This window comes from Nitratireductor aestuarii (assembly GCF_014641695.1).
In the GTDB taxonomy this organism is placed as follows: Bacteria; Pseudomonadota; Alphaproteobacteria; order Rhizobiales; family Rhizobiaceae; genus Chelativorans; species Chelativorans aestuarii.
On sequence record NZ_BMIF01000018.1, the window covers coordinates 1 to 42,078 of the forward strand.

Below are 42,078 nucleotides of genomic sequence, written 5' to 3' on the forward strand. Positions count from 1 at the left end.
CCGACATTGGCGACCTGCTGCCGTTCAACTTCTCCAAGGCAAATGCCAAATAAAGCTGGATACGGCTAGAACCCGTGCGCGATTACGCCTGAAGAGGCCGTCTAGGCGCATCGAAAATCGCGCTTACGTTCAACAAGTTGGCGTTGATCCTGCGCATTTTTTCCAGGGAAGCCATCGGATCTTGGATGGACTTGACCACGATCCGGGGCGCAGTTGGGGACTTGTTGCTTTCGGCCCTGTAGTATGTGTAAAAGCAATCGCCATCCGCGCTCTTCTGGCCGTCGCGCACGTAAAGTGTCCCCGAGCGCTTAATGATACCCTTGTCGTCTTCAAAATCGGGTACAAACTTTTCCTTCACCTGCGCGAAGGCGTTCTTGAAGATCCGCCTCATGGAACCCTTATCCTCAAAGTTTTCCTTGATGACGAGGGACTCGATCAGGTCAAACTGAAACCTTGATCCCGAAGAGTTCACCAGCCTCGTGCGAAACTCGGTGAACTTGGTGCCAAGCGCATCATTGTCGAGAACCTCAGACCACGCCGCCGCGAGGGCATTGGCAAGCTTTTTTTCCTTCGAAGGCTTCCCTTCTTTTTTTTCCGGATCAACAGCGACCGCCTCTCCTTCAACATCATCCGTCCTGCTGAAAAGCCGGCCTACGGGCCCGCACACGTTCTCCAACAGATAGTTCTTCGCGCTGGAACCCCAAGAAGAGATGGTGCTTGTGAAATTCTTGTAGTACTTCTTGGCCGTACCTCCTTCGAGCTCGTCCTTGGTAATTTTCTCCTTATAGGTGCCAATGACAAGGATAGTTGCCTCTTGTAGCCTTGCGCCAAGAAGCGCAAATTCGCTTCCAGCAGGCCCGTCAGGGAGCGGAGCAAAGGAAAACAGAATATCCTTAAGCAATACTTGGATGTCTGCCCCAGTAATGTCCTTGTCGATGACATTAGACAGGAGCCGATCCTGGATTGCCTGGCTCATGTCGTAACCGCGCTGGATACGACACTGGCGTATGACATCCTCTATGACTTCACGCACGAGGATGCGACGGTCATGCGCCTTTCCGGAGACGAATTCCCATAGCTTTACAGCCTGCCCGCGAAACCCCGTGTGAAAAGTCCGCGCGTAGATCTCTATACCGTCGTCTTTCCGGCGGGCCTTGAATTTCTGGTCCTTGTTCGCCGTTGCAGCTGCCTCGAGAAAGGCGATCGGGTCGGAATTTTTCTTATAGATGTAGGATGCATCAACCATGGCAATACTCGCTTGACTATATCTTTATCTCGTCGAGTTGCACCTGTTTGGGTGATGCAACGCTCAGATGTTCAATCAGCGCAGTGAAAGCCCGGGCCTTTTCGACCATGTGGGCAAGGACATTTGTAAGAAAGTCTGTCGACAGCTCTTCTTGAAACAGCGGCACCATCAGGACCGGCCGCAGCTCATCATTCAAAGATGCATAGACGCAGCCTGTTTCGCGCCACAGAAAGCTGTACTGCAACAGATGTGTCAGCACCGCCGCTTCGCTCAGCTCAGACAGCGTACTGAGCTCGACAGACACCATCATCCGTCGCGTTTTCTCATCAAGTTCGAGCACGACATCCAGATCATCGAGCCGAACCAGCCACTCTCCGTTCGGCCGCTGCAAAATTCCTTTGACCGATGGTAACTTTTGGCCAATTTCCGCAATCATTGCACTCAATCTATCAACAACATCCATGTAGTTAACCCGATTGTTTGCGCCCACATAACCGACTAAAGCAATTGCGGTTCGAAAATGTGTCGAATGTTACAAACCTATATTAATCTATTGATGGTGGTTTTGGAACATACACTATATGTTTTCTTACACATCTTACCTTCTACCATCTCGCCTTACGCAGCTTTTTCCCTTAACCCCCCATCAACCATTCATGCTCACGCGGTTTTAAGGGTCCGGCATGTATGCAAGGAGCAACGCAGGGAATTTCGCATGTACGCAGAAGACGCATCGCAGCGCAGTGAACTCACTTCGCAGGAAAGGCGCAGACAGGGCCAGAGGGACGATCGACTCCTTGGCCGTGTCAGCCGATGCGATGGCGCAACTGCCGTTATTTCAGGTTATGCGCCGAACGAGGCCTATACGGCGCTGACAGTCGGCAAGCTGATCACGATCAACCTGGGGCCCATCCGCACCGTGGCTCTCGTCTATTCGATCGAGCGCATACCCGGACAGACGGAAGACATCCTCGGGCCGACCGCCATTTCCGTCGAGCTTATCGGCGAAGTGCGCGACATCGACGGCAAGGCGACCTTCGATCGCGGCATCACCGAATACCCCTTCATCGGCGCACCGGCGCACCGCATCCGCTCCGTCGACCTGCAGGCGATCTACGATCTCGGCGGGGCGAGCACCATCCGTGTCGGCACCCTGTCACAGGATAGCGCAGTCGATGCGGTGGTTGCGGTCGATACGGTGCTGAGTCGCCACTTCGCCATCGTTGGCACCACCGGCGTCGGCAAGTCGACGGCAGTCACCCTGCTCCTGCGCAAGATCGTCGAGGCAAAGCCTGATCTCAGCGTTGTTCTCTTCGATCCACACAACGAATTCTCCTCGGCGCTGCCAGATCTCTGCATGCGCATGGATCTCGGGACACTTGTGCTTCCCTTCTGGCTGTTCCGTATGGAGGAGCTGACCGAGGTTCTCTATCGCGGACGCGAGGCGCCGGCCGACGAGCTGGAACTGCTGCGCGACCTGATCGTCCACGCCAAGCATGGCTATCGCGAACCCACGATCTCGCTACGCCGAAAGGGCGATGCCACCGGCATCACGGCGGATACGCCCATCCCGTACCGCATTGCAGACGTGATTGCCGAGATCTCCAACCGAATGGGCGCGCTTGATGCCAAGGTCGAGCGTCCGCACCTGCGCCAGCTGCGTCTGCGGCTGGAGGCGGCGCTCAACGACCCGCTCTATCGCTTCATGTTCGGCACCCACGTGAGTGAAGACAGCGTGCACGAAACGCTGGGTGCGATCTTCCGCCTTCCCAATGATGGCCGGCCCATCACCTGCATGGAAATGGCGGGTGTTCCGGGGGAAGTCGTGAACGCCGTCTGCTCGGTGCTGGCGCGTCTTGCGTTCGATCTCACCACCTGGGGCAATGGCAAGCTGAAAATCCTCATCATGTGCGAGGAAGCCCACCGTTACATTCCCTCCGACCCGCGTCTGGGCTTCGCACCCACCCGTCACGCACTCGCCCGCATCGCCCGCGAAGGTCGCAAGTATGGCTGCTACCTTGGCGTTATTACCCAGCGTCCGGGCGATCTCGATCCGACGGTCCTGTCGCAATGTTCGACCATCTTCGCCATGCGACTGGCCAACGAGGCGGACCAGGCGATCATCAAGTCGGCAACCGGCGATGCTTCAGCCTCGACCCTCGCCTTCCTGCCCGCACTTGGCCAGCGCGAAGCCATTGCCTTCGGTGAAGGGGTCGCGACGACCATGCGGCTCAAGTTCGAGAGGGTTCCCGAGATGTATCTTCCGGGCAAGGCGAGCGAGGATCCGTTGGCCGACAGCCAGAAGGACGGCGTGGACCTGCGCAAGATCATGGACAAGATGCGCAACATCACTCCTCCCGCTGTGGCCCAGGCTGCAGCCGCCTCCCAGAGGATTGCAGCAAGCGAGCCCGCAAGCACACCTTCAACTCCGACGGGCAGCCGCTTCTTCAGCTGATCAAGCCGCCACGCGCATCCAATCCGGCCCGAGCTGATTGCGGAACCAGGTCATCTGGCGCTTGGCATATTGGCGGCTGGCAGCCTTGGCGCGCGTCGCTGCCTCTTCCAGGCTGATCTCTCCGGCAAGATAGGCGGTGATCTCAGGCACGCCGATGGCCTTTGCTGCCGGCAGCGCGGGGTCGAGAGCGAGCGCGTTGAGCGCCTTCACCTCCTCGATCGCGCCTTGTTCGAGCATCGCGTCGAACCGATCGGAAATCCTGCGCGCAAGCGCTGCGCGATCCGGCTCCAGCACGATCTTTTCCGCACTCTCGCCATCCACAAGCGGCACGGTCCGCTCCTTCTGCCAGCTGGAAATTGGCCGTCCTGAGGCCTCGACCACCTCGAGAGCCCGCGCGATCCGTTGGCTGTCGGAGGGCTTGAGGCGGGCGGCTGTCTCCGGGTCCCTTTCCTGCAGAATGCGGTGCAGAATTTCCGGCCCGTCTTCAGCTAGCCGTCCGCGCCAATGCTCCCGCACTTCGTCCGGAATTGTCGGCATGGGAGAGAGACCCTCGACGAGGCCGCGAAAATAGAGACCGGTTCCACCCACGAAGATTGCCGGCCGTCCTTCAAGGATCGGATCCAGCAGCAGAGCCTCGACATCCCTCATCCACCCCCCAGTGGAATAGGGCTGGGAAGGATGCACATGGCCGAACAGCCTATGCGGCGCCTCTGCCATCTCCACCTCGCCGGGACGCGCCGTCAGCAGCCGCAGGACCGAATAGACCTGCATGGAGTCGGTGTTGATGATGACGCCGCCGTTGCGCCGGGCGAGTTCCACTGCGCGAGCGGACTTGCCGCTTGCGGTTGGGCCCGCTATCAGGGTGGCACCTTTCAGCATGGCACCTTCGCCAGCAAAACCGGACACTCCAATGGCACTTGTCGCAACGCTTATCTCCAATCCCAAGGCCGCAAATCTCAGCCAGTCAGTGGCGAATATGGCAGGCAACGCCCTTGGCGCAACCACCATTGAGTGGCTCGCACCGGAAATCGCCTGTGACATTGCCGTTCCGGAAGGTCTGTCGCGCGAAGCTGCCGAGCAGGCAATCCGCGCCGCGCTTGGTGACGCGCCGATCGACGTGGCCGTGCAGGAAGCCGATGGCCGTCGCAAGAAGATGCTCATCGCGGACATGGATTCGACCATGATCGACCAGGAGTGCATTGACGAGCTCGCCGCCGAGGTTGGCATCAAGGACCACGTCGCCGCCATCACCGCGCGCGCCATGAATGGCGAGATCGCCTTCGAACCAGCGCTTCGCGAGCGCGTCGCGCTCTTGAAGGGGCTGGAGCTCTCCGTCATCGACCGCGTCATCGAGGGACGTATCACGCTTGCCTCCGGTGGACGCGAGCTGATCGCCACCATGCGCGCCAATGGCGCCTATGCGGCGCTGGTCTCTGGCGGCTTCACGGTCTTCACCGGACGCATCGCCGAAATGCTGGGCTTTCACGAGCATCGGTCCAACACGCTGATCGAGGAGGACGGCAAGCTTGCCGGTCTCGTCGCTGAACCGATCCTCGGTCGCGAAGCCAAGGCAAATTCGCTGAACGAGATCGCTGACCGCCTCGGCATCACGCCCGCAGAGGTCATGGCAGTAGGCGACGGCGCTAACGATCTCGACATGCTGCGCATCGCAGGCGCTGGTGTCGCTCTCCACGCCAAGCCGTCCGTTGCCGCGCAGGCGCAGATTCGCATTGACCACGGCGACCTGACTGCGCTTCTTTACCTGCAGGGCTACAGACAAGAGGAGTTTGCTGGATGAAACCGATCGTCACGGACCGACTGATCCTGCGCAACTGGGAAGATCGCGACCGTGAGCTGTTTCATCACATCAACTCCGATGACACGGTCATGGAGTTCTTCGAGTTCAGGCGCAACCGCGAAGAAGCCGATCGCGTCATGGATCGCATCCGCGATGGCATTGACCGCAATGGGTTCGGCTTCGCTGCGATCGAACTGAAAGAGACTGGCGAGTGCCTGGGCTTTGCCGGGCTCTCGATCGTTACGGACACCCCGCCGGTGCCGGACGGGTCAATCGAAATCGGCTGGCGACTGGGCGCCGGGCACTGGGGCATGGGATACGCCTCAGAGGCGGCAAGAGCGTGGCTCCGCTTCGGTTTTGAAACGCTGAAGCTTCGGGAAATCATCGCCTTCGCCGTGCAGGACAATCATCGTTCGACCGCCGTCATGAAGCGCCTTGGCATGGAACATCGACCCGAAGGCGATTTCCTGCACCCGAAGGTTGGCGATGAGTTCCCGCACCTGCGTCCGCACGTGTTCTATGCGATCACGCGCGACCAGTGGGAAGCGAACAACGCAGACTGATCACCATCTATGGGGTAGGAATGCCGAACCGTCCCGTCTTCGGAAGGGCGATCTCGACCTCACCGCTCGTCGCGACGATCTTCTTCATGAGCTGGATGGCGCGTCCCACCGCACGGCTGCGTCCGAGTTCGTCCGGATAAGCCACGGAGAACGGCATGCGGATCGAAACCGTCTCGCCGCCCTCTCCCACGAATTCTACCGTCAGCCATGGGCTGTTGGGGGCCTCCCGCTTGACGATGGTGTCGACCAAGTGGAAGGGGTGCCTCTCTGCCGCTGAGGTAAAGGTCATCGTGAGCTCGCCATCGTTTGGTTTTCGACATCCACTTCCGGCCTGTCGTCGCCGGATTCAATTTCCTCGTGCCACCTGCCACGCTCGTCCTGGTATTCGATGAAGGAGTCCTCCCCGCTCATCTCATGCGCCTCGGCGGCATTCTGCGCGGCTATCACCGCTTCCCGCCGCGTCGGATGTGTTTCGGAGAAGACATCGCCTACCTTGTAGGCCCAGCCGCCATCATGCTCCACGATCTCGTAGACTATATGCGGCGGTTTCCTCTTGCTCCGACCGTCGGTGATGAGGGCCCGTGGCTTCTGCTGCTGGCGACGCCCGCGCAGATAGGAAAAAACACCCCACAGACCGAGGAGCACCAGGATGAAACGCATTGTGGACCCTTCCAGAACAAGCGACGCTGATTAACGCGACGAGGGCCAACAGGTTCCCCATTAAGATTAGTCCACAGGCACATATTGGAACGGTTCCGCTTTCGGTCTAAACCTTCGCCTGAAGACCGATTGTCCGAGCGCGCATGACGACGCGGGCGCAGCCGTCACCGTCCAAGAAACCCACGGGATCAACCGATGAAGATTGCCACCTGGAACATCAATGGCGTGAAGGCGCGTATCGAAAGCCTGATGCATTGGCTGGAAGAGTCGGCCCCGGACATCGTCTGCCTCCAGGAAATCAAGACCGTGGACGAGCTCTTTCCGCGCTTCGAGATCGAGGCAATGGGCTACAATGTCGAGACGCACGGCCAGAAGGGTTTCAACGGCGTCGCAATCCTGTCGAAGCTGCGTTTCGATGAGGTCTCACGCGGCCTGCCCGGCAACGACGCCGATGACCATTCCCGTTTCATCGAAGGTGTGTTCTCGACCAACAGGGGCGCGATCCGCGTTGTCTCTCTCTACCTGCCGAACGGCAACCCGTTCCCCGGCGAGAAGTTCAGCTACAAGCTCAACTGGATGGACCGTCTCGAAAAGTGGACGGAAGCGCGGCTCGACCTCGAAGAACCGCTGGTGCTCGCCGGCGACTACAACATCATCCCCGAGCCGGAAGACGCCAGGAACCCTGAAGCCTGGCTGGGCGATGCGCTGTACCAACCCGAAAGCCGGCAGGCCTTCCGCCGTCTGCGCAACCTCGGCATGACGGACGCGCTGCGCGCCGTAAACGGGCGGCCTGAAACCTACACCTTTTGGGATTATCAGGCCGGCGCCTGGCAGAAGAACAACGGCATCCGCATCGACCACCTGATGCTCTCACCGGAGGCAGCCGATCATCTGATCACGACCAGGGTAGAGAAGCACACACGGTCATGGGAAAAGCCTTCCGACCACGTGCCTGTCGTCATTGAACTGGATCTCGAAGCCGCTTGAAAACGCAAAGGCTGGGCTGTTCTTTGACAAGCCCAGCAAGCGAGTGCGTTGAGTTCAGCGTACGCCGTTTTTCAGATAATCTTCAGCAAGCGCGATGGCGGTCCGGCGATCGGATTCCGCGGAGAGTGCGAATGCCTGTTCCTGCATGGCGCGGATCCAAGCCATGTCCTTCGGTGCGGCATGCTCCAGGGCGGTCGTCATCAAGGCAAGGCCACGAACCGTCTGTCCGCTCTGGAACAGAAGGTTGCCAAGGGTCGCCTGCGCGCCGACATGTCCCTTCTCTGAGGAAAGCTGCAGCCAGCGGGCCGCCTGTGTCACGTTGCGGGCGACACCCTCACCCTTGAGCAGCATCACACCCAGCTCATACTGAGCACCGGGATGCCGATAGGTCGCTGCCGCGCGCATGAAATATTCCTGCGCAAGCCCTGGGTTTGCCTGGATGGCAGAACCGGGAATGCCGGACTTCAGATACTGTGCGACCGCCACCAGGGCATCGGCCACATAGGTTTCATCCTCGCTGCCAGGCTGCACGTCGAGCTGCGCCACGGCACTGAAGAACCGGAATGCTTCATAGTCGTTGCGGGCAACGCCATCGCCATCCGCATACATGCGTGCAAGCTTCCAGCGGGCGCCAACCTGCCCATTTTCAGCCGCATAGCGGTAGGCCTCGACGGCTTCTTCCTTCTTGCCGCTCTTGTAAGCCGAGAAGCCGAATTTGAAGACCGCCCACGGGCTCTTTTCCTGCTGCTGGACGACGATCTTGTCATCAAGCGCCGCTGCCGGGCCCGCAACTGCGAGCATCATCAGCGCGCCAAAAACAACCCGCCCCAGACACTCAGACTTGCACATGACACCGACTTTTCCCAATGCCGCACCTGGCTTACAAACAGGCTTCCGAAAGGCCCGAACGCTTTCAATTGCAAGTTCATGACCGGGCAGTCGACCCTTGGGGGCTGCCGGGAGATGAAAACCTGAAATTGCTCGAGCCTTCATTTAGAACCCTTGCTGCATGCACAGCTTATTTAACAAATCCATAACGTACGGTTGCACGCCAACATGTAATCGGTGCGCCCCCTTTATGGCGGGAAATTGACTTTTCATCCCCGAGCTGTTGTAGCTTATTACATCCTCAGTGACTGTTGCGATTTGGTCACAAAACGCGATTGAGAATTGTTATGGCCGCCCCGGGCCCCGCTTTCTCAAGGAATCTAAGGGAACAAAAAAGCCGGGACCACGCATGGCCCCGGCTGAACTTCGATTACCCTAAACAGGATGTAAAAAACACGCCGCTTTAGCGCCCGGACTTGCCTTCCGGACGCCCCAAAGCTGCGAATCAGGACGCCTCCCGCACCCGCTGGAGCGCAGCCTCAAGCCGCGCACGGGAATCGAGAAGCTCCGCATGACGCTCGCGTTCGGCGGCAACCACCTCTTCCTTGGCGTTGGCGACGAACTTCTCGTTGGAGAGCTTCTTGTCAATGCGCTCCATTTCGGCAGCGACCTTGCCAAGCTCCTTCTCGAGCCGTGCGGCCTCAGCCTGAAGATCGATCAACTCGCCAAGCGGCAAGCAGAACGTCGTGCCCGAGATGACGAGCTGCGCCGAACCTTTCGGCACATCCGTCGAGAAGCCAACCTCGCGAACGCGCGACAGACGACGGATCGCCGGATCGTGACGCGCCAAACGCTCCCGCGTGAGCTCGTCAGCACCGACGGCGATGAGCGGAGCCTGCGCTGAAGGCGGAACGTTCATCTCGGCGCGGACAGAGCGGATGCCGGAGACGAGATCAACCAGCCAGTTCAGGTCGGCAGCAGCCTCATCGTCCTCGAAGGAGAGCGACGGCCATGGGGTGAGCGCCAGAACATCCGGACGTCCGCCCTCAGCCGCCGTCAGCTGCCACAGCTCTTCCGTCATGAACGGCATCATCGGATGCAGGAGCTTGTAGATCTCGTCCAGGACATATGCTGCGCAGGCGCGCGACTCGGCCTTGGCGGCCTCGTCCTCGCCGTTGAACACCGGCTTCAGAAGCTCCAGGTACCAGTCGCAGAAGAGGCTCCAGACAAAGCGATAGGCTGATCCGGCCGCTTCATTGAAGCGGTAGTTGGCGATGCCGTCTGTGATCGCACGGGAGGCGCGCGTAAGCTCCGTAAGGATCCAGCGGTTGATGGCAAGGCTAGCATTCTCCGGCTTGAAGCTCGCATCGTGCGCCACGCCGTTCATCTGCGCAAAGCGTGTCGCATTCCAGAGCTTGGTGCCGAAGTTCCGGTAACCCGCGATACGGGCGGGATCGAGCTTCACGTCACGACCCTGCGCCGCCATGATGGCGAGCGTGAAGCGCAGCGCGTCGGCGCCGTACTCGTCGATCAGCTCCAGCGGATCGATGACGTTGCCCTTGGACTTCGACATCTTCGCGCCGTTCTTGTCGCGAACGAGCGCGTGGACGTAGACCGTGTGGAACGGCTCCTTGCCGGTGAAGTGCAGGCCCATCATCATCATCCGGGCAACCCAGAAGAAGATGATGTCGAAGCCAGTGACCAGCACCGAGGTCGGGTAGTAGGTCGCAAGTTCCGGCGTCTTGTCCGGCCAGCCGAGCGTGGAGAACGGCCAGAGCGCCGACGAGAACCACGTATCGAGAACATCCTCGTCACGCGTCAGGATCTCGCCGGGAGCAAAATTCTCAAGCTTCTCCTCGACCCACGCCTTCCACGGACCTTCGAGCGCCAGATAGTGCTGGATCGCCGCGTCAAGCGCTGCCTCTTCGTCCTTTTCGACGAAGACCGTGCCGTCAGGACCATACCAGGCCGGGATCTGATGACCCCACCAGAGCTGTCGGGAGACGCACCACGGCTGGATGTTTTCCATCCACTCGAAATAGGTCTTCTCCCAGTTCTTCGGGACGAAATTGGTGCGGCCCTCGCGGACGGAAGCGATCGCCGGCTGCGCCAGCGTCTTGGCGTCGACATACCACTGGTCGGTCAGGAACGGCTCGATCGGAACGCCGCCGCGGTCGCCATGCGGAACCATGTGGCGGTGCGGCTCGATCTTGGCGAGGAACCCGCCCTCTTCCATGATCGCGACGATCTGGTTGCGCGCCTCGAAGCGATCCTGGCCATGCAACTGCGCCCAGAAAGCCTGCTGTTCCGCCGTCGGGTTGAGACCTTCCAGGAAATCCTCGTTCTCCTGCAGCGTGACCTTGGCGTCGACCGTCAGGATATTGATTGCACGCAGGCTGTGGCGCTTGCCGACTTCAAAGTCGTTGAAGTCATGCGCGGGCGTGATCTTCACCGCACCCGTTCCCTTCTCGGGATCGGAGTACTCGTCTGCAACGATCGGAACCAAGCGGCCGACGATGGGCAGAACGACGTTCTTGCCGATGAGGTGCTTGTAGCGCTCATCCTCAGGATGAACGGCAACACCCGTATCGCCCAGCATCGTCTCGGGACGCGTGGTTGCGACGGTGATGTAGGTCGCCGGGTTCTCGGGATCGAAGGTTACGCCTTCGATAGGATAGCGGAAGTGCCAGAGGTTTCCGTTGATCTCCCGCTGCTCGACCTCAAGGTCAGAGATTGCGGTGAGCAGCTTCGGGTCCCAATTGACCAGACGCTTGTCCTTGTAGATCAGGCCCTGTTTGTAGAGCGTGACGAAAACCTCGATGACAGCCTTCGACAGACCCTCATCCATTGTGAAACGCTCACGGCTCCAGTCGGCCGAAGCACCAAGGCGCTTCAACTGGTTGAAGATCGCGCCGCCGGATTCGGCCTTCCATTCCCAGATGCGGTCAATGAACTCCTCGCGGCCAAGGTCGCGACGGTGGATGCCCTTGGCAGCCAGCTGACGTTCGACGACCATCTGGGTCGCGATGCCAGCGTGGTCCATGCCGGGCTGCCAGAGAACGTTCTTGCCGCGCATGCGCTCGAAGCGGACCATCATGTCTTGCAGCGTGTTGTTGAGCGCGTGACCCATATGGAGCGAGCCGGTCACGTTCGGCGGCGGAATCACAATGGTGAATGCCTCGGCGCCGGGTGCGGAGCCCGCGCCAGCGTTGAATGCCCCAGCATCTTCCCATAGCTGTGTGATTTTTGTTTCGACGCCTTTGGCGTCATAGGTTTTCTCGAGCATAGTGGTGTTTCCGTGCGCCGGTTGGTACCCGCGTGTAAAGCCGAAGGGTTGAAGTGAGTCAACCACGGTCAAGGGTGAGAGCGCAAGGCAGCCTGCCAATCAGGATGGCAGATTGCGGCTAGCCCACCATTCTGCGGGCGCAGCAAAGCCGTGCCACATCTTGTGCGGCACGGACAGTTTGAAAAAATTGTTATCAGCTTCCGCGAGCGATACGCTCGATTTCCTCGCGTACGAGCTTTTCCACCAGCTGCGGAAGATTTTCGTCGATCCATTCCCGCAGCATCGGGCGAAGCATTTCTTCGGCGGCATCCGCAAGCGTCTTACGGCGAACGGACTGGTAAGCCTCGTTGAGTTCGCTGAAGGCCATTGCGATCTTGCGCTCTGACTGCTCGGAGACGATCGGCGCCGAGTTGACCGCAACATCGGAGATCTCGGTCGCGACCTTCGGCTCCACCACTGGCTCCGGCTCTGCCTCAGCCACAGGCTCGACGTCAGCGCTTTTCAATTCCACTTCAGGCTCGAACACGTCCTCTTCCTCAGCTTCCTCAATGACAGGAGCCGGCGATGGACGCTCCAGGGTCACAACCTCCGGCTTGTAGGGTGCCGGCTTGATAGAGACCATCTCATTGGCGATGTTCGCGGGCTTTGCAACCTGCGAAACGGCCACCGGCTGGGCCGGCTGCTCCTGAACGGAAGGCTCATCAACGCTGACTGGCGATGGCTCCATAGCCTTGGGAGCCTCCGGCTGCGCGGCCGGCTTCTCGTCCTTCCGTGAAGTTTCGTTATCCTCGATGATACGCCGGATCGAAGCGAGAATTTCTTCCATCGAGGGCTCACGCTGCACACTGCTTGGTTGTGCCATGGTCATTCCGGTGCCTTCATCCACTGTTTACCCGCCTGTATTCGGGTTGATGCGAATCAAGGGCAGCGTACCGGATGATTGCGGCGCTGAGAATCCATTAACTAAGAAACAGTTAGTTGCGCACAGAAAGTAAAAACCCGCCCATATCGATATATGAAGCGGGTTCTCTGTAGAACTTATATTGCAGTTAAACGAAGGGAAGATCAGCGGCCGTCCGGCGTCCGCAGCCCACTCCACTTATCCTTGACCGCGTTGTAGTGCTCCTCTGGCTTATGGAGCGTCACCGGCAGGCGAAGGCGTTCAGCAGTCAGGCGACCGGTCGCCGAAGCGATGGCGTAACTTGCAACAACCACATCGCGCTGAGCGTTCAGCAGGTTAATCTGCGCGTTGATGACGTCAGCCTGCCCCTGCAACACATCAAGCGTGGTACGCTGGCCGACGTCACGCTCTTCAATGACGCCACTAAGTGCGAGCCGAGCGGCAGACAGCGCCTCGCGGTTGGCACGGACGGTTTCAATCGCAGCGAAGTAGTTTGCCCAGGCGGAAGCAACAGCTGCGCGAACCTGATCACGCGTCACATCGACGTTGATGCGGGCCTGGCCCAGCGTCTCCTTGGACTGACGGACCTGTGCAGCGTCCTGTCCACCCTGATAGATCGGAATGGTGAGGCGAAGCCCCACGGAAGCAGACTGGCTATCGGTATCAACCCCATAGCGATCCCCCGCGCTGGCGCTTACGCCGGCAGTAGCAGACAGCTGAGGCAAGAGAGCCCCTTCATCCACTTTGACCCCAAAGGAAGCAGCATCAACTTCGTGTGCACGGGCGATCAGGGCCGGATGTTCAGCGAAAGCGATGGAGTAAGCTGTCTCAAGCCCGCCAGGAATGAGCGACTTCAGCGGCTCCGGCATCTGGAGTGATCCGGGGTTTTCGCCAATGATCTGGCGATAGGTCGCCTCGGCTGAGCGAGCTTGTGCCTCGGCAGTTGCTCGTTGTGCGAGCGCGATCTGGAGCGCTGCCTCAGCCTGAGCCACGTCCGTGCGGGTGCCTTCACCCACCTCGAAGCGCGACCGGGACGAGCGAAGCTGCTCCTGCAGGAATTCGATGTTCTGTGCTCGCAGGACTGCGATCTGCCGGGCACGGATCACATCCATGTAAGCTGTCGTAGCGTCGAGCAACAGGTTCAGCTCGTTGTTGCGCAGACCAGCCTGGGCCGCGCGCACCCGGGCTTCGGCTCCGGCAACATTGTTCTTGGTGCGAAACCCGTCGAAGATCGGCTGGGCAAGCTCGATGCCGAAGGAACCCACGCGGATTTCACCGGTATTGTCGGTCTGCCAGCTAGCGGAGCCAACCGCATCTATCCGGGGCCGCATGCCCGACTTCGCAAGCGGAACAGTTTCATCAACGACCCGGACGCCCGCCCGGTTATAGTTCATCGTAGAATTGTTCTGGTAAGCTTTTGCAAGTGCGCCCTGCAGTGTCTCCGCACTCACTTGCGCGACTGATAGAGCTAAGGCGAAGGCAGATAGTCCTGCCAAGAAGAATTTGCGTGAAGCCACGTTCAACCTCGTCTCGTCAGCGCTGGAACTTCCGATGCGCCCCGTCCCCAAAATTATTAGCGCTCGAAGTCAAGCGAACCTGCCGATTCTCTCCTTCGAAGCAGTACCATTAAAAATGCTACATCAGAACTGAAATGAAAACCGTTGCAATAGAGCAACAGCCGTCACATCAAAATACAAAACCTGTTTCCAACTGGAAACCTGGCAGTGGATGGATTGCTGCATTGAAATCAGCGCGTTGCGAAACGACACCGTCAGTCTTCACATAGATATGTGCACGGGCGGAGTTGCCTGTGCCGATCACGGCCACGAGGCGGCCGCCATCGCTGAGCTGCTCCAGAAGCGCGTCCGGTACATAGTCCACACTGCCCTGAAGAATGATGAGATCATAGGGAGCATGGCCTGCGTAGCCTGCGGTGAGCGGACCGTTGACGATCGTGGCGTTGCCGCAGTCCAGCTCCGAAAGGGTCGCTGATGCCTTCTGGGCGAGATCCGCATCGGACTCCAGGCCGACGACGAAACTAGCGATATGGGCGAGGATGGCGGTCGAATAACCGGTCGCGCAACCCACATCCAGTACCAGGTCGGTCGACTTGATGCCGGCCAGCTGCAGCAGCCGGGCAAAAACGGCCGGCTCCACAAGGTAGCGTGCCGGGGATTCGGCGCTGCGGGGAGCAACCTCCAGATCCTCGTCGAGATAGGCGAGGCTGCGGCGCGATTCAGGAACGAAATATTCGCGCGGGATGGAGCGGAATGCGTTCAGCACAGGGACGTGAGTCACGTCACGTGTACGAAGCTGACCTTCAACCATGGTATCGCGCAGTTGGGAGAAATTGCTGCTCATCACGCCCGTTCCAGATCTTCTTGGGTAAGCGGAAAAAGACAGCCAGAGCGGCCAGTCAAATGCCGCAACGCGGATCAGACTTTTAATGGAGGCCTCGCCCGGAATCGAACCGGGGTGCAAGGATTTGCAGTCCTCTGCGTAACCACTCCGCCACGAGGCCCCACGCGTCTGTTCGCGTTGGGCACTCAATAGGTTGGCGAAGCGCGGGCGTCAAGCGCGATCTCTCATCAGGAAGCGACTTCACACATTCTATGCTCAAAGCGCATCCTGAACCCCGCATAGCACCTGGTATATCCGGCGGGTCCCGCCTCAAGGGCTCTCCACCGACGACGCAAGGAGCTTTCTTATGACTTCAATCAAGGACCGCCACTAGACGCAGCTCTATATATAAGCGCTGATGGAGCCGGCTTACGGTAGTTGCAACCGTTACTCCAGGCAGGCGTTGCCTCCGCAATCAGGCAATCGCGTGCGAAACCCTCGCAGAGATGACAGGAGGCCCAGATGTACAGGCATATTCTCGTTCCAACCGACGGCTCCGAACTCGCACAGAAGGGCGTGAACCACGCGCTTGCGCTTGCAAAAGGGCTTGGGAGCAAGGTGACGATCATTACGGCGACGGAGCCGTTTCCCATCATGTATGGCGACGCCTGGGTACCCAACCCCGAGGATTACGACAGATTCGCCGACGAAAACCGCAAGGCGGCATCGGAGCTGCTGGAGAGAATCAGGACGGAGGCTGCAAAGCTCGGCGTCCAGGCAGACATTGAATACATTCCGGATCAGAATGCGGCGTCTGCCATCATCGACGCGGCTCAGCGCCTCATCTGTGACCTGATCGTCATGTCGTCCCACGGCCGCAGGGGAATCAAGCGCACGCTGCTGGGCAGCCAGACGTCCGAGGTTCTGGGACATTCCTCGATTCCCGTTCTCGTGGTGCGCTGAACGCGACGGCGAGAAAGTCAGGCTTTGACAATCGTCCAGCGCCGAGCCCTGCCCGGCGCTTTTTCTATTTCGGAAGGTTCTCACCACCTCGATTGGCCCGTGCCTGCTTGCGTCGGTACCACCAGACCTCCATTTGGCGGCGTTTGCGGCGGATGGATGGCATGTCGTGCGACAGAATCAGAAGTCCGACGGGAATCATCCAGAAGCCCAGAATCGGCAGAAATCCGAAACAGCCCAGAATCACCATGGTGATTCCGATCGCGATTCTGGCCCGGCGCGACTGGGGAATCGGCATCCGACGCCCGGCGACGCGCACATGATGCCGTTTTGGCTTCTCGCTGCCGGATCCCTCGCGTGCTTCTTCCTGCGTCATACGGCCTCTTTCTGGTCAGGCAGTGGTGAGAACCAAACCTTCATCAACCACCCATTTCATCGTCATAAACCCTGCCCGGACGCGCTGGAAACCCCGCAGATCCCGGCATTCCGCAGCTTTCCCACGTATTGCGGCGGTATCCGGCGTCCGTCAGGCTCATATGCGATGCCCCTGTGGGTAAATCGAGCCTTATCGAAGAAAAAATGGAAAATGCGAAAAAGGCTCTTTGCAAATCAAAAAGCTCTTTGCTATACGCAGCCTCGTTGCAAACGAGCACACCGTTCCCCGGTAGCTCAGCGGTAGAGCAACCGGCTGTTAACCGGTTGGTCGATGGTTCGAATCCGTCCCGGGGAGCCACTCTTTTCAAGAGTGATCAATAACTTACCCTTCCATTATTGAAATGTCACCGCAAGCCCTGCCCCGCGCTGTGAGTGCCGATCGCTTGTTCGGTCTGGCTCAACGACGGCTCTGCTTAAGGTAACGGTTGGGCGGCATCCTTCTCCGGCTACGTGGTCCATTCGCGCACCCGCCACGCCGTGACGATTCCCTGGGTGACGTAAGAATCGCACCTGGCCAAAGATTCGGCTGAAGCCTGCCCGCTGTCGCCACCTATGAACTCGCTATGCGCTCCAGACTTATTCCTGTGGCAGCACCGAGCGGACGCGTGTGATGAAGACGTGGAAGTCATGCATGAAGCCGCGCAGGAATTCCCGCGTGCTCTCGACCGTCACTTCGCTGTCATCACTGATGAGATCCGGCTTGAACTGGATATAGGCTTCAGGCGCGTTCATCTGGGGCGAGTTGCAGAAGCTCAGGATGCTTCGCAGGTGCTGCTGGGCGACGGCCGTACCGATCGCGCCGGGCGAAGTCCCGATGACAGCCGAGGGCTTCCGCGTGAACGAGTTTTTCCCGTACGGGCGGCTTGCCCAGTCGATGGCGTTCTTGAGGCCTCCCGGGATAGACCGGTTGTACTCGGGCGTCACGAACAGAACTGCGTCCACAACGGCCAGCGCATCCTTGTACGCGGTGGCGACCGGCGGAAAATCGGAATCATAGTCATATGTATAAAGAGGAAGATCCGCGAAGCTGATTTCCGTCATCTCCAATTGTGGCGGAGCGAGCTTCACCAGCGCTTGGGCCAGTTTCCGGTTGATCGACTCCTTGGCGAGGCTACCGACGAAATATCCGACTTTGTGCTGGGTCATGGGCCTGCTCCTTGGTTTCCGCCTCAGCGGGAACGGCCGAGCCGCAGCTTTGTTCCTCAACCCGAAGCCCGGTCCGGTTATTATGCATTGCACAAATTGCAATGCTGCATTGCAAATTTGTCGCTAGCGCGTTCCGGCTGAAAATATTAAAAGATCCTTATTGGCGTTTCTCTTCCTCCTCCCAGACGAAATGCCAACCAAGATTACAACGTTATCCTCCTCCCAACGTTGTATTTCCGATCAAGCCCGCCAACCTCCTCCCTGGCGGGCTTTTTCGTATCTGCACTTCAGAGCTTCCCGGAAACACCGGCCACAAAGACCTCCGTCAAATGGGGATCTCTCCGTGCAGAGGGGGTATGTGCTAGAGTGATCGCGGAGTTCTTTCTGGAGGCAGGACATGGCAGCCAATGTCAAAGAACTGATGGCCGCAGCAAATGCTGCAGTGCCCAAGATCACATCAGACGAGGCCAGGAAGTTGATCGCGGAATCCGACGCGTTGGTGGTGGACGTCCGCGACGCACCAGAGGTGCAGGCGAGCGGGAAGGTTAAGGGAGCCCTGAACGTCTCGCGCGGTATGCTTGAGTTTCGTGCTGATCCCGATACGCCTTATCACAATGCGGAATTCCGCCGCGATCGCCCGATCATCCTCTACTGCGCCTCAGGCGGACGCTCGGCTCTGAGCGCCAAGGCGCTGAAGGATATGGGCTACGAAAAGGTCTACAACCTTGGCGGTTTCACGGACTGGGTGGATGGCGGCGGAGAAACGGAACCGGCTGGCTAGATCGTGGCCAGCAGGAGCCCCCCGCTGACCACAGACAATAAATGTTGACGGATGCGGAAAGACTAGGAGAACGCGGATCGAGACAATAAACGCGATATACGCTAATAATTTCAATTCTATCAACAACGGACCATAATCCCCTTACCCAATATTGTAAGGGGACGGAATAAAGACTTTTCGATTTGATTTCTGGTGGCTACACTCAACTTCCAATGTTTTAGGAGGTGAGTATGAACGTATTTTCGAGACGGACATTCATTGGGGCAACCGCGGCCCTCTCATTTCTTATCCCTGCTGCCGGCGCACAAGCGCAGCAGTTCATAAACGTACTGACCGGTGGCACGTCGGGTGTCTATTACCCGCTCGGTGTCGCTCTATCGGAAATCTACGCCAAGGGCATTGAAGGCTCCCGCACGCAGGTGCAGGCGACCAAGGCCTCCGTTGAAAACCTGAACCTTCTGCAGCAGGGCAAGGGCGAAATCGCCTTCTCGCTGGGCGACTCTGTCCAGGAAGCCGTGAAGGGCAACAAGGAAGCAGGTTTCCCGCAGCCGCTCGACAAGCTGCGCGGCATTGCCGGCATCTATTCGAACTACATTCAGGTGGTCGCAAGCCAGGAGTCCGGCATCAAGACGCTGGCTGACCTGAAGGGCAAGAGCCTTTCCGTCGGCGCACCGGCTTCCGGCACAGAGCTCAACGCCCGAGCAATTTTCGGGGCTGCCGGGATGAAGTACGAGGATCTGGGTAAGGTCGAGTACCTCCCCTTCGCCGAATCCGTGGAGCTGATCAAGAACCGCCAGCTTGATGCAACGCTGCAGTCAGCGGGACTTGGTGTAGCCTCCATCCGCGATCTCGCGACGACCCAGGCGATCAACGTGGTGGCGGTGCCGAAGGACGTCGTTGAAAAGATCGGCGCTCCCTATGTGTCGGTCGTCATCCCTGCAGGCACCTATGATGGACAGTCTGAAGACGTGGAAACGGCTGCAGTCGGCAACTTCCTGATCACTCACGAGGGAGTTTCCGAGGAAACAGCCTACCAGATGACCAAGCTGCTCTTCGAAAACCTGCCACAGCTGGCAGCCGCACATGCGGCAGCCAAGGCGATCGATCCCCAGAAGGCTCTGGAGGGCATGCCCGTGCCGCTGCACCCGGGAGCGGAGCGATACTACCGCGAAGCCGGCATCCTCAAGTAACCTAACCTTTGCGGAACGCCTCCATTGGGGGCGTTCCCTTCATCACCGGATCGTCAGCTGCCGCCCGCCAAAGGGCGGCACGACGGCATTGCGATGTCAGCTCAACGATGCCCCGGATACGAGCATTTCAGAAGCTGCGTAGCCCTGGAGCCTGCTTGCCTGGAGAACGCCCATGACCACGTCTGCCAAACCGGAAAAGACCTTCATTCCGCAGGATAGTGCTGAAGAAGTCATCGAAGGTCTTCCAGCCGGCTTTGGCAACGGTCTGCCCGGTCGGGCAGCTTTCTGGATCGCCTTCGCCTTTACCGCATTCCAGCTCTGGGCGGCTGCTTATGGAACGCTGCCCAGCCAGATCATCCGCGCGATGCACGTTGGCTTCCTTCTGCTGCTGGGCTTTGCGCTCTTCGGCAATCTGGTGGCGAAAACGGTCTACGGTAGAGCCTGGTTCTGGGCGCTTGGCATTCTGGGGTTCCTCACTGGCGTCTACAACTGGGTCTTCTACAAGGACCTGATCATGCGCTCCGGCTTCCACACGACGCCGGATCTCATTGTGGGAACGGTGGTCATCGTCCTTGTCTTCGAGGGCGCGCGCCGCCTGATGGGCTTGCCGCTCACCATCATCGCCGGCCTCTTCCTTGCCTACTGCCTCTTCGGCAACCACCTGCCGCCACCCTTCATCCACCGCGGCTACGATGTGGCCCAGATCATTGAGCACTTCGGCTTCGGCACGGAAGGCATCTACGGCACGCCGATCTACGTTTCGGCGAGCTACATCTTCATTTTCGTGGTCTTCGCCGCCTTCCTGGAACGTGCGGGCATGCTGGCGCTGTTCAACGATTTTGCCTTGGGCCTCGTCGGCGGCTGGCGTGGAGGCCCGGCCCAGGTCTGCGTCATGTCCTCTGCACTGATGGGGACGATATCGGGCTCCGGCGTGGCCAATGTCGTAGCCTCCGGCCAGTTCACCATTCCATTGATGAAGCGCTTTGGTTTCCGCTCGGCCTTCGCCGGCGGCGTGGAAGCGACATCGTCCATGGGTGGGCAGATCATGCCGCCAGTGATGGGCGCCGTGGCCTTCATCATGGCCGAAACGCTGAACGTTCCCTACGTGGAAATAGTGAAGGCAGCACTCATTCCGGCGATCCTGTTTTTCGCTACCTGCTTCTGGATGGTCTATCTGGAGGCTGGCAAGGCGAAACTTGGCGGCATGGATCGCGCAACCCTTCCGGACCCCTGGGCAGCGCTGCGTGAGCATTGGCCGTTGATCCTGCCGCTGGCTGCACTCGTCTACCTTCTCTTTGCAGGCTACACGCCCATCTTTGCCGGAACCATGGGCCTGGCGCTCATCGTCGTGCTGATCCTCGGCACGCCGCTTGCGGCCATGATTGGCCCCTTCGCCTTCCGCGTCGTGTTCTGGGTTGCCGTCGGGCTCGCCGCAGCCACGTTCATGAAATTCGGCGTCAACGTGCTCGCCGCCCTGATCGGCCTGCTGATCATCGCCTGCATCTTCGCCAAGGGTGGCCGGGAAACCCTCGTAATCTGCCGCGATTCGATGGCGGAAGGCGCCAAGAACGCCCTGCCCGTTGGCATCGCCTGCGCAATCGTCGGCATCGTCATCGGCACGCTGACGCTCACCGGCATCGCCTCGACCTTCATCGGCTGGGTCATTGCCATCGGCAAGGACAACCTGTTCCTGTCGCTGGTGCTGACGATGATCACCTGCCTGGTGCTGGGCATGGGTATTCCCACCATCCCGAACTACATCATCACCTCGTCGCTCGCCGGCCCTGCCCTGCTGGAACTTGGCGTACCGCTGCTGGTGAGCCACATGTTCGTTTTCTATTTCGGCATCATGGCCGACCTGACGCCACCGGTGGCACTTGCCTGCTTTGCCGCCGCCCCCATGGCGAAGACGTCGGGGCTGAAGATCTCCATCCAGGCGGTGAAGCTTGCCACGGCAGGCTTCCTCGTGCCCTTCATGGCGGTCTACACCCCTGCACTGATGCTGCAGGATGCGGGCACCCTCACCGGCTACATCGGTTATTGGGGTGAAGTCATCTACCTCTTCCTGAAGGCCTGCTTCAGCATTGCGCTGTGGGGCGTCGCGGTCGTCGGCTATCTGCGGAGCAACGCGCTGTGGTGGGAACGGCTCGGCAGCCTTATCGCCGGCGCACTTCTGGTGCTTGCCCTGCCGTTGACGGATGAAGCGGGCTGGATTCTCGGCCTGGCCATCATCGCCACTCATTGGTGGCGCACCCGTCATGTGACGGCGCGGGCCGCTCAATAGCGAGCCATGGCTGCGCTCTGCATCCTCGCGGCCGGCAAGATGACAGTGCTGGCCGCCTCGCTCTTTTCGCTCTCCTGGACCCACTCGGTGCAGAAGACCGAATGGCGCGAGGATTGGCAGGTGAGTTCTACAGGCATTTTCCTGACTGAAGCCCGCGTGAAGGGGTCGGGAGCCGGCATGGACCCTCCGGAAGGGTCAAAGTTCGTCGAGGGCTGGTGGGTCTATCAACCAAAGCTACCCAGCCAGGAAAAGCTGGTTCTCGCGTCCTCCGGCATGACCGGAGGCGGTTGGCGCCTTTGCACGCCCGATACGTGTCTCGATCTCGGGGCTGATGCAGGCGACCCGGTGGAAATATCAATTTGCAAATGAAAAAGCGCCGCGTGGGGACACGCAGCGCCTTCATGCAAGAACGTCAGCTTACTGGATGATCTGTACGATCTTCCGGGTTTCCGGCTCTACCAGAACGGTGCGGCCATCCACCACGAAGTAGCGATATTCAACCTCGAGGTTCGGTGCTTCGAGTGGCTGCAATTCGATTGTCTCAGGCAGGGCGGTTCCTACTTCAAGGGTGAGATCGGCTGGAACTTCGACTGGTGCCGGCTGATGCGTCACCACATACTCGCGAATGACGGTTTCCTGTTCAGGGGAAATGACGACCGTGGTCTGTGCAGATGCATAACCTGCAAGGGCAACAAAGGCAGTCGTCAGAATGAGGCGTTTCATTTAGCGGTATCTCCCTGTTTCTGTTGCTGACCCAACTCGGAATGAACAAAGGAGTTCCACGCTTTCTGACTTTTGCTAGTGACCTCCCGGTCGTGAACGGCGCCAAAGAATGCTATGGGAACTGCAATACCCGTTGGCAGATGGAAGGTAGCCCGATGACCGTCACGATCTATCACAACCCGAAGTGCGGCACCTCGCGCAACGTCCTTGCGATGATCCGCGAGAGCGGTGCTGAACCCGTGGTTGTGGAATATCTGAAGAACCCTCCATCGCGCGAGCGGCTGATCGAGCTCCTGAAAGCGATGAAGATGTCGCCGCGCGAGTTGCTGCGGAAGAAGGGTACGCCCTATGAGGAGCTCGGGCTCGACGATCCGAAATGGACGGATGAGCAGCTGATCGGCTTCATGGTCGAGCACCCGATCTTCATCGAGCGCCCGATTGTGGAAACGCCGCGCGGGACGCGGCTCTGCCGTCCCGCCGATCTGGTTCGCGATTTGCTGTAGAAGCGGCTAGCGCACCTGATCAAGCAGGCGTTTGCATTCGAGGAGGTCGAACAGCGTCTCCTGCAGCAGCGCGCGGTTCTCGCGAGAGAGTGAACCGCCCTCGCCGGCGCCCTGCCCCTCATCCTCACGGGACGATCCGAGACCAAAGAAGCGCCGTGCCGGCTTCTTGGCCTGTCCAACCAGATCTTCGCCGTCATCGGGCTGGACGGCGGTCGCAGCAACCTCGGCGGCCTTCATCTGGTTCATGGCCTCGACTTCGGCCACTTCGCCACGACCGAGCGCCACGACGAACTGCGGGCCGTTCTCGCGCAGGATCTTCTGCACGCCCTTGATCGTGTAGCCCTGTTCATAAAGCATGAAGCGAATGCCGCGGATCAGGTCCACGTCCTGCGGCCGGTAGTAACGGCGGCCACCGCCACGCTTCAGGGGCTTGATCTGCGAGAAACGTGTCTCCCAGAAACGAAGCACGTGCTGTGGAAGGTCCAGATCCTCCGCAACTTCACTGATCGTGCGGAATGCGTCCGGGCTCTTATCCATGTCCATGCCCTTCTCGCTCAGTTACGACTCATTCGCTTAATAGAGCAATGTTCGGCGGAAAATGACAAGTGGATTGGAGGTTTATGCTCATCTGCATGAAGCCGCCCGCCACAACACATTGTGCGTCGAGCTGACATGAAGCGTCATGGTGTGGCTTTTGACGGCAGTTCAATGCAAGCCGCCCCCCGACAACCGGCAGGCGACGAGCGGCAAGGCTCACTAGGAAGCCTTCTTCTTGCGCAGCTGGTGGGCGCGAAGGATCTGATTCTTCAACACGTTGGATGCCTTGAAGGTCATCACGCGACGCGGAGAGATCGGAACCTCTTCGCCGGTCTTCGGATTGCGGCCGATGCGTTCGTTCTTGTCGCGCACCTGGAAGGTGGCGAAGGACGACAGCTTTACGGTTTCCCCCCGCACGATGGCATCGCAGACTTCCTGCAGAACCATCTCGACGATTTGCGCGGACTCGGTGCGCGATAAACCTATCTTCCGATAGACTGCCTCGGCCAAGTCTGCGCGTGTGACGGTTTTACCCCCCATCAGACGGTTCCATTTCTTCCAAACTATTGAAATACAAAGAAGCTCAAGGCGACGTTACCCAAATTGATGTATGCAGGTCAAGCGCCCAAAAGTGAGTAAATCAGTAACCATCTACCAGCGAAGCAATACAGCACCCCAGGTGAAGCCGCCGCCCATGGCCTCGAGCATCACCAGGTCACCCTTCTTGATCTTGCCTTCGGCGACAGCCGTGGCCAGCGCCAGAGGCACGGATGCAGCAGAAGTGTTGCCGTGCTTGTGAACGGTGATCACCACCTTTTCCTCGGAAATGCCGAGCTTCTTGGCGGATGCATCGATGATGCGCTTGTTCGCCTGATGGGGAACGAACCAATCCAGCTGCTCTGCGGTGATGCCGGTCTTAGCGAAAACATCGACAATCACATCCGTGATCATGCCGACAGCATGCTTGAAGACCTCGCGGCCCTGCATCCGCAGATGGCCGACCGTGCCGGTGGTGGAAGGACCGCCATCGACGAAAAGCTTTTCCTTGTGCGCGCCGTCCGAACGCAGCGACGAGGCGAGAATGCCTCGATCGTCAACCGTGCCCTCGCCTTCCTGCGCTTCGAGTACAACAGCGCCTGCGCCGTCACCGAAGAGCACGGAGGTGGTGCGATCGCTCCAGTCGAGGATGCGCGAGAAGGTTTCCGAGCCGATCACCAGCGCGCGCTTGGCCTGACCTGCCTTTATGTGGAGGTCGGCGACGCTGATCGCATAGACGAAGCCGCTGCAGACTGCCTGGATGTCGAAGGCAAAGCCGTGATGGATGCCAAGGCGGTTCTGGATCTCGACCGAAGAAGCCGGGAAGGTGTTGTTGGGGGTCGCGGTCGCGAGAATGATAAGGTCAATGTCTTCCGGCTTCAGCCCTGCGTTCTCGATCGCCGCGCGTGCAGCTGCCTCGCCGAGCGTGACAGTGGTTTCGTCGTCACCTGCCACATGGCGCTGCTGGATACCCGTACGCTGAACAATCCACTCGTCCGACGTGTCAACAAGCTTCTCGAAATCCTTGTTGGTCATGACACGGCGCGGCAGGGCGGAACCGACGCCGACAAGAACGGACCTAATCATCAAATTCACCTATGCACCGGATACTTCGCTGACAGCCAGCGTTGCTGGCTTGCGCGCGTGATAAAGATCGAGCGTCGTGCGGGTCTTCTCGAAAACACCGCTCTTCACCAGCTCATAGCCCAGCTCGACGGCAGCAGCAAATCCTTCCGCATCCGCCCCCCCATGGCTCTTCACGACGATACCCTTCAACCCCATGAAGACACCGCCATTGGTCTTGTTCACATTCATCTTCTCGCGCAGGCGGTCGAATGCCCCCTTGGCGAGCAGGTAGCCCAGACGCGACAGGAAGGAACTGTTCATCGCCTCACGGAGATAACCCGCGATCTGGCGTGCTGTTCCCTCGGCGGTCTTGAGCGCGATGTTGCCCGAAAAACCTTCCGTCACGACGACGTCGACCGTTCCCTTGCCTATATCGTTGCCTTCAACGAAGCCCTGGTAGGACATGGTCTCAAGATTGGCCTCGCGCAGCATGCGGCCCGCTTCCTTGACCTCTTCCTGACCCTTGATCTCCTCGACGCCGACGTTGAGCAGACCAACGGTCGGCTTCTCGATATCGAAAAGCGCGTGAGCAAGGGCTGCGCCCATGATGGCAAAATCGACCAGGAGCTGGGCATCCGCACCGATGGTGGCGCCAACGTCGAGTACGACGCTCTCACCACGCAGCGTCGGCCAGATGGCTGCAATCGCGGGACGTTCGATGTCGGCCATCGTGCGCAGGCAGAATTTCGACATGGCCATCAGCGCGCCGGTGTTGCCGGCGGAAATGCAGGCATCGGCCTCGCCGGTCTTCACAGCCTCGATGGCTTTCCACATGGAGGACTTCCAGCGGCCGTGGCGCAAAGCCTGGCTCGGCTTCGCATCCATCTGGACGGCGACGTCACAGTGCACGAACGTGCTGACTTCCTTGAGCTTCGGCATCTGCTCGAGCACGGGAAGGACAGCGTCCTGCTGACCGAAAATCACAAACCTTGCATCGGGCCTGCGCGTTGCAACATGCGCCAGACCGGCAAGCGTAACCGCCGGCCCATGATCACCGCCCATTGCATCAACTGAAATGCGTATCACGCGAAATATGCCTCTATTATCCAGACCACTCATGTGGCCGCTCTAAAGCGCTGCGAAAATAGCTTTTTTATGAGGCAGCACAACAATGTTTTCGGCAGATTGGCTCAAAGATTTCCGCGCAGCTTCTTCAGTTCCTCGTAGAGAGGACCGCGGTTTTCCTGCTCTTCCTCACCCAGCGCGTCCTGAAGCGAAATGCCTTCCTTACGCGGATAGGGATCGATACCGAGTGCAAAGAACTCCTCGGCCAGTGCGCCAAGGTCGATTGAGTCGCCGCTGAAGGTCTCGGGAAGATCGTCGGCTTCCGGATCGAGCACGATCTCGGTCTCGTCGGCGCGACGTGCAAGCTTCGAATTTTCCGGCACGAAGACTGAGGAAATCTCTTCGTCGATCTCAGATGCAATCGGCTCGAGCGTAACGACACATGGCTGCGTGATCTTCGCCTGAACGCGTCCGCTGACGATCACGCCATCGCCCTTCCAGCCTTTGATGGTGAACTGCGCGACGAAGGATTCGACGGTCTGGAGATCATGCGCCTGGGCAAGCCCGGCCCGCTGATCGGCGTCCGCATCGAGGGTTACCTCAGCACCATTCTTCGGCAGGCGGTTGACCTGGAACCGGAACGAGACGGGGCTCTTGGATTCAGTGGTCATTGGTTTTTCTCCTGCTCGAAAGAGACAAAACGCAGTTTTCCTGCGGCTAGTTCCTGATCAGTAATATCATTGAGCGCACCGTTTGCGCGGAAAACGTAATCCGCAAGCGGCCCTGCTCCGTCCCAGTTTACCTGATCTGGCAGGATGTTGCGCTTAAGCGCATTGGCCAGCGCATCCCGGTCATTGGCGTCGAGCGCTTCGGTATAGGAAGCGAGCCTTCCGTAGAACATCTTGGCAAACTTCTTCATGCGCTTCGGCACGCCCATGTCGCCAATGCCGAACTCGCGTAGCGAGTGGTCGAGATCGAGGAAGAAGTGGTCCGTCAGCTCCTGGGCGATGTCCTTGAGAGCGCCTTCTTTGTCCCGCACGCGGTGCAGCACCAGAAAGAAATGCACAGAAAGCATCTCGAATCGGCCTAGTGGCGTGTCCGGAACCTCCAGATGCTCGTAGAACTGCGGTTGACGTGCACTTGCCACAATACATTCATAAAGGGTGTCGACGATAGCCTGGCGCTCTTTGCGCCCGTCGCCGAATAACCATCGAAACATGGAGATAAGAGCTCCCTTTGGTGCAGTAAAGTTGGCAAATCGAAAGCATTCTGTTGCATCGACGCGGTTGCTGGTTTACCCGTTTTGTCGACGTACGCAAGGCTTGGAGCCGTTGCGATGTTGGATGATGATAAAGGAGATGTCGTTGCAAGTGCGAAATTACAAGACCAGCCATGCTAGTCGGCTTGTTTTGGCCGTCACGCTTGCGGGAGCAGGACTGGCGCTTGCTGGCTGCAACACCGTTTCCACCCTGACGCCGGGCGAGACCATCACGCAGGGTTATGTCATCGACGAGCAGGCTCTGGAGCTGATCCCCGTCGGTTCGAGCCGCGAGCAGGTGATGCTGGCGCTGGGCACGCCTTCAACGACTGCGACGTTCGATAACGAGGTCTTCTATTACATCTCCCAGACCCGCCGCCGCGGCGCTGCCTTCATGAAGCCGAAGCTGGTCGACCAGAAGGTTCTGGCCGTCTATTTCGGTGCGGATGGCCGCGTCCGCCAGATCGCCAATTATGGCCTGCAGGACGGCAAGGTCTTCGACTTCATCTCGCGCACCACACCGACCGGTGGCCGCGAGCAGAACTTCATCGCGCAGATGATCTCCGGTGTGGCCAGCGGCCAGATGCCGATGAACCCGCTCGGCGCACAGTAAGAAGTTTTCGAGATTTCCAAACGAAAGGCCTGCGGAGCGAACTCCGCAGGCCTTTTGTCTATGGTGGGTCAACAAATCAGTGCGCGAGAACTGCGAGCAGCAGCAGCGCCATGATGTTGGTGATCTTGATCATCGGGTTCACGGCCGGACCAGCGGTATCCTTGTAGGGATCGCCCACTGTATCGCCCGTGACGGAAGCCTTGTGAGCATCCGAACCCTTGACGTGCTTCACGCCATCCTTGTCGATAAAGCCGTCCTCAAAACTCTTCTTGGCATTGTCCCAGGCGCCGCCGCCCGAGGTCATGGAGATTGCCACGAACAGACCGTTGACGATCACGCCAAGCAGCGAAGCACCAAGGGCCGCAAAGGCGGAAGCCTTCGAACCGGAGATGAGCAGCACGCCGAAATAGACGACGAGCGGCGCCAGAACCGGCAGCAGCGACGGGATAATCATCTCGCGGATGGCAGCCTTCGTCAGCATGTCGACCGCGCGGGCATAGTCGGGTCGATCCGTCCCCTTCATGATGCCGGGCTTCTCGCGGAACTGACGTCGCACTTCCTCGACCACTGCACCGCCTGCACGGCCCACGGCCGTCATGGCGATGCCGCCGAAGAGATACGGGATCAGGCCGCCGAAGATCAGGCCAGCCACCACATAGGGGTTGGAGAGATCGAACGACACCGTGCCCATGTCGGCGAAATACGGGAACTGTTCGCCGTTGGCCGCAAAATACTGCAGGTCGTAGCTATAGGCGGCAAAGAGCACCAGCGCACCCAGACCCGCCGAACCAATGGCATAGCCCTTGGTCACCGCCTTGGTCGTGTTGCCCACAGCGTCCAGAGCGTCGGTCGATTGACGGACCTCCTTCGGCAGGCCGGACATTTCGGCGATACCGCCCGCGTTGTCGGTCACCGGACCGAAGGCGTCGAGCGCAACGATCATGCCGGCAAGGCCGAGCATGGTCGTCACCGCGATAGCCGTGCCGAACAGGCCACCCAGCTGGTAAGTGAAGATGATGCCGCCGACGATCACGATGGCGGGCAGCGCCGTTGATTCCAGCGAAACCGCGAGGCCCTGGATGACGTTGGTGCCGTGGCCCGTGACGGAAGCCTGGGCAATCGAGTTCACCGGCCGCTTGTTGGTGCCGGTATAATATTCGGTGATCACCACGATCAGGCCGGTCACGATGAGCCCGAGCAGGCCGCAGATAAAGAGGTTCGTGCCGGTGATGGTAATGCCATCGACCACACCTACTTCGCCCCAGCCGATGGTAAGCGACGTCGCCGCACCGACACCCAGGATCGACAGCAGGCCGGTCACGATTAGGCCCTTGTAGAGCGCGCCCATGATCGAGCCATTCGCGCCGAGCTTGACGAAGAAGGTGCCCACGATGGAGGTAATGATGCAGGTGCCGCAGATCGCCAGCGGATAGAGGATCGCGCTGCCGAGCACTTCGCTGCCGCCGAAGAAGATGGCTGCAAGCACCATCGTCGCCACGACCGTCACCGCATAGGTTTCGAAAAGGTCGGCAGCCATGCCGGCGCAGTCGCCGACGTTATCGCCCACGTTGTCGGCGATCGTAGCAGGGTTGCGCGGATCATCCTCGGGGATGCCGGCTTCAACCTTGCCGACCAGGTCGCCGCCCACGTCGGCACCCTTGGTGAAGATGCCGCCGCCGAGACGGGCGAAGATGGAAATCAGCGAAGCGCCGAAACCGAGCGCCACGAGCGCATCAATGACACCGCGGCTCGCAGGATCGAGCCCCATCGCACCAACCAGCACCCAGTAGTAGACGGATACGCCGAGAAGTGCGAGGCCGGCCACGAGCATGCCGGTGATTGCACCGGACTTGAAAGCGATGTCGAGCCCCGCCGCGAGACTGTTGGAAGCTGCCTGTGCCGTACGGACATTCGCGCGCACGGAAATGTACATGCCGATAAATCCGGCAACACCTGAAAGAACAGCACCGATCAAAAAGCCAATAGCGGCTGTAGCTGTCAGAAACCACCACACCAGGACGAAGACAACAATGCCCACGATCGCGATGGTCGTGTACTGACGGGTAAGATATGCCTGCGCCCCCTCCCGAATGGCCGCAGCAATTTCCTGCATGCGTGCGTTGCCCTGATCCGCCGCGAGAACGGATTGTGTCGCCCAAATGGCGTACAGGACAGAAAGCAAGCCGCAGGCAATGACGACATAAAGCATGGTCATGCCAATTTCCCTCTGAATTTGGCCCGCCGAACTCCTCCCGGGCCATGAGAAAGACTGTGGATGGATAAAGACAGCCTCAGAGAGGATTTATGCGAAACCCCTTGAGCAAGGTCAAGTCTAGGTAGCGGAATGAAAATTCCGCTCCTTTTATCTTTGCTCAAGAGGTAAGAACTTGGCTTATGCTTCTGATCTTGCAGCGGTTGCGCGAACCGCGTTGAGCGCAAGAAGGCCAAGGCAGAGAACTGCGATGGGGAAAATGATCCAGTTCACCATGTCCCAGCCGAACGCATTGTAGACGCGTCCGGACATGAGCGAGCCAAATGCCACGATGGAGAAGAGCAGGAAGTCGTGCAGACCTTCTACCTTGTTCTTTTCGGAAGGACGGTAGCATTCCGAGACCATCGCCGTGGCGCCGATGAAACTGAAGTTCCAGCCGAGACCGAGCAGCACGAGCGCCAGCCAGAACTGCCAGAGTTCGATGCCCGAAAGAGCAACCCCGCCCGCTGCCATCATGAGCAGCATGCCGAAGGCGATCATCCTGTCCTTGCCGAAGCGTGCGATCAGGTGGCCCGTAACGAAGCTCGGAGCATACATGGCCACCATGTGCCAGGAGATGCCGAGTGCCGCTTCGTTCGGCGAAAATCCGCAGCCGATCATGGCAAGCGGCGCGCCCACCATGACGAAATTCATCAGCGAGAACGAGCTGATGCCGCAGACGATTGCCGTGATGAAGCGCGGCTGCTTGATGATTTGAACCAGAGGGCGGGCCGCCGGCTTGACGTCTCCAGCCTTGCTGCCCTTTGCCTCGGTGGGACGCAGGAGAGAGAGGATCGCCCCTCCGACAATGGCGAGGCCGATGATAGCGGCAAAGGAGCCGGCGAACATCACCGGCTCAAACAGGTCGCGCGTGTAGATCACAAGTTGCGGACCGATGATGGCGGCGAAAATCCCCCCCATCATGACCCAGGAGATTGCCTTGGGCTTGAAATCGGATGGCGCGCCATCGGCTGCCGCAAAGCGATACTGCTGCAGGAAAGCGCTGCCCCCGCCGATGATCATGAGGCCGAAGGCAAAAATCCAGAAATGGTTCTGGAAAAGCGCAAGCACCGCGATCAAGCCGCCGAGTGCAGTTGCTGCGGCTCCACCGATGAAGCCGATACGACGGCCAACACGGCGCATCAGCATGGCTGCCGGGATGGCCGAAAATGCGGTGCCGAGCATGAATGTGGTGATCGGCGCTGTGGCAAGAGACTTGTCAGCGCCGAGAAGATAGGCCCCGGCAAGGCCGCCCATCGAAAGAACAATGGGCTGTCCGGCCCCTACCACTGCCTGTGCTCCGCAGAGCACCAGTGCGTTATGCTTCGCGAGGCGGTAGGGGTCGGTGACCGTCAAGAAGCTTCGTCCTGCTTCTTCTGGCCGCGCTGCTTGCGAGCGATACGGTCGAGGACGGCATTCACCAGCTTCGGCTCGTCGTCTTCGCTGTAGAACGCCTTGGCGATATCAAGATATTCCGTGATGATCACGGCGACCGGAACGTCCTGCTTCTTCATGATCTCGAAGGCGCCGGCACGCAGGATGGCACGCAGCGTGGAATCGAGGCGCGAAAGCGGCCAGTCGTCCGTCAGCGATTGACGGATGATCGGGTCGATCAGCTTCTGGTTTTCCACGACGCCGGCAAGGATCGCGCGGAACCACTGCGGGTCCGCCTCGCGATACATCACCCCATCGATTTCCTGGCCAAGACGGAACGCCTCGTATTCGGCAGTGGTCTCGAGCAGGCCCGAGCCGCCGATGTCCATCTGGTACAGCGCCTGGACTGCGGAGAGCCGGGCAGCGCCACGCTTGTTGGCCGGACGGGGGTGATCCGAATTTTCAGTTGGAGCAGATGTCACCTCAAGCTCCAAAACGTTTCTTGAGTGCGATCATTGTAAGCGCAGCCTGAGCCGCCGCATAGCCCTTGCCGCCTGCCTTGCCATCTTCGGTCTTGGCGATGCGGGCGAGCGCCTGCGCTTCGTTCTCAACCGTCAGGATGCCGTTGCCGACTGCAAGGCCGAACATGGTGGTAAGGTCCATGATGCCGCGAGCGGATTCATTCGAGACCACCTCGAAGTGGTAGGTCTCGCCACGGATCACGCAGCCGAGAGCAACATAACCGTCATATTCAACGCCGCCGTTCTCGCCACCTTCAGCGGCAAACGCGATCGCAGCGGGAATCTCCAGTGCACCAGGCACCGTCACAACATCATAGCTAGCGCCTGCCGCGTCCAACGCAGCCTTTGCACCAGCAAGAAGACCATCAGCCAAATGGTCATAGAAGCGGGCTTCCACGATGAGAAGCTTGGGGGAAACTGTATCAGCCATTCGTAACTCCAGGATAGCGGCTGACTTAGGCCTAAGCCCAATTCTTATCAAGCCGTACTTTTTGGATTCCGGCAATGCGGTAGGCGCAGGGCTGTCGCGAACGCCGGTACCTCATTGTTGAGTCATATGAGTCACTTGCACCACATTCTTCAGATGGTGCAAGCGTTTGAAGCTTTAGGCAGGCGCGTTTCAGCCAGCCGCCCGGGCCTCGCGTTCGGCTTCAACCAGTCGTGCGGCATAGCGCGCCATGGTGTCCACCTCGAGGTTCACCGCATCGCCCACTTGCCGCTGCCCCCAGGTCGTGACCGTCAGCGTATGGTGGATGATCAGCACGTCGAAGCGGTTGCCCTCGACGCGGTTGACCGTCAGCGACGTTCCGTCGAGCGCAACCGAGCCCTTGGGCGCGATGAACTTCGCCAACTCTACCGGAGCTTCAAGCACAAAGCGAACGGCATCGCCCTCGTCCTTGCGCTCGCGGATGATCGCCTGACCATCGACGTGTCCGGACACGATATGCCCGCCGAGTTCGTCGCCAACCTTCAGCGCCCGCTCCAGGTTGATCTTCGTGCCTTCCTTCCAGCTTCCGGCCGTGGTGAGCCGCAGCGCTTCTTCCCAGGCCTCAACCTCGAACCAGCGCTGGTTGGAAGCAGTCTCAGGCAGCGTCACGACGGTGAGGCACACACCCGAGCATGCGATGGAAGCACCGATGTCGATCGTGGCAGGATCGTAATTGGTTCCGATCCTTAGGCGAATTCCCTGATCAAGTGGTTGAATTGATTCAACTTGGCCGATGTCGGTGACGATGCCGGTGAACATCAACGCTCCTTCACGAATTCGAAATAGTCGTCCTCGCCAAACCGCTCACGGCGGACGAGACGGAAGCCATCAGGCAGATTATCAGGCGTGACCGGGGCGGCAACAGCATCCTCGCCGAGCGTCTTCGGTGCAACGAAGAGGCAGATGCGGTCCACCAGATCCTCTTCCAGGAAGGCCGCCGCGGTATGCGCGCCGCCCTCGACCAGAACCGAAGTAAAACCTTTGGCCGCGAGATCCTCCACCAACTCCGGAAGAGCCACCTCGCCATCCGCCGTCTCGATCGCCAGGAACTGCACGCCGGCTTCCACATAGGCTGCCTTGCGGTCCAGCGGACAGTCGCTGGCGGCAGTCAGATACAGAGGCACCTTGCGCGCGGAAGAGACGAGCGTGGAGTTGAGCGGCAGCCGCAGGTGTCGGTCGAGCACGATACGGGCTGGCGAACGGCTTTCCAGCCCCGGCAGGCGACAGGTGAGAGCCGGATCGTCGTTCAGCGCCGTCCCAACGCCGATCAGGATGGCATCCGCCTCCGCCCGCATCATATGAACCTGGCGGGAAGAAATCTCGCCGCTGATCTGCACCTGACCCCTGCCCTGCCGGCCGATCATGCCATCGGAGGAAAGTGCAAGCTTTAGAATCACCTGCGCGCGTTTGTTGGCTGAGCGAATGAGGTAGCCGCTCATGAGATCGGCAGCTTCCTCGGCAAGCACGCCACTGACGACTTCGATCCCCGCCTCTCGTAGCATCGCGTAGCCACGCCCTGCCACGCGATCGTCAGGATCACCGGCAGCTCCAACAACACGGGCGATGCCAGCGCGGATCAGCGCCTCGGCGCAGGGCGGCGTGCGGCCATGGTGCGCGCAGGGCTCGAGCGTGACGTAGGCTGTAGCACCCCGCGCCTTCTCGCCCGCTTCTTCAAGCGCCTGCGTCTCGGCATGCGGACGTCCACCGATGGCGGTAACCCCGCGCCCGACGATGACTGGACCGTTACCATCGTCCCGCACAATGAGGGTGCCCACGGCTGGATTGGTGCCCGTCAGTCCAAGATGTCGGCGGGAATAGCGGATCGCGGCGGCCATGAAACGGCGGTCGCGTTCCTCCTGGGTTTCGGTCGAAACGTCCTGCAATGGCATGGCTCAGTCGACCTCCGGCTCGCCCTTCAGCTCGCCGAGCACTTCCTGGAAGTCGCGGGCCTCGCGGAAATTCCGATAGACGGATGCGAAACGCACATAGGCTACGTCGTCGAGCGATTTCAGCGCTTCCATCACCAGAAGGCCGATCTGTTCGGTCGTGACCTCGCTCTCGCCCGTGCTCTCAAGCTGGCGGACGATGCCGGAGACAGCCCGCTCGATCCGCTCGGGATCCACGTTGCGCTTGCGCAGTGCGATGTCGAAAGAACGAAGCAGCTTGTCGCGATCGAACGGGACCTTGCGGCCGGACTTCTTGGCGACGATCAGGTCGCGCAGCTGCACGCGCTCGAACGTGGTGAAGCGGCCGCCACAGACAGGGCATGACCGGCGCCGGCGGATCGCGCTGCCATCGTCAGCCGGGCGTGAGTCTTTCACCTGCGTGTCTTCAGACTGGCAATAGGGGCAGCGCATGTAATCCGGTTCCTCAAAGCATTCGCCCTATCGGCGAATATTCCTCAAGTGCATTTGAACGAAAGGGCGACCCACTGGGCCGCCCCCACGATTCCGTGATTAGAGATACGGATAGATCGGGAAGCGGTCGGTCAGTGCAACGACCTTCTGCTTCACGGCTTCCTCAACCGCCTGGTTGCCTTCGTCGGAATTGGCGACCTTGAGGCCGTCCAGAACTTCGGCGATCAGGTTGCCGATTTCGCGGAACTCCGCTTCGCCGAAGCCGCGCGTCGTGCCTGCAGGGGTACCGAGACGGACACCGGAGGTCACGAACGGCTTTTCGGGATCGAAGGGGATACCGTTCTTGTTGCAGGTGATGTTGGCGCGGCCAAGTGCGGCTTCCGCACGCTTGCCCGTGGCGTTCTTCGGACGCAGGTCGACCAGCATCAGGTGGTTGTCGGTGCCGCCCGAAACGATGTCGAGACCGGATTCCTTGAGGCTTTCAGCCAGCGCCTTCGCGTTGAGCACGACCTGACGGGCATAGTCCTTGAAGCTCGGCTGCAGAGCCTCGCCCAGGGCAACCGCCTTGGCGGCGATGACGTGCATCAGAGGTCCGCCCTGCAGACCCGGGAACACGGCTGAGTTGATCTTCTTCGCGATATCTTCGTCGTTGGTCAGGATCATGCCGCCGCGCGGACCGCGAAGCGACTTGTGGGTCGTGGTCGTAACCACATGGGCGTGCGGCAGCGGCGACGGATGCTCGCCACCGGCCACGAGACCAGCGATGTGAGCCATGTCGACCATCAGATATGCGCCCACGCTGTCAGCGATCTCGCGGAAGCGCTTCCAGTCCCAAATGCGCGAATAGGCCGTGCCGCCGGCAAGGATGAGCTTCGGCTTGTGCTCCTGGGCAAGACGCTCGATTTCTTCCATGTCGAGGAGGTGATCGTCGCGGCGAACACCGTAGGAAACCACATTGAACCACTTGCCCGACATGTTGACCGGAGAACCGTGGGTCAGGTGACCACCGGAGTTCAGGTCGAGGCCCATGAACGTGTCGCCCGGCTGCAGCAGCGCGAGGAACACGGCCTGGTTCATCTGGCTGCCGGAGTTCGGCTGCACATTGGCGAACTTGCAGTCGAACAGCTGCTTGGCGCGTTCGATCGCGAGTTCCTCAACAACGTCGACGAACTGGCATCCACCATAATAGCGCTTGCCCGGATAACCTTCAGCGTACTTGTTGGTCAGGACAGTACCCTGAGCTTCCATCACCGCGCGGGAAACGATGTTCTCAGACGCGATCAGCTCGATCTCATGCCGCTGGCGACCGAGTTCGTTGCGAATTGCGCCAAAGATATCCTTGTCGGCTTCTTCGAGCGGGCGGGAGAAAAAGGCCTCGGTAACGTTCGGGGCGGCTGAGGCTGTGGCCATAGCGCTAACTTCCTTCGACTTGTGCACTCATGAGGGCGGCGGAATGCGGGCGCATTAGCACTTTTCAATCGCTCTCACCACGCCTATCCGTTGCTTTTTGCACTCCACCTGTGAAATTTCGGGCTCATCACCCGGAAGTAGCAAGGCCGCCATGACGGCGGCCTCGATCGAAATCGCTGTGAAGAGCCCCTTGGCTGCTACAGCGTGCTCGACATCTGCAGTTCCTGCACGCCGTCCATGCCATAGATATCGTCGCGGAACTGGACCACACCATCGGTGCTGGACCAGCTGGAAATATAAGCGAAGTGGACCGGCACAGGATCAGCGACCGGAATGCGCTTGTCCATCTCGGTCTGGATCGTCGTCTCAATGGTGCGGCGGTCCCAGCCGGCCGTGTCACGCAGGATCCAGGTGACGAGGTCACGCACGTTCTGCACGCGCACGCAGCCCGACGAATGGAAGCGTTCCTGATCGCGGAAGAACTGCTGCTGCGGAGTGTCGTGCATGTAGACCGCATGCTGGTTCGGGAAGTTGATCTTCACCGATGCCATTGCATTGATCTTGCCCGGATCCTGACGGAAACGGTACTTCGCCGCCTCGTCCGTCGACCAGTCAACCGTGATCGGGTCAACTTCACGACCATCCGGTGCAATCAGACGGATGTTATTGTCCCTCAGATAGTTCGGGTTGGTACGCATGACCGGGATAATGTCTTTCTTGATGATCGACACCGGCGCGTTCCAGTATGGGTTGAGGATGATCTCGTTGATCTTGGACGAGAGGATCGGCGTCTGGCGGTCGATCTTGCCGACGACAGCGGTGTGGCTCAACGCAACGCGGCCGTTCTCCGCCGCCTGGATGTGGGCAGCCGGAATATTCACCATCACGAAGCGGTAGCCGAGGTCACGCGACGTCCACTCATGCAGACGCTGCAGGTTGGTCTGCAGCTGGCCGAGGCGGATGTGCGCCGGAACGTTCATGGCGGCGTAGGTGTACTTGCCGGTGACGCCATCTGCCGGAAGGCCGTGACGGGCCTGGAAGCGCTTGAGCGCTGCCTCGACATAAGTGTCGAACGCCGGAGACATGCCAGCTTGGGGCGAGAGGTCGCCCGAGATCATCAGGCGCTGGCGCAGGAGCTCGACGTCAGGGTCGATAACGCCCGTCTGCAGCTTCTTGGTTGCCGGAACGATCGGCCAACCGCCACTCGCGGCAATGTTCTGGTATTGGGCGATCGCCTGCTCGACGTAGGGGATCGTGGTTGGGTTGAGGATTGCCACATTGGACGAAACCCGCTCAGGCGTCGTGGCTCCCGCATCGAACTGATCGTTCCATGCGCCACGCCGCGGCGCCCGAATGATAGAGTCAATGAGGTTCTGAGCGTGAGCCGATCCTGCTGCGGCGGAAGCAACCGCCGCACCGGCTCCAGCGAGAAAAAGACGGCGACTGGATTTCATCTGTTTACCCGACCTGTTAATTCAGCGCGATTACTCGGCATAAATGGTCGGAACAACGTTAATTTTCTGAGAACAGAAAACGTGCCCCGGCCCTTTGCGTTCAAAATTGGACCATTTCCATCGGGCTTAATTATGGTGTTAACGTGGCCAAGCAAAACGATTGTGGCGGCCGCAATCCTTCGCAGCCGCCTGTTGCTCGCTGATCACATTACAAGGAACGCCGCCTACATGCGATAGGCGATGGTGTCGTTCCAGAAGCGATCGAGCCGCTGCAGGGCCTTGTTCATCTGGCCGAACTCGACCTCGTTGATGCCGCCAACCTGTTCAATCGTGCCGATGTGACGGTCATAGAGCCGTGCAACGACCTCGGCCACTTCCTTGCCCTTGGGCGTGAGGCTGACCCGTACCGCGCGACGGTCGGTTGCGGAACGCTGGTGATTGATGAAGCCGAGCTCGATCAGTTTCTTCAGGTTATAGGAGACGTTCGAGCCCTGGTAATATCCTCGTGAACGGAGCTCGCCAGCCGAGAGCTCAGCATCGCCGATGTTGAAAAGCAGAATCGCCTGGATGGCATTGATGTCGTCGCGACCCTGGCGGTCGAACTCGTCCTTCACGACATCCTGCAAACGGCGGTGCAGACGTTCGACCAGGTGAAGCGCTTCCAGATAGAGCGACCGGAGGCCTGTCTCACCTGGTCGATGAACTGCCGTGCCCTGATGGGCAACGCCTGAGTTGATCATGGTAGTGCCTTTCGTTTGACGCCTGGTGATTTCTTTTTGTTTTCACCTTGGCGTCGAACCTATCGACGGCCTCTAAAATTGTACTTAAATATCAGACTTAACAGAGGCTTACGGCGCAGTGCGCGGTTTCGTGGCTAAAAAGGCGTTAACCGAGGTTAATCGGCCTCCCGCCTCTCCTCGAGATAAATGGCGAGACGAAGGGCAACATAGCAGCCTGCTGTCAGGAGATGCGCGGCCACGATCCACGGCCGGAAACCGAACAGATCGTGGAGGAAGCTGAACATCACGATTTCAATCGCCGCACAGACGAACCAGATCACTGGCCCCCACGAGGCAAGCGTCCACAGGCCCACCGAAGCGAACGGAAAGAAGACGGCGAGCGAACCCGCCGCAGCCTGCCAGTGCGTGGGCAGCAGATCGAAACGCCATTCGGCAGAAGGATAAACACCCACAAGCCGCGTCCAGTAGAGTACACCCTGCGCAAGACAGAGCAGGGCTACGGCGCGCTGTAACAGCTCCAGACCGAAGTGGTGGTTCGATTGTCTTGCTGCAATTTGGCGTGTGATGTTTTCCGACACGGGCTTCCTTCGGCAACCGGGCGTTCGCAGCACCCTTCAGCTTCGATTTGTCTTATGGCGGGGTAAGGCCAGTCCTTGTACATGATTCACCATGTAATTGCTAAGGAAGCGCTGTAGCAGTCGTCAATCCATCACCCGCCCGGTACCGGAAGCCAAGCGGCAATCTTGTCTGCCGGCCCTTCGGCGTTATAGTGTACTGTGAAAAGGAGAGTTCCAATGAACAAGATCGTCAGTACCAAAACTACTCTCCGGACTGTGGATGAAATCACGTCCAGCCGCCGGCTCCGCCGCATGCGCAAGGCGGATTGGGCACGCCGGCTGGTTCAGGAAAATCACCTGCGCGTGGACGACCTGATCTGGCCGATCTTCCTCGTTGAAGGCGAGAACCGCGAGGAAGCCATCGAGGCGATGCCCGGCGTGAAGCGCCTCTCCGTCGACCGCGCCGTGCGCGAGGTGGAGCGTGCCGCCAAGCTTGGCATTCCGGCCGTCGCGACCTTCCCGAAGATCGAGCTTGGGAAGAAGGACGATCGTGGATCGGCGATCCTCGACGCGGACAACCTGATCAACAAGGCGACCCGCGCCATCAAGCAGGCGGTTCCCGAGATCGGCGTCATCACCGATGTCGCGCTTGATCCATTTACCACTCACGGCCATGACGGCATCCTGGTCGACGGTGTGATCCTCAACGACGAAACCGTCGAGCAGATCGCTGACGCCGCCGTGCTCCAGGCTGCCGCAGGCGCGGATGTCATTGCCCCCTCCGATATGATGGACGGCCGCATCGGCGCCATCCGCGAAGCGCTGGACGCCAACGGCTTCCAGGAAGTGGCGATCATGTCCTACGCGACCAAGTTTGCCTCGGCCTTCTATGGCCCCTATCGCGATGCGATCGGCACCAGCGGCCTGCTGAAGGGCGACAAGAAGACCTACTACATCGATCCCGCCAACACCGACGAGGCAATCCGCGAGACCGAGCAGGACCTGGCCGAAGGTGCGGACATGATCATGGTCAAGCCCGGCCTGCCCTATCTCGACATCGTCCGCCGACTGAAGGACACGTTTGCGGTTCCAACCTTCGCCTACCAGGTGTCGGGCGAATATGCGATGATCAAGGCGGCTGCCGCCAACGGCTGGATCGACGGTGAAAAAGCCATGCTTGAGAGTCTGCTCGCCTTCAAGCGCGCCGGCTGTGACGGCATTCTGACCTATTTCGCCATGGAGGTTGCCGAGCGTCTGCGTGGCTGATCGCATGGAACCGTGGGGCGGCGCGAACGCTTACACGGTTCCCCGATCAACATTGTGAGGGAAGGCAATCAAGCGAGGTTGAGTTGCGCATAACGCGTTCTTACTTACAATTGAAACTGTGCAGATGCCGCGGTGCCAGGACAACGACTGGTTTTGAGTAGAACGCCCCAAGATGACGCAACAACCAAGTCACTCCCCGCAATTCTTCCTGACGGCGCCCTCGCCCTGCCCCTATCTTGCGGGCCAGTACGAGCGGAAGGTGTTCACCCACCTGGTCGGTGACAAGGCGATGGAACTGAACGACATCCTGACCCAGGGCGGGTTCCGTCGCTCCCAGAATATCGCCTATCGCCCCGCCTGCGAGACCTGCCGGGCCTGCGTCTCCGTGCGCATCCTCGCCCAGCAGTTCCAGCCAACAAAGAACATGAAGCGCGTGCTGAAGACCAATGCCGACCTGATCGGTGAGGAACGCGGTCCCGAGCCCAGCAGCGAGCAATATTCGCTCTTCCGCGCCTATCTCGATGTCCGCCATCGCGGCGGCGGCATGTCGGACATGACCATGCTCGATTATGCGATGATGGTGGAGGACTCCCACGTCTCCACCAGGGTCATCGAGTACCGCCTTCGTGGCCCCGACTCCTTCGTGACCGGCAAGGGCGAAGGCGAATTGATCGCAGTGGCGCTGACGGACGAGATGTCTGACGGCCTGTCGATGGTCTATTCCTTCTACAATCCGGAATTGGAAAGGCGTTCGCTGGGCTCTTACCTGATCCTCGACCACATCCGGCGGGCGCAGGCCCGCGGTCTACCTCATGTTTATCTCGGGTACTGGGTAAACGGTTCGAAAAAGATGGGCTACAAGATCCGCTACCAGCCCCAGGAGCACCTCGGCCCCAATGGTTGGGTTAAGTTTACGCCGACACTCCAGGTCCGCTAACCGCTCACAGTCAGTTCCTCATCTGGTCAGATACACACTTTCTGTCGGCTGATGCGTAAGGACTACAGTTAGTTACGTCTCGCATACGCATACACGCGCACTTTCTCGGATAGCATCACTAGTGCATCAACCTGGGTACGCTAGATGATTCCTGACATCCTCCCCGAAGCACCACATCGCGTGAAAAAACGACTACTCTGGGCAACCATGGCCGGATTATTTGCGTTCGCCGGACTGACATATCCGGCGCAGGCCCAAATTCGTAAGCGCGAATTTCTGTGCACCTTCTGAAGCGCAGTGCTCTGATGCATGCAGTTCACCACCAAAAAGAGGTGGACACCAAATCATGGACGATACTCCTAAACTGCAGGTGCGGCTTGTTGGCCGCGACGGCCGCCGTCGATATGACCCTGCCTCCCGAGATCGGCTTGTCGCAAGCGTGTTTAGAGCCCGGCGTTTCGGTTTCGCGTCTAGCTCTGGAGCACGGCGTCAACGCCAATCTCGTTCGCAAGTGGGTAAAGAGAGCCAAAGAAGATAGTGCTTTACCTGCGGTATCTACGTTC

43 protein-coding genes, 2 tRNA genes and 1 pseudogene are annotated in these 42,078 nt (G+C 59.5%); 15 read left to right on the plus strand and 31 right to left on the minus strand.

Going from position 1 to position 42,078, the window contains the following annotated elements; translation table 11 throughout:
- Positions 1-82: 82 nt before the first annotated feature.
- Together IEX27_RS19380 and IEX27_RS19385 are read right to left on the minus strand one after the other, a co-directional pair.
- Positions 83-1,246 (minus strand): hypothetical protein, encoded by a 1,164-nt coding sequence (locus tag IEX27_RS19380; RefSeq protein ID WP_188722757.1) that lies wholly within the window; start codon positions 1,244-1,246, stop codon positions 83-85.
- A 16-nt stretch (positions 1,247-1,262) separates the two neighbouring features.
- Positions 1,263-1,709, minus strand: coding sequence for a type III secretion system chaperone (locus tag IEX27_RS19385; RefSeq protein WP_188722758.1), 447 nt, complete (start codon positions 1,707-1,709; stop codon positions 1,263-1,265).
- 252 nt (positions 1,710-1,961) lie between these two features.
- Here IEX27_RS19385 and IEX27_RS19390 point away from each other — a divergent pair, with 252 nt between their 5' ends.
- The gene (locus IEX27_RS19390; protein ID WP_188722759.1) at positions 1,962-3,701 is read left to right on the plus strand and encodes an ATP-binding protein; all 1,740 of its coding nucleotides are present in this window, start codon (positions 1,962-1,964) and stop codon (positions 3,699-3,701) included.
- Here IEX27_RS19390 and miaA read toward each other — a convergent pair whose 3' ends face one another.
- Positions 3,702-4,580, minus strand: coding sequence for a tRNA (adenosine(37)-N6)-dimethylallyltransferase MiaA (gene miaA / locus IEX27_RS19395; protein WP_188722760.1), 879 nt, complete (start codon positions 4,578-4,580; stop codon positions 3,702-3,704).
- A gap of 31 nt (positions 4,581-4,611) precedes the next feature.
- Here miaA and serB point away from each other — a divergent pair, with 31 nt between their 5' ends.
- Complete coding sequence (gene serB / locus IEX27_RS19400) at positions 4,612-5,499, plus strand: phosphoserine phosphatase SerB (protein WP_188722761.1); 888 nt, start codon at positions 4,612-4,614, stop codon at positions 5,497-5,499.
- Positions 5,496-6,062, plus strand: a complete 567-nt coding sequence (locus tag IEX27_RS19405) for a GNAT family N-acetyltransferase (RefSeq protein ID WP_188722762.1) — start codon at positions 5,496-5,498, stop codon at positions 6,060-6,062. Before serB ends, IEX27_RS19405 begins: the two co-directional genes overlap by 4 nt.
- Positions 6,063-6,069: 7 nt before the next feature.
- On the opposite strand, the gene IEX27_RS19410 is transcribed toward IEX27_RS19405, so the two are convergent.
- Complete coding sequence (locus IEX27_RS19410; protein WP_188722763.1) at positions 6,070-6,351, minus strand: hypothetical protein; 282 nt, start codon at positions 6,349-6,351, stop codon at positions 6,070-6,072.
- Positions 6,348-6,722, minus strand: a complete 375-nt coding sequence (locus tag IEX27_RS19415; protein ID WP_188722764.1) for a DUF2188 domain-containing protein — start codon at positions 6,720-6,722, stop codon at positions 6,348-6,350. The genes IEX27_RS19410 and IEX27_RS19415 overlap by 4 nt, the downstream gene beginning before the upstream one ends.
- 195 nt (positions 6,723-6,917) lie before the next feature.
- Here IEX27_RS19415 and xth point away from each other — a divergent pair, with 195 nt between their 5' ends.
- Complete coding sequence (xth, locus tag IEX27_RS19420) at positions 6,918-7,709, plus strand: exodeoxyribonuclease III (RefSeq protein WP_188722765.1); 792 nt, start codon at positions 6,918-6,920, stop codon at positions 7,707-7,709.
- A gap of 54 nt (positions 7,710-7,763) precedes the next feature.
- Here the strand turns inward: xth and IEX27_RS19425 are convergent, their stop codons facing one another.
- From IEX27_RS19425 to IEX27_RS19450, 6 genes are all read right to left on the minus strand, one after another.
- Positions 7,764-8,558: a tetratricopeptide repeat protein gene (locus tag IEX27_RS19425; RefSeq protein ID WP_188722766.1), complete on the minus strand. Its 795-nt coding sequence runs from the start codon at positions 8,556-8,558 to the stop codon at positions 7,764-7,766.
- Between the two features lie 484 nt (positions 8,559-9,042).
- Complete coding sequence (locus IEX27_RS19430) at positions 9,043-11,823, minus strand: valine--tRNA ligase (protein WP_188722767.1); 2,781 nt, start codon at positions 11,821-11,823, stop codon at positions 9,043-9,045.
- Between the two features lie 193 nt (positions 11,824-12,016).
- Complete coding sequence (locus IEX27_RS19435; RefSeq protein ID WP_188722768.1) at positions 12,017-12,685, minus strand: DUF2497 domain-containing protein; 669 nt, start codon at positions 12,683-12,685, stop codon at positions 12,017-12,019.
- Positions 12,686-12,888: 203 nt separating this feature from the next.
- Positions 12,889-14,241, minus strand: a complete 1,353-nt coding sequence (locus IEX27_RS19440; RefSeq protein ID WP_373869901.1) for a TolC family outer membrane protein — start codon at positions 14,239-14,241, stop codon at positions 12,889-12,891.
- A 169-nt stretch (positions 14,242-14,410) separates the two neighbouring features.
- The gene (locus IEX27_RS19445; RefSeq protein ID WP_188722770.1) at positions 14,411-15,085 is read right to left on the minus strand and encodes a protein-L-isoaspartate O-methyltransferase family protein; all 675 of its coding nucleotides are present in this window, start codon (positions 15,083-15,085) and stop codon (positions 14,411-14,413) included.
- A gap of 86 nt (positions 15,086-15,171) precedes the next feature.
- Positions 15,172-15,245, minus strand: a tRNA-Cys gene (locus tag IEX27_RS19450).
- Between the two features lie 341 nt (positions 15,246-15,586).
- On the opposite strand from IEX27_RS19450, the gene IEX27_RS19455 reads away from it, so the two are divergent.
- Positions 15,587-16,027: a universal stress protein gene (locus tag IEX27_RS19455; protein ID WP_188722771.1), complete on the plus strand. Its 441-nt coding sequence runs from the start codon at positions 15,587-15,589 to the stop codon at positions 16,025-16,027.
- A 64-nt stretch (positions 16,028-16,091) separates the two neighbouring features.
- Here IEX27_RS19455 and IEX27_RS19460 read toward each other — a convergent pair whose 3' ends face one another.
- A complete protein-coding gene (locus tag IEX27_RS19460; RefSeq protein ID WP_188722772.1) occupies positions 16,092-16,400 on the minus strand; it encodes a hypothetical protein in 309 nt (102 codons plus the stop codon).
- Positions 16,401-16,682: 282 nt separating this feature from the next.
- Between IEX27_RS19460 and IEX27_RS19465 the strand changes: the two genes are divergently transcribed.
- Positions 16,683-16,757: transfer RNA gene (locus tag IEX27_RS19465), tRNA-Asn, on the plus strand.
- Between the two features lie 278 nt (positions 16,758-17,035).
- Here the strand turns inward: IEX27_RS19465 and IEX27_RS19470 are convergent.
- Positions 17,036-17,605 (minus strand): NADPH-dependent FMN reductase, encoded by a 570-nt coding sequence (locus IEX27_RS19470; protein ID WP_188722773.1) that lies wholly within the window; start codon positions 17,603-17,605, stop codon positions 17,036-17,038.
- Between the two features lie 397 nt (positions 17,606-18,002).
- Here IEX27_RS19470 and IEX27_RS19475 point away from each other — a divergent pair, with 397 nt between their 5' ends.
- The 4 genes from IEX27_RS19475 (at position 18,003) to IEX27_RS19490 (ending at position 22,229) form a co-directional block, all read left to right on the plus strand.
- Complete coding sequence (locus tag IEX27_RS19475; RefSeq protein ID WP_188722774.1) at positions 18,003-18,386, plus strand: rhodanese-like domain-containing protein; 384 nt, start codon at positions 18,003-18,005, stop codon at positions 18,384-18,386.
- A gap of 230 nt (positions 18,387-18,616) precedes the next feature.
- The gene (locus tag IEX27_RS19480; RefSeq protein ID WP_188722775.1) at positions 18,617-19,576 is read left to right on the plus strand and encodes a TAXI family TRAP transporter solute-binding subunit; all 960 of its coding nucleotides are present in this window, start codon (positions 18,617-18,619) and stop codon (positions 19,574-19,576) included.
- Between the two features lie 172 nt (positions 19,577-19,748).
- Positions 19,749-21,860 carry a TRAP transporter permease gene (locus IEX27_RS19485; RefSeq protein ID WP_188722776.1) on the plus strand — a complete coding sequence of 704 codons (2,112 nt, stop codon included), beginning with the start codon at positions 19,749-19,751 and terminating at the stop codon, positions 21,858-21,860.
- A gap of 6 nt (positions 21,861-21,866) precedes the next feature.
- Positions 21,867-22,229, plus strand: coding sequence for a DUF1850 domain-containing protein (locus IEX27_RS19490; RefSeq protein ID WP_188722777.1), 363 nt, complete (start codon positions 21,867-21,869; stop codon positions 22,227-22,229).
- Positions 22,230-22,277: 48 nt separating this feature from the next.
- Here IEX27_RS19490 and IEX27_RS19495 read toward each other — a convergent pair whose 3' ends face one another.
- A complete protein-coding gene (locus IEX27_RS19495) occupies positions 22,278-22,583 on the minus strand; it encodes a DUF1236 domain-containing protein (RefSeq protein ID WP_188722778.1) in 306 nt (101 codons plus the stop codon).
- Positions 22,584-22,738: 155 nt separating this feature from the next.
- Between IEX27_RS19495 and arsC the strand changes: the two genes are divergently transcribed.
- Positions 22,739-23,086 (plus strand): arsenate reductase (glutaredoxin), encoded by a 348-nt coding sequence (arsC, locus tag IEX27_RS19500; RefSeq protein WP_188722779.1) that lies wholly within the window; start codon positions 22,739-22,741, stop codon positions 23,084-23,086.
- A 6-nt stretch (positions 23,087-23,092) separates the two neighbouring features.
- Here the strand turns inward: arsC and IEX27_RS19505 are convergent, their stop codons facing one another.
- From IEX27_RS19505 to IEX27_RS19530, 6 genes are all read right to left on the minus strand, one after another.
- Complete coding sequence (locus IEX27_RS19505; protein WP_188722780.1) at positions 23,093-23,623, minus strand: MerR family transcriptional regulator; 531 nt, start codon at positions 23,621-23,623, stop codon at positions 23,093-23,095.
- Positions 23,624-23,842: 219 nt separating this feature from the next.
- On the minus strand, positions 23,843-24,163 hold the full coding sequence (locus tag IEX27_RS19510; RefSeq protein WP_188722781.1) for an integration host factor subunit alpha: 321 nt from the start codon (positions 24,161-24,163) through the stop codon (positions 23,843-23,845).
- A gap of 111 nt (positions 24,164-24,274) precedes the next feature.
- On the minus strand, positions 24,275-25,246 hold the full coding sequence (locus tag IEX27_RS19515; RefSeq protein ID WP_188722782.1) for a beta-ketoacyl-ACP synthase III: 972 nt from the start codon (positions 25,244-25,246) through the stop codon (positions 24,275-24,277).
- A gap of 9 nt (positions 25,247-25,255) precedes the next feature.
- Complete coding sequence (plsX, locus tag IEX27_RS19520) at positions 25,256-26,311, minus strand: phosphate acyltransferase PlsX (protein WP_188722783.1); 1,056 nt, start codon at positions 26,309-26,311, stop codon at positions 25,256-25,258.
- A 104-nt stretch (positions 26,312-26,415) separates the two neighbouring features.
- Positions 26,416-26,961, minus strand: coding sequence for a YceD family protein (locus IEX27_RS19525; protein WP_188722784.1), 546 nt, complete (start codon positions 26,959-26,961; stop codon positions 26,416-26,418).
- Positions 26,958-27,509 (minus strand): ubiquinol-cytochrome C chaperone family protein, encoded by a 552-nt coding sequence (locus tag IEX27_RS19530; RefSeq protein WP_188722785.1) that lies wholly within the window; start codon positions 27,507-27,509, stop codon positions 26,958-26,960. The genes IEX27_RS19525 and IEX27_RS19530 overlap by 4 nt, the downstream gene beginning before the upstream one ends.
- Before the next feature lie 139 nt (positions 27,510-27,648).
- On the opposite strand from IEX27_RS19530, the gene IEX27_RS19535 reads away from it, so the two are divergent.
- Entirely contained in the window at positions 27,649-28,161 is a 513-nt protein-coding gene (locus IEX27_RS19535) for an outer membrane protein assembly factor BamE (protein ID WP_188722786.1), read from the plus strand.
- A 76-nt stretch (positions 28,162-28,237) separates the two neighbouring features.
- Here the strand turns inward: IEX27_RS19535 and IEX27_RS19540 are convergent, their stop codons facing one another.
- From IEX27_RS19540 to IEX27_RS19590, 11 genes are all read right to left on the minus strand, one after another.
- Positions 28,238-30,376 (minus strand): sodium-translocating pyrophosphatase, encoded by a 2,139-nt coding sequence (locus tag IEX27_RS19540; protein WP_188722787.1) that lies wholly within the window; start codon positions 30,374-30,376, stop codon positions 28,238-28,240.
- A gap of 177 nt (positions 30,377-30,553) precedes the next feature.
- On the minus strand, positions 30,554-31,768 hold the full coding sequence (locus IEX27_RS19545; RefSeq protein WP_244630463.1) for an MFS transporter: 1,215 nt from the start codon (positions 31,766-31,768) through the stop codon (positions 30,554-30,556).
- On the minus strand, positions 31,765-32,268 hold the full coding sequence (gene nusB / locus IEX27_RS19550) for a transcription antitermination factor NusB (RefSeq protein ID WP_280516501.1): 504 nt from the start codon (positions 32,266-32,268) through the stop codon (positions 31,765-31,767). Before nusB ends, IEX27_RS19545 begins: the two co-directional genes overlap by 4 nt.
- 1 nt (position 32,269) lies before the next feature.
- The gene (gene ribH, locus IEX27_RS19555) at positions 32,270-32,737 is read right to left on the minus strand and encodes a 6,7-dimethyl-8-ribityllumazine synthase (RefSeq protein WP_188722789.1); all 468 of its coding nucleotides are present in this window, start codon (positions 32,735-32,737) and stop codon (positions 32,270-32,272) included.
- Between the two features lie 189 nt (positions 32,738-32,926).
- Positions 32,927-33,553, minus strand: a complete 627-nt coding sequence (locus tag IEX27_RS19560) for a riboflavin synthase (protein WP_188722790.1) — start codon at positions 33,551-33,553, stop codon at positions 32,927-32,929.
- A complete protein-coding gene (ribD, locus tag IEX27_RS19565) occupies positions 33,553-34,683 on the minus strand; it encodes a bifunctional diaminohydroxyphosphoribosylaminopyrimidine deaminase/5-amino-6-(5-phosphoribosylamino)uracil reductase RibD (RefSeq protein WP_188722791.1) in 1,131 nt (376 codons plus the stop codon). Before ribD ends, IEX27_RS19560 begins: the two co-directional genes overlap by 1 nt.
- Before the next feature lie 3 nt (positions 34,684-34,686).
- A complete protein-coding gene (nrdR, locus tag IEX27_RS19570) occupies positions 34,687-35,151 on the minus strand; it encodes a transcriptional regulator NrdR (RefSeq protein WP_188722792.1) in 465 nt (154 codons plus the stop codon).
- Positions 35,152-35,250: 99 nt separating this feature from the next.
- Entirely contained in the window at positions 35,251-36,561 is a 1,311-nt protein-coding gene (gene glyA / locus IEX27_RS19575) for a serine hydroxymethyltransferase (RefSeq protein WP_188722793.1), read from the minus strand.
- A 197-nt stretch (positions 36,562-36,758) separates the two neighbouring features.
- Positions 36,759-38,015 carry a L,D-transpeptidase family protein gene (locus IEX27_RS19580; protein WP_188722794.1) on the minus strand — a complete coding sequence of 419 codons (1,257 nt, stop codon included), beginning with the start codon at positions 38,013-38,015 and terminating at the stop codon, positions 36,759-36,761.
- 224 nt (positions 38,016-38,239) lie between these two features.
- Positions 38,240-38,755 (minus strand): transcriptional regulator LdtR, encoded by a 516-nt coding sequence (ldtR, locus tag IEX27_RS19585; RefSeq protein WP_188722795.1) that lies wholly within the window; start codon positions 38,753-38,755, stop codon positions 38,240-38,242.
- A gap of 155 nt (positions 38,756-38,910) precedes the next feature.
- Positions 38,911-39,333 carry a DUF6163 family protein gene (locus IEX27_RS19590; RefSeq protein WP_188722796.1) on the minus strand — a complete coding sequence of 141 codons (423 nt, stop codon included), beginning with the start codon at positions 39,331-39,333 and terminating at the stop codon, positions 38,911-38,913.
- Positions 39,334-39,549: 216 nt separating this feature from the next.
- On the opposite strand from IEX27_RS19590, the gene hemB reads away from it, so the two are divergent.
- From hemB to IEX27_RS19605, 3 genes and pseudogenes are all read left to right on the plus strand, one after another.
- The gene (hemB, locus tag IEX27_RS19595; RefSeq protein WP_188722797.1) at positions 39,550-40,578 is read left to right on the plus strand and encodes a porphobilinogen synthase; all 1,029 of its coding nucleotides are present in this window, start codon (positions 39,550-39,552) and stop codon (positions 40,576-40,578) included.
- A 172-nt stretch (positions 40,579-40,750) separates the two neighbouring features.
- Complete coding sequence (locus tag IEX27_RS19600; RefSeq protein ID WP_188722798.1) at positions 40,751-41,515, plus strand: arginyltransferase; 765 nt, start codon at positions 40,751-40,753, stop codon at positions 41,513-41,515.
- A 346-nt stretch (positions 41,516-41,861) separates the two neighbouring features.
- Positions 41,862-42,078: pseudogene (locus IEX27_RS19605) on the plus strand (transposase); the annotation flags it as partial.

Excerpts from the sequence above, each read along its gene's own strand:
- IEX27_RS19380 (WP_188722757.1), bottom strand. The coding sequence starts at position 1,246 with ATGGTTGATGCATCCTACATCTATAAGAAAAATTCCGACCCGATCGCC.
- IEX27_RS19385 (WP_188722758.1), bottom strand. The coding sequence starts at position 1,709 with ATGGATGTTGTTGATAGATTGAGTGCAATGATTGCGGAAATTGGCCAA.
- IEX27_RS19390 (WP_188722759.1), top strand. The coding sequence starts at position 1,962 with ATGTACGCAGAAGACGCATCGCAGCGCAGTGAACTCACTTCGCAGGAA.
- miaA (WP_188722760.1), bottom strand. The coding sequence starts at position 4,580 with ATGCTGAAAGGTGCCACCCTGATAGCGGGCCCAACCGCAAGCGGCAAG.
- serB (WP_188722761.1), top strand. The coding sequence starts at position 4,612 with ATGGCACTTGTCGCAACGCTTATCTCCAATCCCAAGGCCGCAAATCTC.
- IEX27_RS19405 (WP_188722762.1), top strand. The coding sequence starts at position 5,496 with ATGAAACCGATCGTCACGGACCGACTGATCCTGCGCAACTGGGAAGAT.
- IEX27_RS19410 (WP_188722763.1), bottom strand. The coding sequence starts at position 6,351 with ATGACCTTTACCTCAGCGGCAGAGAGGCACCCCTTCCACTTGGTCGAC.
- IEX27_RS19415 (WP_188722764.1), bottom strand. The coding sequence starts at position 6,722 with ATGCGTTTCATCCTGGTGCTCCTCGGTCTGTGGGGTGTTTTTTCCTAT.
- xth (WP_188722765.1), top strand. The coding sequence starts at position 6,918 with ATGAAGATTGCCACCTGGAACATCAATGGCGTGAAGGCGCGTATCGAA.
- IEX27_RS19425 (WP_188722766.1), bottom strand. The coding sequence starts at position 8,558 with ATGTGCAAGTCTGAGTGTCTGGGGCGGGTTGTTTTTGGCGCGCTGATG.
- IEX27_RS19430 (WP_188722767.1), bottom strand. The coding sequence starts at position 11,823 with ATGCTCGAGAAAACCTATGACGCCAAAGGCGTCGAAACAAAAATCACA.
- IEX27_RS19435 (WP_188722768.1), bottom strand. The coding sequence starts at position 12,685 with ATGGCACAACCAAGCAGTGTGCAGCGTGAGCCCTCGATGGAAGAAATT.
- IEX27_RS19445 (WP_188722770.1), bottom strand. The coding sequence starts at position 15,085 with ATGAGCAGCAATTTCTCCCAACTGCGCGATACCATGGTTGAAGGTCAG.
- IEX27_RS19455 (WP_188722771.1), top strand. The coding sequence starts at position 15,587 with ATGTACAGGCATATTCTCGTTCCAACCGACGGCTCCGAACTCGCACAG.
- IEX27_RS19460 (WP_188722772.1), bottom strand. The coding sequence starts at position 16,400 with ATGACGCAGGAAGAAGCACGCGAGGGATCCGGCAGCGAGAAGCCAAAA.
- IEX27_RS19470 (WP_188722773.1), bottom strand. The coding sequence starts at position 17,605 with ATGACCCAGCACAAAGTCGGATATTTCGTCGGTAGCCTCGCCAAGGAG.
- IEX27_RS19475 (WP_188722774.1), top strand. The coding sequence starts at position 18,003 with ATGGCAGCCAATGTCAAAGAACTGATGGCCGCAGCAAATGCTGCAGTG.
- IEX27_RS19480 (WP_188722775.1), top strand. The coding sequence starts at position 18,617 with ATGAACGTATTTTCGAGACGGACATTCATTGGGGCAACCGCGGCCCTC.
- IEX27_RS19485 (WP_188722776.1), top strand. The coding sequence starts at position 19,749 with ATGACCACGTCTGCCAAACCGGAAAAGACCTTCATTCCGCAGGATAGT.
- IEX27_RS19490 (WP_188722777.1), top strand. The coding sequence starts at position 21,867 with ATGGCTGCGCTCTGCATCCTCGCGGCCGGCAAGATGACAGTGCTGGCC.
- IEX27_RS19495 (WP_188722778.1), bottom strand. The coding sequence starts at position 22,583 with ATGAAACGCCTCATTCTGACGACTGCCTTTGTTGCCCTTGCAGGTTAT.
- arsC (WP_188722779.1), top strand. The coding sequence starts at position 22,739 with ATGACCGTCACGATCTATCACAACCCGAAGTGCGGCACCTCGCGCAAC.
- IEX27_RS19505 (WP_188722780.1), bottom strand. The coding sequence starts at position 23,623 with ATGGATAAGAGCCCGGACGCATTCCGCACGATCAGTGAAGTTGCGGAG.
- IEX27_RS19510 (WP_188722781.1), bottom strand. The coding sequence starts at position 24,163 with ATGGGGGGTAAAACCGTCACACGCGCAGACTTGGCCGAGGCAGTCTAT.
- IEX27_RS19515 (WP_188722782.1), bottom strand. The coding sequence starts at position 25,246 with ATGATTAGGTCCGTTCTTGTCGGCGTCGGTTCCGCCCTGCCGCGCCGT.
- IEX27_RS19525 (WP_188722784.1), bottom strand. The coding sequence starts at position 26,961 with ATGACCACTGAATCCAAGAGCCCCGTCTCGTTCCGGTTCCAGGTCAAC.
- IEX27_RS19530 (WP_188722785.1), bottom strand. The coding sequence starts at position 27,509 with ATGTTTCGATGGTTATTCGGCGACGGGCGCAAAGAGCGCCAGGCTATC.
- IEX27_RS19535 (WP_188722786.1), top strand. The coding sequence starts at position 27,649 with ATGTCGTTGCAAGTGCGAAATTACAAGACCAGCCATGCTAGTCGGCTT.
- IEX27_RS19540 (WP_188722787.1), bottom strand. The coding sequence starts at position 30,376 with ATGACCATGCTTTATGTCGTCATTGCCTGCGGCTTGCTTTCTGTCCTG.
- ribH (WP_188722789.1), bottom strand. The coding sequence starts at position 32,737 with ATGGCTGATACAGTTTCCCCCAAGCTTCTCATCGTGGAAGCCCGCTTC.
- IEX27_RS19560 (WP_188722790.1), bottom strand. The coding sequence starts at position 33,553 with ATGTTCACCGGCATCGTCACCGACATCGGCCAAGTTGAATCAATTCAA.
- ribD (WP_188722791.1), bottom strand. The coding sequence starts at position 34,683 with ATGCCATTGCAGGACGTTTCGACCGAAACCCAGGAGGAACGCGACCGC.
- nrdR (WP_188722792.1), bottom strand. The coding sequence starts at position 35,151 with ATGCGCTGCCCCTATTGCCAGTCTGAAGACACGCAGGTGAAAGACTCA.
- glyA (WP_188722793.1), bottom strand. The coding sequence starts at position 36,561 with ATGGCCACAGCCTCAGCCGCCCCGAACGTTACCGAGGCCTTTTTCTCC.
- IEX27_RS19580 (WP_188722794.1), bottom strand. The coding sequence starts at position 38,015 with ATGAAATCCAGTCGCCGTCTTTTTCTCGCTGGAGCCGGTGCGGCGGTT.
- ldtR (WP_188722795.1), bottom strand. The coding sequence starts at position 38,755 with ATGATCAACTCAGGCGTTGCCCATCAGGGCACGGCAGTTCATCGACCA.
- hemB (WP_188722797.1), top strand. The coding sequence starts at position 39,550 with ATGAACAAGATCGTCAGTACCAAAACTACTCTCCGGACTGTGGATGAA.
- IEX27_RS19600 (WP_188722798.1), top strand. The coding sequence starts at position 40,751 with ATGACGCAACAACCAAGTCACTCCCCGCAATTCTTCCTGACGGCGCCC.